Source organism: Ruegeria sp. YKSE079, from assembly GCF_059612845.1.
Window position 1 is genome coordinate 170,296 of the sequence record NZ_JBXWRJ010000001.1, and the last position, 56,538, is coordinate 226,833.

General features: G+C 57.9%; 55 protein-coding genes and 1 pseudogene (2 of these 56 cut by a window edge). 26 read left to right on the forward strand and 30 right to left on the reverse strand.

From position 1 onward, the window contains the following. A protein-coding gene (locus AC2FMY_RS00815) for a ParB/RepB/Spo0J family partition protein (RefSeq protein ID WP_496806861.1) crosses the window boundary here: on the forward strand, positions 1-252 show its end. The gene continues 645 nt to the left of window position 1, outside the view; 252 of the gene's 897 nt are visible here — the last part of the coding sequence; its start codon lies off the left edge, out of view; its stop codon occupies positions 250-252. On the opposite strand, the gene AC2FMY_RS00820 is transcribed toward AC2FMY_RS00815, so the two are convergent. From AC2FMY_RS00820 to rph, 4 genes are read right to left on the reverse strand one after another with little or no spacing between them, the layout of a single operon-like run. Continuing rightward, positions 242-595 carry a YbaN family protein gene (locus AC2FMY_RS00820; protein ID WP_496745153.1) on the reverse strand — a complete coding sequence of 118 codons (354 nt, stop codon included), beginning with the start codon at positions 593-595 and terminating at the stop codon, positions 242-244. The genes AC2FMY_RS00815 and AC2FMY_RS00820 overlap by 11 nt on opposite strands. A gap of 3 nt (positions 596-598) precedes the next feature. Continuing rightward, a complete protein-coding gene (hemW, locus tag AC2FMY_RS00825; protein WP_496806862.1) occupies positions 599-1,756 on the reverse strand; it encodes a radical SAM family heme chaperone HemW in 1,158 nt (385 codons plus the stop codon). Then, a complete protein-coding gene (gene rdgB, locus AC2FMY_RS00830; RefSeq protein WP_480750058.1) occupies positions 1,746-2,360 on the reverse strand; it encodes an RdgB/HAM1 family non-canonical purine NTP pyrophosphatase in 615 nt (204 codons plus the stop codon). Before rdgB ends, hemW begins: the two co-directional genes overlap by 11 nt. Next, positions 2,357-3,070 carry a ribonuclease PH gene (rph, locus tag AC2FMY_RS00835; RefSeq protein ID WP_496806863.1) on the reverse strand — a complete coding sequence of 238 codons (714 nt, stop codon included), beginning with the start codon at positions 3,068-3,070 and terminating at the stop codon, positions 2,357-2,359. Before rph ends, rdgB begins: the two co-directional genes overlap by 4 nt. A 111-nt stretch (positions 3,071-3,181) precedes the next feature. On the opposite strand from rph, the gene hrcA reads away from it, so the two are divergent. Together hrcA and AC2FMY_RS00845 are read left to right on the forward strand one after the other, a co-directional pair. Further along, positions 3,182-4,246, forward strand: a complete 1,065-nt coding sequence (gene hrcA / locus AC2FMY_RS00840; RefSeq protein ID WP_480750060.1) for a heat-inducible transcriptional repressor HrcA — start codon at positions 3,182-3,184, stop codon at positions 4,244-4,246. A gap of 10 nt (positions 4,247-4,256) precedes the next feature. After that, positions 4,257-4,820: a nucleotide exchange factor GrpE gene (locus tag AC2FMY_RS00845; protein WP_480750061.1), complete on the forward strand. Its 564-nt coding sequence runs from the start codon at positions 4,257-4,259 to the stop codon at positions 4,818-4,820. A 63-nt stretch (positions 4,821-4,883) separates the two neighbouring features. Here the strand turns inward: AC2FMY_RS00845 and mutS are convergent, their stop codons facing one another. Continuing rightward, a complete protein-coding gene (mutS, locus tag AC2FMY_RS00850; protein ID WP_496806888.1) occupies positions 4,884-7,499 on the reverse strand; it encodes a DNA mismatch repair protein MutS in 2,616 nt (871 codons plus the stop codon). A 161-nt stretch (positions 7,500-7,660) separates the two neighbouring features. Between mutS and AC2FMY_RS00855 the strand changes: the two genes are divergently transcribed. Further along, positions 7,661-9,916 carry an NADP-dependent malic enzyme gene (locus AC2FMY_RS00855; RefSeq protein WP_496806864.1) on the forward strand — a complete coding sequence of 752 codons (2,256 nt, stop codon included), beginning with the start codon at positions 7,661-7,663 and terminating at the stop codon, positions 9,914-9,916. A gap of 3 nt (positions 9,917-9,919) precedes the next feature. Continuing rightward, positions 9,920-10,795 (forward strand): ribokinase, encoded by an 876-nt coding sequence (locus AC2FMY_RS00860; protein ID WP_496745146.1) that lies wholly within the window; start codon positions 9,920-9,922, stop codon positions 10,793-10,795. Here the strand turns inward: AC2FMY_RS00860 and msrA are convergent. Further along, positions 10,792-11,454, reverse strand: coding sequence for a peptide-methionine (S)-S-oxide reductase MsrA (msrA, locus tag AC2FMY_RS00865; protein ID WP_496806865.1), 663 nt, complete (start codon positions 11,452-11,454; stop codon positions 10,792-10,794). The two genes, AC2FMY_RS00860 and msrA, sit on opposite strands and share 4 nt — an antisense overlap. 161 nt (positions 11,455-11,615) lie before the next feature. On the opposite strand from msrA, the gene AC2FMY_RS00870 reads away from it, so the two are divergent. Next, on the forward strand, positions 11,616-12,329 hold the full coding sequence (locus AC2FMY_RS00870; protein ID WP_496745142.1) for a sulfotransferase-like domain-containing protein: 714 nt from the start codon (positions 11,616-11,618) through the stop codon (positions 12,327-12,329). A gap of 49 nt (positions 12,330-12,378) precedes the next feature. Here the strand turns inward: AC2FMY_RS00870 and AC2FMY_RS00875 are convergent, their stop codons facing one another. The 3 genes from AC2FMY_RS00875 to AC2FMY_RS00885 form a co-directional block, all read right to left on the reverse strand. After that, positions 12,379-12,663, reverse strand: a complete 285-nt coding sequence (locus AC2FMY_RS00875) for an SCP2 sterol-binding domain-containing protein (protein WP_480750066.1) — start codon at positions 12,661-12,663, stop codon at positions 12,379-12,381. A 73-nt stretch (positions 12,664-12,736) separates the two neighbouring features. Then, entirely contained in the window at positions 12,737-13,141 is a 405-nt protein-coding gene (locus AC2FMY_RS00880; RefSeq protein ID WP_480750197.1) for a DUF1810 domain-containing protein, read from the reverse strand. Between the two features lie 32 nt (positions 13,142-13,173). Then, the gene (locus AC2FMY_RS00885; protein WP_496745140.1) at positions 13,174-14,400 is read right to left on the reverse strand and encodes an argininosuccinate synthase; all 1,227 of its coding nucleotides are present in this window, start codon (positions 14,398-14,400) and stop codon (positions 13,174-13,176) included. A 175-nt stretch (positions 14,401-14,575) separates the two neighbouring features. Here AC2FMY_RS00885 and AC2FMY_RS00890 point away from each other — a divergent pair, with 175 nt between their 5' ends. Beyond that, positions 14,576-15,307 (forward strand): hypothetical protein, encoded by a 732-nt coding sequence (locus tag AC2FMY_RS00890; RefSeq protein WP_496806866.1) that lies wholly within the window; start codon positions 14,576-14,578, stop codon positions 15,305-15,307. A 60-nt stretch (positions 15,308-15,367) separates the two neighbouring features. After that, entirely contained in the window at positions 15,368-16,594 is a 1,227-nt protein-coding gene (ilvA, locus tag AC2FMY_RS00895; RefSeq protein WP_496806867.1) for a threonine ammonia-lyase IlvA, read from the forward strand. Between the two features lie 3 nt (positions 16,595-16,597). Here ilvA and AC2FMY_RS00900 read toward each other — a convergent pair whose 3' ends face one another. The 3 genes and pseudogenes from AC2FMY_RS00900 to AC2FMY_RS00910 form a co-directional block, all read right to left on the reverse strand. Further along, a complete protein-coding gene (locus AC2FMY_RS00900; protein WP_496806868.1) occupies positions 16,598-16,951 on the reverse strand; it encodes an Hpt domain-containing protein in 354 nt (117 codons plus the stop codon). 50 nt (positions 16,952-17,001) lie between these two features. Further along, a pseudogene (locus tag AC2FMY_RS00905) lies at positions 17,002-17,534 on the reverse strand (IS6 family transposase). A 66-nt stretch (positions 17,535-17,600) separates the two neighbouring features. Beyond that, on the reverse strand, positions 17,601-18,467 hold the full coding sequence (locus tag AC2FMY_RS00910; RefSeq protein WP_480750071.1) for a MurR/RpiR family transcriptional regulator: 867 nt from the start codon (positions 18,465-18,467) through the stop codon (positions 17,601-17,603). A 184-nt stretch (positions 18,468-18,651) separates the two neighbouring features. On the opposite strand from AC2FMY_RS00910, the gene AC2FMY_RS00915 reads away from it, so the two are divergent. From AC2FMY_RS00915 to AC2FMY_RS00930, 4 genes are all read left to right on the forward strand, one after another. Continuing rightward, on the forward strand, positions 18,652-19,170 hold the full coding sequence (locus tag AC2FMY_RS00915; protein ID WP_480750072.1) for a TRAP transporter small permease subunit: 519 nt from the start codon (positions 18,652-18,654) through the stop codon (positions 19,168-19,170). After that, positions 19,170-20,675 carry a TRAP transporter large permease gene (locus tag AC2FMY_RS00920; RefSeq protein WP_480750073.1) on the forward strand — a complete coding sequence of 502 codons (1,506 nt, stop codon included), beginning with the start codon at positions 19,170-19,172 and terminating at the stop codon, positions 20,673-20,675. Before AC2FMY_RS00915 ends, AC2FMY_RS00920 begins: the two co-directional genes overlap by 1 nt. 61 nt (positions 20,676-20,736) lie before the next feature. Further along, complete coding sequence (locus tag AC2FMY_RS00925) at positions 20,737-21,768, forward strand: TRAP transporter substrate-binding protein (RefSeq protein WP_480750074.1); 1,032 nt, start codon at positions 20,737-20,739, stop codon at positions 21,766-21,768. A 99-nt stretch (positions 21,769-21,867) separates the two neighbouring features. Further along, a complete protein-coding gene (locus AC2FMY_RS00930) occupies positions 21,868-22,212 on the forward strand; it encodes a RidA family protein (RefSeq protein WP_480750075.1) in 345 nt (114 codons plus the stop codon). Between the two features lie 9 nt (positions 22,213-22,221). On the opposite strand, the gene hpaH is transcribed toward AC2FMY_RS00930, so the two are convergent. The 8 genes from hpaH to AC2FMY_RS00970 form a co-directional block, all read right to left on the reverse strand. Beyond that, entirely contained in the window at positions 22,222-23,022 is an 801-nt protein-coding gene (gene hpaH / locus AC2FMY_RS00935) for a 2-oxo-hept-4-ene-1,7-dioate hydratase (RefSeq protein ID WP_496748228.1), read from the reverse strand. Next, positions 23,019-23,873 carry a fumarylacetoacetate hydrolase family protein gene (locus tag AC2FMY_RS00940; RefSeq protein WP_496806869.1) on the reverse strand — a complete coding sequence of 285 codons (855 nt, stop codon included), beginning with the start codon at positions 23,871-23,873 and terminating at the stop codon, positions 23,019-23,021. The genes hpaH and AC2FMY_RS00940 overlap by 4 nt, the downstream gene beginning before the upstream one ends. A gap of 12 nt (positions 23,874-23,885) precedes the next feature. Next, a complete protein-coding gene (gene hpaD / locus AC2FMY_RS00945; protein ID WP_480750078.1) occupies positions 23,886-24,740 on the reverse strand; it encodes a 3,4-dihydroxyphenylacetate 2,3-dioxygenase in 855 nt (284 codons plus the stop codon). 30 nt (positions 24,741-24,770) lie between these two features. Next, positions 24,771-26,279: a 5-carboxymethyl-2-hydroxymuconate semialdehyde dehydrogenase gene (gene hpaE, locus AC2FMY_RS00950; RefSeq protein ID WP_496806870.1), complete on the reverse strand. Its 1,509-nt coding sequence runs from the start codon at positions 26,277-26,279 to the stop codon at positions 24,771-24,773. After that, positions 26,276-26,665 (reverse strand): 5-carboxymethyl-2-hydroxymuconate Delta-isomerase, encoded by a 390-nt coding sequence (locus AC2FMY_RS00955; RefSeq protein ID WP_496748224.1) that lies wholly within the window; start codon positions 26,663-26,665, stop codon positions 26,276-26,278. Before AC2FMY_RS00955 ends, hpaE begins: the two co-directional genes overlap by 4 nt. 81 nt (positions 26,666-26,746) lie before the next feature. Beyond that, positions 26,747-28,297 (reverse strand): TRAP transporter large permease, encoded by a 1,551-nt coding sequence (locus tag AC2FMY_RS00960; RefSeq protein WP_480750081.1) that lies wholly within the window; start codon positions 28,295-28,297, stop codon positions 26,747-26,749. Further along, positions 28,290-28,790, reverse strand: a complete 501-nt coding sequence (locus tag AC2FMY_RS00965; protein WP_496748221.1) for a TRAP transporter small permease subunit — start codon at positions 28,788-28,790, stop codon at positions 28,290-28,292. The genes AC2FMY_RS00960 and AC2FMY_RS00965 overlap by 8 nt, the downstream gene beginning before the upstream one ends. A 63-nt stretch (positions 28,791-28,853) precedes the next feature. After that, complete coding sequence (locus AC2FMY_RS00970) at positions 28,854-29,939, reverse strand: TRAP transporter substrate-binding protein (RefSeq protein WP_480750083.1); 1,086 nt, start codon at positions 29,937-29,939, stop codon at positions 28,854-28,856. Positions 29,940-30,106: 167 nt separating this feature from the next. On the opposite strand from AC2FMY_RS00970, the gene pepT reads away from it, so the two are divergent. Then, positions 30,107-31,342 (forward strand): peptidase T, encoded by a 1,236-nt coding sequence (gene pepT, locus AC2FMY_RS00975; RefSeq protein WP_496748219.1) that lies wholly within the window; start codon positions 30,107-30,109, stop codon positions 31,340-31,342. Between the two features lie 199 nt (positions 31,343-31,541). On the opposite strand, the gene torT is transcribed toward pepT, so the two are convergent. Further along, positions 31,542-32,246 carry a TMAO reductase system periplasmic protein TorT gene (gene torT / locus AC2FMY_RS00980; RefSeq protein ID WP_496748232.1) on the reverse strand — a complete coding sequence of 235 codons (705 nt, stop codon included), beginning with the start codon at positions 32,244-32,246 and terminating at the stop codon, positions 31,542-31,544. A 138-nt stretch (positions 32,247-32,384) separates the two neighbouring features. Between torT and AC2FMY_RS00985 the strand changes: the two genes are divergently transcribed. Continuing rightward, a complete protein-coding gene (locus AC2FMY_RS00985) occupies positions 32,385-33,665 on the forward strand; it encodes a PP2C family protein-serine/threonine phosphatase (RefSeq protein WP_480750085.1) in 1,281 nt (426 codons plus the stop codon). A gap of 80 nt (positions 33,666-33,745) precedes the next feature. On the opposite strand, the gene AC2FMY_RS00990 is transcribed toward AC2FMY_RS00985, so the two are convergent. After that, complete coding sequence (locus AC2FMY_RS00990; RefSeq protein ID WP_480750086.1) at positions 33,746-34,189, reverse strand: NUDIX hydrolase; 444 nt, start codon at positions 34,187-34,189, stop codon at positions 33,746-33,748. Between the two features lie 76 nt (positions 34,190-34,265). On the opposite strand from AC2FMY_RS00990, the gene hslO reads away from it, so the two are divergent. The 8 genes from hslO to AC2FMY_RS01030 all read left to right on the forward strand — a co-directional run bounded on the left by hslO (position 34,266) and on the right by AC2FMY_RS01030 (position 43,511). After that, positions 34,266-35,252: an Hsp33 family molecular chaperone HslO gene (gene hslO / locus AC2FMY_RS00995; protein ID WP_480750087.1), complete on the forward strand. Its 987-nt coding sequence runs from the start codon at positions 34,266-34,268 to the stop codon at positions 35,250-35,252. Beyond that, the gene (locus tag AC2FMY_RS01000; RefSeq protein ID WP_480750088.1) at positions 35,245-35,841 is read left to right on the forward strand and encodes a CoA pyrophosphatase; all 597 of its coding nucleotides are present in this window, start codon (positions 35,245-35,247) and stop codon (positions 35,839-35,841) included. The genes hslO and AC2FMY_RS01000 overlap by 8 nt, the downstream gene beginning before the upstream one ends. After that, positions 35,838-36,998: a CCA tRNA nucleotidyltransferase gene (locus AC2FMY_RS01005; RefSeq protein ID WP_496806871.1), complete on the forward strand. Its 1,161-nt coding sequence runs from the start codon at positions 35,838-35,840 to the stop codon at positions 36,996-36,998. Before AC2FMY_RS01000 ends, AC2FMY_RS01005 begins: the two co-directional genes overlap by 4 nt. A 185-nt stretch (positions 36,999-37,183) precedes the next feature. Continuing rightward, positions 37,184-39,022 (forward strand): ABC transporter ATP-binding protein, encoded by a 1,839-nt coding sequence (locus tag AC2FMY_RS01010; protein ID WP_480750090.1) that lies wholly within the window; start codon positions 37,184-37,186, stop codon positions 39,020-39,022. Beyond that, positions 39,019-40,851 (forward strand): ABC transporter ATP-binding protein, encoded by a 1,833-nt coding sequence (locus AC2FMY_RS01015; RefSeq protein WP_496806872.1) that lies wholly within the window; start codon positions 39,019-39,021, stop codon positions 40,849-40,851. Before AC2FMY_RS01010 ends, AC2FMY_RS01015 begins: the two co-directional genes overlap by 4 nt. Positions 40,852-40,890: 39 nt before the next feature. Further along, the gene (locus tag AC2FMY_RS01020; RefSeq protein ID WP_496745527.1) at positions 40,891-42,123 is read left to right on the forward strand and encodes a class I SAM-dependent RNA methyltransferase; all 1,233 of its coding nucleotides are present in this window, start codon (positions 40,891-40,893) and stop codon (positions 42,121-42,123) included. Then, positions 42,120-42,929 (forward strand): ion transporter, encoded by an 810-nt coding sequence (locus AC2FMY_RS01025; RefSeq protein WP_496745525.1) that lies wholly within the window; start codon positions 42,120-42,122, stop codon positions 42,927-42,929. The genes AC2FMY_RS01020 and AC2FMY_RS01025 overlap by 4 nt, the downstream gene beginning before the upstream one ends. 63 nt (positions 42,930-42,992) lie before the next feature. Then, on the forward strand, positions 42,993-43,511 hold the full coding sequence (locus AC2FMY_RS01030; protein ID WP_496745523.1) for a L,D-transpeptidase family protein: 519 nt from the start codon (positions 42,993-42,995) through the stop codon (positions 43,509-43,511). An 8-nt stretch (positions 43,512-43,519) separates the two neighbouring features. Here AC2FMY_RS01030 and AC2FMY_RS01035 read toward each other — a convergent pair whose 3' ends face one another. The 7 genes from AC2FMY_RS01035 to cysQ all read right to left on the reverse strand — a co-directional run bounded on the left by AC2FMY_RS01035 (position 43,520) and on the right by cysQ (position 51,514). Then, positions 43,520-44,953, reverse strand: a complete 1,434-nt coding sequence (locus tag AC2FMY_RS01035; RefSeq protein WP_496745522.1) for a sulfotransferase family 2 domain-containing protein — start codon at positions 44,951-44,953, stop codon at positions 43,520-43,522. A 6-nt stretch (positions 44,954-44,959) separates the two neighbouring features. After that, positions 44,960-46,660, reverse strand: coding sequence for a DUF5927 domain-containing protein (locus tag AC2FMY_RS01040; protein WP_496745521.1), 1,701 nt, complete (start codon positions 46,658-46,660; stop codon positions 44,960-44,962). Continuing rightward, the gene (locus AC2FMY_RS01045; RefSeq protein WP_496806873.1) at positions 46,657-47,643 is read right to left on the reverse strand and encodes a glycosyltransferase family 2 protein; all 987 of its coding nucleotides are present in this window, start codon (positions 47,641-47,643) and stop codon (positions 46,657-46,659) included. The genes AC2FMY_RS01040 and AC2FMY_RS01045 overlap by 4 nt, the downstream gene beginning before the upstream one ends. Before the next feature lie 207 nt (positions 47,644-47,850). Continuing rightward, positions 47,851-48,885, reverse strand: coding sequence for a glycosyltransferase family 2 protein (locus AC2FMY_RS01050; protein WP_496745520.1), 1,035 nt, complete (start codon positions 48,883-48,885; stop codon positions 47,851-47,853). A 7-nt stretch (positions 48,886-48,892) separates the two neighbouring features. Next, positions 48,893-49,876, reverse strand: coding sequence for a UDP-glucose 4-epimerase GalE (gene galE, locus AC2FMY_RS01055; protein WP_496745518.1), 984 nt, complete (start codon positions 49,874-49,876; stop codon positions 48,893-48,895). 40 nt (positions 49,877-49,916) lie between these two features. Beyond that, positions 49,917-50,717 carry a 3-deoxy-manno-octulosonate cytidylyltransferase gene (locus AC2FMY_RS01060; RefSeq protein WP_496745516.1) on the reverse strand — a complete coding sequence of 267 codons (801 nt, stop codon included), beginning with the start codon at positions 50,715-50,717 and terminating at the stop codon, positions 49,917-49,919. Continuing rightward, entirely contained in the window at positions 50,717-51,514 is a 798-nt protein-coding gene (gene cysQ, locus AC2FMY_RS01065; RefSeq protein WP_496745514.1) for a 3'(2'),5'-bisphosphate nucleotidase CysQ, read from the reverse strand. The genes AC2FMY_RS01060 and cysQ overlap by 1 nt, the downstream gene beginning before the upstream one ends. A gap of 169 nt (positions 51,515-51,683) precedes the next feature. Between cysQ and AC2FMY_RS01070 the strand changes: the two genes are divergently transcribed. After that, complete coding sequence (locus tag AC2FMY_RS01070; RefSeq protein WP_496806889.1) at positions 51,684-52,457, forward strand: ABC transporter permease; 774 nt, start codon at positions 51,684-51,686, stop codon at positions 52,455-52,457. Here the strand turns inward: AC2FMY_RS01070 and AC2FMY_RS01075 are convergent, their stop codons facing one another. Next, on the reverse strand, positions 52,458-53,063 hold the full coding sequence (locus AC2FMY_RS01075) for an alpha-ketoglutarate-dependent dioxygenase AlkB family protein (protein ID WP_496806874.1): 606 nt from the start codon (positions 53,061-53,063) through the stop codon (positions 52,458-52,460). It abuts the gene before it with no gap. Positions 53,064-53,276: 213 nt separating this feature from the next. Between AC2FMY_RS01075 and dnaK the strand changes: the two genes are divergently transcribed. From dnaK to radC, 3 genes are all read left to right on the forward strand, one after another. Continuing rightward, positions 53,277-55,184, forward strand: a complete 1,908-nt coding sequence (dnaK, locus tag AC2FMY_RS01080) for a molecular chaperone DnaK (RefSeq protein WP_496806875.1) — start codon at positions 53,277-53,279, stop codon at positions 55,182-55,184. Positions 55,185-55,259: 75 nt separating this feature from the next. Beyond that, positions 55,260-56,408 carry a molecular chaperone DnaJ gene (gene dnaJ, locus AC2FMY_RS01085; RefSeq protein WP_480750103.1) on the forward strand — a complete coding sequence of 383 codons (1,149 nt, stop codon included), beginning with the start codon at positions 55,260-55,262 and terminating at the stop codon, positions 56,406-56,408. A gap of 114 nt (positions 56,409-56,522) precedes the next feature. Next, positions 56,523-56,538, forward strand: partial view of a RadC family protein gene (gene radC / locus AC2FMY_RS01090; RefSeq protein ID WP_496745511.1) — the 5' portion only. 740 nt of this gene lie beyond the right edge of the window; only the first 16 of its 756 coding nucleotides appear in the window; it begins with the start codon at positions 56,523-56,525; its stop codon lies off the right edge, out of view.

Below are 56,538 nucleotides of genomic sequence, written 5' to 3' on the forward strand. Positions count from 1 at the left end.
TTGTCGGTGCGGGCCACTGAAGCACTGGTCAAGAAACAGCAGCAAGGAGACAGGCAACCCGGTGAGTCCCGCGCAAAAGGTCCGGATTCCGATAAGGATGCGGATACGCGTGCATTGGAAAAAGACCTGTCGGCGATTCTGGCGATGAAGGTGGTGATCAACCACAAAGCCGGAACTGAAACGGGGCAGGTCGTTCTGACCTATGAAAATCTGGATCAGCTGGACGATCTATGCGCCAAGCTCAGCCGCTAGGCCGGGTCCAGATAAAGATCAGGACCGCACCCAGGACCACGGCCTGAATGATCAGGACGTGGGAGGGAACGCCAAGAACAAGCGACAGCAAAAAGACGGCGGCGATCGACAGGGTCGCCGCCTTTTTTGCGCGCGTTTTGATTGCACCGGAGGTTTGCCAGTCGACGATCAGGGGGCCAAAGCTGCGATGTGTCAGCAGCCAGGTGTGCAGACGCGAGGAGGAGCGAGCAAAGAAGAATGCAGCGAGCAGCAGGAAGGGAACGGTCGGTAGCAGCGGAAGGAACACGCCGATCATGGCGAGCGCGACGCAGGTCAATCCCAAGAAGGCCCAGATGTAGTGCATCGCTCAGTCCACCAGAATCTCGCGGATGACCGCGTTCAGAACCGCCCGCCCGTCACGAGTTGCGCGCAGGCGATTTCCTTCTGTTTCGATCATTCCGATTTCGGTCAGATGGGATATCGTGTCGAAAGGCATAGTTTTGCCTGACAACAGTTGATAACGATCAACATCTAGGCCGTCGGACACCCGCAACCCCATCATGAGGTATTCGTTTGCTTGTTCCTGTGTGGTCAGTTCCGTTCTGGCGCTTTCGCCGTTGCCCGCCGCAGCCGCATTCAGCCAGGCGGAGGGGTTCAAGGCGGTTTCGGTTGCGAATTTGCGCCCGCCCAATGTGAGGCGGCCATGCGCGCCCGGGCCGATGCCAACGTAATCGCCGTAGCGCCAATAGATCAGGTTGTGCCGCGATTGAGCGCCGTCGCGGGCGTGGTTGGATATTTCGTAAGCGGGCATGCCATGCGCCTCGCAGACTTGTTGCGTGGCAAGATACATGTCGGCGGCGCTGTCATCCTCGGGCAGGCCGCGCAATTTTCCGACTGCATAGCGGTCGCCGAATGCGGTGCCTTCCTCGATGGTCAGTTGATAAAGCGACAGGTGATCGATAGCCATCGACAAGGCTTCAGTGAGCTCGGCGCGCCACCCTTCAAGCGTCTGGTGCTGGCGGGCATAGATAAGGTCAAAGCTGACGCGGTCGAAGCAATTGCGGGCGATGTCAAAAGCCGCGCGCGCTTCGGCGACGGTATGTATACGGCCAAGGCGGCGGAGATCTTCGTCATTCAGCGCCTGAATTCCCATCGACACACGGTTGACCCCTGCATCGCGATAGGCGGCAAAGCGGCCCGCGTCGACCGAACCGGGATTGGCCTCGAGCGTGATTTCCATGTTGTTGGATGGCCGCCACAGGGCACGCGCCTTGTTTATGACAGCCGCGACTGTGGCGGGGTCCATCAGGGATGGGGTGCCGCCGCCAAAGAAGATGGTGTCGAGCACCCTGTTCGGGGTTTCCGCGGCGGAGCGTTCGAGCTCGCTCAGATAGGCGTTAAGCCATTGGTTTTGATTGATTTCACGTGAAACGTGGCTATTGAAATCGCAATAGGGGCATTTGGCCTCGCAAAACGGCCAATGCACATAGAGCCCAAAGCCCCCGTTGCGCCAATCATCCGCCAAAACAGCCCTGCACGAATTTCTCCACCGCTTTTGCCCGGTGGCTGATCTTGTTCTTTTCCCAACGGTCCATCTCGGCAAAGGTCTGATCATAGCCGTCGGGCACGAACATGGGGTCATAGCCGAAGCCTTCGGCTCCGCGAATGGGCCAGACGAGGTGGCCCGGAGCGATGCCCTCGAACACTTCGTCATGACCATCGGGCCAGGCCAGCACCAGGGTGCAGCGAAACTGGGCGGTGCGAGGATGGGGGGCGTTGCGCTTCTCAAGCTCGGTATGGGCGCGGGCCATGGCCATCAGGAAATCGCGCCCATTTTCGGTTTCGGCCCAATCGGCGGTATAGACACCTGGTGCGCCGTCCAGCCCGTCAATGGTGATGCCGGAATCGTCCGACAGCGCCGGCAGGCCAGTGGCTTGGGCAGCGGCATGGGCCTTGATCCGGGCGTTTCCGACGAATGTATCCTCGGTTTCTTCCGGCTCCGGCAGGTTCATCTCGCCCGCGCCCACAACCTTGACCCCAAATGGGGTGAGGAGATGCGCCATCTCCTCCAGCTTGCCCTTGTTGTGGGTTGCCACCAGCAGTGTGTCGCCGTCGAAGTGCCGTATCATGCGGTGGCGGCCTTTTGGGCGGCAACCAGTTCACCGACGCCTTTTTCCGCCAGATCCAGCAATTGGTTCATCTGATCGCGGGAATAAACCGAACCTTCGGCACTCATCTGTATCTCGATCAGCTTACCCGAACCGGTCATGATGAAATTGCCGTCAACGCCCGCTTCGCTGTCTTCGGGATAGTCGAGGTCAAGCACAGGTTGGCCGGCATAGATACCGCAGGATACGGCGGCGACCGGGTCGATCAGCGGATCCGAGATTACATCGCCTGTCTTCATCAGCTTGTTAACCGCAAGGCGGAGCGCGACCCAGCCACCGGTAATCGAGGCGCAGCGGGTTCCGCCATCGGCCTGAATGACGTCGCAGTCGACGGTGATCTGACGTTCGCCAAGGGCCACACGGTCGACACCGGCACGCAGGGCCCGGCCGATCAACCGCTGGATTTCAACAGTCCGACCGCCTTGCTTGCCCGACGCGGCCTCGCGCCGCATCCGGGTGTTGGTCGCGCGTGGCAGCATGCCGTATTCGGCGGTGACCCAGCCCAGCCCCGAGCCCTTGATAAAAGGCGGCACACGATCTTCGATGGTTGCGGTGCACAGAACATGGGTGCCACCCATTCTGATCAGGCAAGAGCCTTCGGCATGTTTGGTGAATCCCGTCTCGATTGAAACCGGGCGCATTTCGCTTAAATCTCGTCCTGAGGGTCGCATGAGAAATCCTTTGTTTGCTGGTCTCGGGATACCGCCCGCACGTATGGCGATGCAACCCCGATTGACCTTTCCCGAACCTGCGATTTAATGGCGACCCAGTAAGAGGCGCTGATGAGTGAAGCAAACAAAATCCTGAACGAGATGAACGAACGGTCGCGCGAGGTTTTCCGGTTGATCGTGGAAAGCTATCTTGACAGTGGCGAGCCCGTTGGCAGCCGTACCCTGACCCGGACGTTAAGCGAAAAGGTCAGCGCCGCTACGGTTCGCAACGTGATGCAGGATCTGGAGTATCTGGGCCTGTTGAACAGCCCCCATATCAGCGCAGGCCGCGTGCCGACGCAGATGGGACTGCGCATGTTCGTTGATGGATTGCTGGAAGTTGGCGATCTGGGAGCGGACGACCGGCAGAAGCTGGACGCCACCCTGGGCGATAATGCGGGCGATGTCAGCGGCATGCTGGACAGGGTCGGATCGGCCTTGTCGAACGTGACGCACGGTGCATCTTTGGTGCTGACGCCCAAGCATGAGGCCGAGATCAAGCATATCGAATTCGTGTCGCTGGCGCATGATCGGGCGTTGGTGGTGCTGGTGTTTTCAGACGGGCATGTAGAGAACCGGTTGTTCTCGCCGCCGCCGGGACAGACGCCCAGTTCGATGCGAGAGGCGGCCAATTTCCTCAATGCCTTGATCGAGGGGCGGACGCTGACCGAGGTCCGTCGGATGATGCAGAGCGACATCGCCGCGCGGCGTCAGGAAATCGATGCGCTGGCGCGCGAACTCGTCGAGAGCGGCCTTGCCCTTTGGGATGGAGATGGCGAAGATTCGGCCCGCCTGATCGTGCGGGGACGAGCGAATCTGTTGGACGGTACCGGTCAGGAGGCAGAGCTGGAGCGTATCCGGAGCTTGTTTGATGATCTGGAACGCAAGCGCGACATTGCCGAATTCCTGGAATTGACCGAAACCGGCGAGGGTGTGCGCATTTTTATCGGTTCGGAGAACAAACTTTTCTCACTTTCGGGTTCCTCTTTGGTGGTGTCTCCATATATGAACGCTGATCGAAAGATCATCGGCGCGGTGGGAGTGATTGGCCCGACGCGCCTGAATTACGGACGGATCGTGCCGATCGTGGATTATACGGCACAACTGGTTGGAAAGCTGATTTCCGACCGGAGCTAGAGGTGGAAAGATGGCAGAGCCGAAGAACGAAGAGTTTCTGGACGATATTGCGACCGCAGAGGCCGAAGAACTGGCCGAGGAGTTGGCGGAAATCAGCGAAGAGGCGCTGGAGCTGGACGCGCTGCGCGCCGAGCGGGATGAACTGAAGGACAAGTTCATGCGCGCGCTGGCGGATGCGGAAAACGCCCGTAAACGGGGCGAAAAAGCGCGGCGGGATGCCGAGAACTATGGCGGATCAAAGCTGGCGCGCGACATGTTGCCGGTCTACGACAACATGAAACGTGCACTGGAAGCGGCAACCGAAGAGCAGCGGGATGTTTCGGCGGCACTGATCGAAGGCGTGGAACTGACCATGCGCGCGCTGCGCGACGTGTTCCAGAAACATGGGATTCAAGTGATTTCGCCCGAGGTTGGGGATCGGTTCGACCCACAGATGCACGAAGCGATGTTCGAGGCTCCTTTGCCGGGTACCAAGGCGGGTGACATCATTCAGGTGTCAGCCGAGGGCTTTATGCTGCATGACCGTTTGCTGCGCCCGGCGCAGGTTGGCGTGTCGTCGATGCCAGCAAGCTGATCGGCTTCGCCGGCGCGCGACCAAGCCTCCGGCGAGAGTATTCTTCGAAAGATGAAGGGGCGGTCAGGTGTTGGCCGCCTCTTTCAGTTTGTAAATCAGGTCCAGCGCCTCGCGCGGGGAGAGTTCGTCGGGCAGGACATTCTTGAGAATGTCAGTGACAGGCGAGGATTTCGGCATTGGCGACGGCGGTGGCGGTGCAGCGGAGAAGAGAGGCAGATCGTCGATCAGCGCCTTTTGCCTGCCGCCTTCACGTTCGGATTTCTCCAACTGGTCGAGTACGACGCGGGCGCGTTCGACGACCGAGGGCGGCAGGCCTGCAAGCTGGGCGACCTGTACACCATAGGACCGGTCGGCAGCGCCCTTGCGGACCTCGTGCAGGAAAATGACCTCGCCTTCCCATTCGCGCACCGCGACGGTGGCATTGTCGACGCCTTCGAGGCTGCCGGCCAAGGCTGTCAGTTCGTGATAGTGGGTGGCAAACAGGGCGCGGCATTTGTTGGATGCGTGCAGGTGTTCCAGCGTGGCCCAAGCAATGGAGAGGCCGTCATAAGTGGCTGTGCCTCGGCCAATCTCATCGAGGATGACCAGCGCGCGGTCGTCGGCCTGATTGAGGATGGCGGCAGTTTCGACCATCTCGACCATGAAAGTCGAGCGCCCCCGTGCCAGATCATCGGATGCACCGACCCGGCTGAAAAGTTGACTGACAAGCCCGACATGGGCGGTGTCGGCCGGCACGTAGCTGCCCATTTGCGCCAGCAGGGCAATGAGCGCGTTCTGGCGCAGGAAAGTTGATTTACCGGCCATGTTCGGGCCGGTCAAAAGCCAGATTGCGGCGCCATTCTCGGCCGACAGATCGCAGTCGTTGGCGATGAAGGCGTCCCCGCCTTGTTGGCGCAGGGCGTGTTCGACCACAGGGTGACGGCCGCCTTTTATGTCAAAGGCGCGGGATGTGTCGACGGTGGGGCGGCACCAGTCTTCCCCGCGCGCTAGGTCGGCCAGCGCGGCGGTCAGGTCAAGCTCGGCCAGGCCGCGTGCCGCCTGGTTCAGTCGGGCCGCCTGATCGAGAATGGCGTCAGAAAGCCCTGAATAGAGCCTCTTTTCGATCTCCAGCGCCAGATTGCCCGCATTCAGGATGCGGGTTTCGATTTCGCTGAGCTCGACCGTGGTGAAGCGCACCTGATTGGCGGTTGTCTGGCGATGGATGTAGGTCTCGTTGAGGGGAACGCCGAGCATCTTTGAGGCGTGGGTTGCTGTGGTTTCGATGAAATAGCCCAGCACATTGTTGTGCTTGATCTTCAGCGAGGCGATGCCGGTGTGATCGATGTATTTCTGCTGAAACCCGGCGATGACGGAACGGCCCTGGTCGCGCAAAGTACGGGCCTCGTCCAGTTCCGAGTCATAGCCAGCGGCGATGAAACCGCCATCGCGGGCCAGCAGCGGGGGTTCAGAGACAAGCGCGGCGTCCAGAAGCCCGAGCAGGTCATCAAAACCGGTCAGGCTATGAACTGCATCGGACAGAATCGAAGGCAAGTCGTCAGCGGCGCAGAGGCCAGCGATTTGTTCCGCCTGTGAAAGCCCGTTACGGATGGCCGCCAGATCGCGCGGTCCGCCCCGATCAAGCGACAGCCGCGACAGGGCGCGGTCCAGATCCGGGGTTTTGCGCAATGCTTCGCGCAGATCCGAGGCCAGAAGGGTCTCTTCGACGCAAAAACCTACCGCATCGTGACGGGCGTGAATGATATCGGGCGATCGGGACGGGCTGGACAGGCGTTGTTCCAGCAGTCGCGCGCCGCCCGCCGTCACCGTGCGGTCAATGACCGACAACAGAGAGCCGGCGCGGCCACCGGACAACGAACGGGTGATTTCCAGATTGCGGCGGGTGGCGGCGTCGATCTGAACTACGCGGTCCTGGGCCTCTTTCTGGGGCACCTGCAATAGCGGCAGTTTGCCTTTTTGTGTGATGTCCAGATAGTCGACCAGAGCGCCCATCGCTGCGACCTCGGCGCGGTCGAATGTACCGAACGCGTCCAGCGCGCCCACGGCGAACAGGGTACAGATACGCTTTTCACCAGCTGTGCTGTCGAAACTTGCGCGCCCGATCGGGGTGATCGGAACGCCTAGGTCACGGGTGGTTTCGACTAGCTTTCCATCCATTCCGTCAGCGACGATCAGTTCGGAAGGGGCCAGCCGCGCAAGTTCGGGGCTGAGCCGAACGGGTGAAAGGGGCATCACGTGGAACGCACCGGTCGATATATCCGCCCAGGCCAGGGCGGCCTGGTCACGAACCTCGGCATAGGCGGCCAGAAAGTTGTGTCGGCGCGCTTCGAGCAGCGCGTCTTCGGTCAGGGTTCCGGGGGTGACAAGGCGCACGACATCGCGCTTTACCACTGATTTAGAGCCTCTTTTCTTAGCCTCGGCCGGACTTTCCATCTGTTCGCAGACGGCAACGCGAAAGCCCTTGCGGATCAGTGTCAGCAGGTATCCTTCGGCAGAATGAACCGGAACCCCGCACATCGGAATGTCCTGGTCATTGTGCTTGCCGCGTTTGGTCAGCGCGATATCCAGCGCTTCCGCGGCATTCATGGCGTCTTCAAAGAACATCTCGTAGAAATCGCCCATCCGGTAAAACAGCAGGGCATCGGCGTGGGCCTCTTTGATTGCGAGATATTGCGCCATCATTGGCGTGACGTTGGACAAGACTGACATCTCCCGGCGTGTTCCGGGGGGACCTTACAAATCCGTAAACTGCGACGAAAGGCGAAAACGCATTGTCGTTGAGGCGGGCGCTTGCCTGCTGTAAGAGGCGGAAAAGCCCAACAGCGCGGAAAACGACATATCTCATGCCCAAAGCGAAGATCACCCCCGAAGAGGCGCTTGCCTTTCACCTGGAACCGACCCCCGGCAAATGGGAGGTGCAGGCCACCGTTCCAATGACCACGCAGCGAGACCTGTCACTGGCCTATAGCCCTGGCGTGGCAGTGCCGTGCGAAGCCATCGCGGCCAACCCCGAGACGGCCTATGACTATACCAACAAGGGCAATCTTGTGGCGGTGATTTCGAACGGGACGGCGGTTCTGGGTCTTGGCAATCTAGGGGCGCTGGGCTCGAAACCGGTGATGGAGGGCAAATCGGTCCTGTTTAAACGGTTCGCTGACGTGAATTCGATCGATATCGAGCTGGACACCGAAGACCCGGATGAATTCTGCCGTGCGGTGCGCCTGATGGGGCCGACCTTTGGCGGGATCAATCTGGAAGACATCAAGGCGCCCGAGTGCTTCATCATCGAACAACGCCTGAAGGAAGAGATGGACATTCCGGTCTTCCACGATGACCAGCACGGGACGGCGGTGATCTGTGCGGCGGGTCTGATCAACGCGCTGCATATCTCGGGCAAGAAGATCGAGGATGTGAAGATTGTCCTGAACGGCGCCGGTGCTGCCGGGATTGCCTGTATCGAGCTGCTCAAGGCGATGGGTGCGCGGCATGAGAATTGTATCGTCTGTGATACCAAGGGTGTGATCTATCAGGGTCGGACCGAAGGCATGAATCAGTGGAAATCTGCGCATGCGATCGTGACCGAGTTACGCACACTGGAAGATGCGATGAAGGGCGCGGACGTGTTCCTGGGTGTGTCGGTCAAGGGCGCGGTCACGCAGGAGATGGTCGCCAGCATGGCTGACAACCCGGTCATCTTTGCGATGGCCAACCCCGACCCCGAGATCACGCCGGAAGAGGCACACGAAGTCCGCGTGGACGCGATCGTGGCCACCGGGCGCAGCGACTATCCCAATCAGGTCAACAACGTTCTTGGCTTTCCGTACCTGTTTCGTGGCGCGCTGGATATCCACGCCCGGGCCATCAATGACGAGATGAAGATTGCCTGTGCTCACGCCCTGGCCCGTCTGGCGCGCGAGGATGTGCCGGACGAAGTGGCGATGGCCTATGGCCGGAACCTGACATTCGGGCGCGATTACATTATCCCGACGCCGTTTGACCCGCGCCTTATCCACCGGATTCCGCCCGCCGTGGCCCGTGCAGGAATGGATACGGGCGCCGCACGGCGGCCGATCATCGACATGGATGCCTATGAACTGGGCCTGAAATCGCGAATGGACCCGACGGCCAGCATCCTGCGCGGCATCAACGCACGGGCGCGTCAGGCGCAAAGCCGGATGATCTTTGCCGAAGGGGACGATCCACGGGTGCTGCGCGCCGCTGTCACCTATCAGCGGTCGGGCTTTGGCAAAGCGCTGGTCGTTGGCCGACCGGACGACGTCAAGCAAAAGCTGGAGGTTGCGGGCCTTGGCGACGCGGTGCGCGAGATCGAGGTGGTCAATGCGGCGAATACAACGCATCTGGAGGTCTACAAGGCGTTCCTGTACAAGCGCCTGCAGCGCAAGGGTTTTGACGGCAAGGACATCCACCGTCTGGCGGCGCGGGATCGGCACGTGTTTTCGGCCCTGATGCTGGCGCACGGCCATGGCGACGGGCTGGTGACCGGGGCAACGCGGAAATCAGCGCATGTTCTGGATCAGATCAACCATGTGTTTGATGCCGATGCTGCTCATGGCGCGGCTGGTATTACTGCGCTGATGCACAAGGGTCGTATCGTTCTGATCGGTGACACATTGGTGCATGAATGGCCATCCGAAGAGGATCTGGCAACCATTGCCGAGCGGGCCGCCGATGTTGCCCGCCACATGGGGATGGAGCCGCGTGTCGCCTTTGTCAGTTTCTCGACCTTTGGCTATCCGGTCTCGGAACGTACCGAGAAGCTGTACAAAGCGCCCCGGGTGCTGGAGGCGCGCGGGGTCGATTTCGAGTTCGAGGGTGAAATGACCGTCGATGTGGCGCTGAATGCCAGATCGCAAGAGGCCTATCCCTTTTCGCGCCTGACCGGGCCTGCGAATATCCTGATAGTGCCGGCCCGACACTCGGCTTCGATTTCGACCAAATTGATGCAGGAAATGGCGGGTGCAACGGTGATCGGGCCGATCCTGACCGGGATCGACAAGCCGATCCAGATCTGTTCGACCGTGTCGACAGCAAACGACATCCTGAACATGGCCGTTCTGGCCTCGGCCAAGATCGGGTAGACCGTGGCAATCTGGAACCTCGGCTCGATCAATGCGGACATGGTTTATGCCGTGCCGCACCTGCCGCAACCGGGTGAAACGCTGGCGGCCACGGATTTGTCGCGGTTTCTGGGTGGCAAGGGGGCCAACATGTCGGTTGCGGCGGCGCGGGCCGGGGCTGAGGTTCGGCATATCGGTGCGGTCGGGCCTGAAGGGCGCTGGGCGATTGACCGGCTGTCGGGTTATGGCGTCGATACCCGTCACGTCGCACAGGTGGAAGTGGCGACCGGCCATGCCATTATCGCGGTCGAACAGTCGGGTGAAAACCTGATCGTGCTGTTTCCTGGGGCGAACCGCGAGATCACCTTGGCGCAATTGGAACAGGCGCTGGACCACACGCAGAAGGGTGATCTGCTGGTATTGCAGAACGAAACCAACATGCAGGTTGAGGCTGCGAAGATGGGGCGCGACCTGGGGTTGCAGGTTTGTTACGCGGCGGCGCCATTCGATGCAGAGGCGGTCAGGGCCGTACTGCCTCATATCGATTTTCTGATTCTGAACGAGGTCGAGGCAGAGCAGTTGCAGACCGCGACCGGACTGGCGCCGCAACAACTGCCGGTGGCGCAGGTGGTCGTGACACTTGGGTCAAGGGGCGCGCGGTACTTTGACACTAACAAAGGTGAATCGCAGGGTTTTCCGGCCTTCAAAGTGCAGCCAGTGGATACAACCGGGGCCGGCGACACCTTTACCGGCTATGTGCTGGCCGGGATGGACGGGGGGTTGCCGATGGCGGAGGCGATTTCCCAAGCGATGCGTGCCGCAGCCATCATGGTCACGCGGCACGGCACGGCGGACGTCATCCCCGGTCTGGAGGAAGTCCGGAATACGAAGCTGGATTAACTTCCTGCAAATGGCGCGGCGTCGCCCCAAAGTTCCTTGACCCGTTGATCGCGTCCGCAAGCTTTGCGATAGGCCTTGTAGGCGCTTGCCTGACGCTTGGGGCCGAACCGGGTCAGAACCAATTTGGTGCCTTTGTAGTAGTCCTGATGATAGGCCTCGGCCGGATAGAAGGTCGAACTGTTCAGGATCGGGGTCACGATTTCTTGGCCAAGGGCTGTCTGTGCATCGGCCCTGGCTTGTTCGGCAATGGCCTTTTCGTCCGCGTTAGAGACGAAAACGGCGGTTCTGTAGCTATCGCCGCGATCACAGAACTGACCGCCGGCATCGGTTGGATCAATCGAGCGGAAAAACAGGCTTAGCAATGTGTCGCGCGACACTTGAGCCGGGTCGAACGTGATCTGCACCGCCTCGTAATGGCCGGTGCCCCCGGCGGAGACCTGTTTGTAGGTCGGGTCATCGATTTTTCCGCCGGTATATCCCGACACCGCCTCGATCACGCCGGGGGCGTGTTCGAAATCGGATTCCACGCACCAGAAACAGCCACCGGCCACCGTCAGAGTCCGGGTCTCGGCGGCAACGGCGGGCAGGCAGCGCAACGCGGCGGCGATCAGGATCAAAGTGAACAGGGCAAAGGCTTTGAAATCACGGGTCAAGGTCATGGCGGATCTCCTTTGCAATCAGGCTGCATCCGCTTTGCGCACAAAACAATCCGCTGACATGTATTCTCACACACAGGTGAAGCGTTGTTTACCCCTTGGCCTCGCGGGCCCTCGCGACTAGCTTGCCGCCAATTGGGAGAGAAGAACAAAGAGGTATCGTCGTGAAGATCGCGATGTGGTCGGGGCCGCGCAACTTGTCGACGGCAATGATGTACAGTTTCGGAGCTCGCACCGATTGCGCGGTGATCGACGAGCCGTTTTACGCGGCCTATCTTGCGATGACCGGGCTGAACCATCCGATGCGCGAAGAGATTTTGGCGGCGCAATCGCGGGACCCGGCTGAGGTAGCTGCAAGGCTGGCCGGGACAAACCCCGGCGCGCGCCCGTTCTGGTATCAGAAGCACATGACCCAGCACATGATCCCCGGAATTCCGCGCGACTGGATGAGGGGCGTGAGAAACGTGTTCCTGATCCGTCACCCGTCGCGGGTGATCGCAAGCTACGGAGCCAAACGCGAAAACCCGACGTTGGACGATATCGGGTTCTGGCAGCAGGCCGAACTGTTCGACGAGGTGCGCAACTGGGGCGGTGAGCCTGTGGTGATCGACAGCCACGACATTCGCGAAGACCCGGCTGGGATGTTGGAAAAACTGTGTGATGCGATCGGCGTCCCGTGGTCACCGCATATGCTGAACTGGCCGAGGGGCGGACATCCCGACGATGGCGTCTGGGCGGCGCATTGGTATGGTTCGGTCTGGAATTCGACCGGTTTTGCGGGTCCCGAAGGGGAATTGCCATTGGTACCGGAAAAGTTGCAGCCGGTGCTGGACGGCGCGCTGCCGTATTATGAGAAGATGAAGGCGGCCAAACTCTGAGTCGCGTTGGGGGAACAGCCGCTGCCACATTGTGGAAAACCGAGAGCAGTTATTTTAACAATTGCCCAAGCTTCATGGCAACGCTCATATCGCCCGTGATCTTGAGTTTGCCCATCATCACCCCGGTCATCGGATTGAGTTTACCGGTCAGCAGTTTGGTCAGGTTTTCGGCTGAGATCCGGATCGTGCAGTCGGTGTCGCGGTCCTGAGTTGAGGCTGCGTTTTCCGCCAGAACAATGACGCCATCTGCGCCGCAGTCGAATTTCAGCGTACCGTCGAAGGTCTTGCCGGTCAGACCGGACTGGATGCCGTTTGCAATGTCTTCAAGCGCCATGGTGACCTCTTGTCGTTTACGCAAGCGTTAGAAAGACACCGGGAACAAGGCAAGGATGACCAAGCGGCAGCGTTCAGCTGTGCTGGATCGCGGTCAGGGTCAGGGGGCAAGCTTCGCCATTGTAGAAGCAATCAAGGATATCCTGAAACTCGCCGGGCGCGCCGGGGACGGCGGTGAAGAGCGTCATGCAGGAGCGCAGTTTCTTGGCGTCGATGCCGCCGAGGATATCGGAGGCGTTCTTGTCTTTGTGGGTCAGCACCAGACGACTGACCTCGACAAGGCGGCGGCGCAGTTCCGGGTGATCGAGATAGGCGGTGGCCTCGTCCAGATCCTCGATCCCGTAGAGCTGCGCCATGTGGGACCGGCCCAGTTCGGCCAATTGCGGAAATACGAACCACATCCAGTGGCTGGTTTTCCGGCCCTCGGTCAGTTCGCGCAGGACAGCGGCCCAAACCGTGTCCTGCGCCTCGATGAACATGTCGAGTTCGTCGTTTATGCCGTCGTCGTCGATCACTTGGCAGTGCGCTTGTTGCGCGTGGCCAGCAGGCGCAGGCGCAGGGCGTTCAGCTTGATGAAGCCCGCCGCGTCTTTTTGATCGTATGCACCGGCGTCTTCCTCAAACGTCACATGCGCCTCGGAATAGAGCGAGTGTTCGGACCAGCGGCCCACGGTCGAGGCCAGACCTTTATACAGCTTCACGCGAACGGTGCCGGTCACGTGTTCTTGCGACTTGTCGATGGCGGCCTGCAGCATCTCGCGCTCGGGGCTGTACCAGAACCCGTTATAGATGAGTTCCGCATATTGCGGCATCAACTGGTCTTTCAGGTGCATCGCGCCGCGATCCATGGTGATCGACTCGATCCCACGATGCGCTTCCAGAAGGATAGTGCCGCCCGGCGTCTCATAGATACCGCGAGACTTCATGCCCACGAACCGGCCCTCGACAAGGTCCAGACGACCGATACCGTGTCTACCGCCATATTCGTTCAGCTTGGTCAGGATCGTGGCCGGGCTCATAGCCTCGCCATTGATGCTGACCGCGTCGCCTTTTTCGAAACCGATTTCGATGAATTCGGGCTCGTTCGGCGCGTCTTCGGGATGGACGGTGCGCTGATAGACGTAGTCAGGCGCCTGAACGGCCGGGTCTTCCAGAACCTTGCCCTCGGACGAGGTGTGCAGCAGGTTCGCATCGACAGAGAACGGAGCTTCGCCGCGCTTGTCCTTGGCGATCGGAATCTGGTTCTGCTCGGCAAATTCCAGCAGCTTGGTTCGGCTGGTCAGATCCCATTCGCGCCAGGGGGCAATCACCTTGATTTCGGGGTTCAGCGCGAAAGCCGCCAGTTCGAACCGCACCTGATCGTTGCCCTTGCCGGTTGCGCCGTGAGCGACGGCATCGGCGCCGGTTTCCTCGGCAATCTCGATCAGGCGTTTCGAGATCAGCGGGCGGGCAATCGACGTGCCCAGCAGGTATAGCCCTTCGTAGACCGCGTTGGCACGAAACATCGGGAAGACGAAATCGCGGACGAATTCCTCGCGGATGTCTTCGATATAGATGTTTTCGGGCTTGATCCCGAGCAGTTCGGCTTTCTTGCGGGCGGGGTCCAGTTCTTCGCCCTGACCGAGATCGGCGGTGAAGGTCACAACCTCGCACCCATACTCGGTCTGCAGCCATTTCAGAATGATCGAGGTATCAAGGCCACCGGAATAGGCCAGAACAACTTTCTTGGGCGCGGACATCTGACTTCCCTCTGATGCGAATGACGCTTGGCCCCTAACGGTTTTTGGACGTGGGGGCAAGCGGAGTGCATTGACGCATGATAGTAAATCGGGTGAAACAAGCAGGAACTTACAACAAATGGTTGAGGGACCGGTTTTTATGTTGGGTTGGAGTATTTTTCTGCATTCGGTACGTATGGTTTTCGGCAATCTCAAGCAGGTTCTTCAGATCACGATTGGGCCGGTTCTGGTAGCGCTGGTTTTGATAGTAGGTGCCTTTTTTGCGTTGGGCATCACACCAGAGGTGTTTGACGAAGGCACCACCAAGTTGCCGCCAGGGGTTACGACTGGGAGCTTTTTCCTGTTCCTTTCGATTTTCATGCTGATCATCTGGACGGTCATGTTCTGGATTGCGGTATCCTGGCATCGGTTCATCCTGCTGGAAGAATATCCCAGCGGGATATTCCCCGAGTTCCGGTTTGACCGGATACTGGCCTATTTCGGGCGCGGTATTTTGCTGGGGTTGTTGGGGCTGATTGCCATTTTGCCAATGGCGTTTTTGCTTGCGGCCGTCAGCGGTGGGTCCGCCGGGCTGCCAATCATCGTGATGATCGCTTATATGCTGTTAATTCTCGTTGTTTTGTTTCCACTGGCGATCATTCTGCCTGCTGCCGCAATCGGCCAACCGCTGAGCATGTCGGCGGCGTGGAACAAAACGACCGGCACGGCAGGAACCGTCGTTGTTCTGATCATCGCTTCGTTCCTGTTTCAGGTGGTTGTTCAGCTTGTCAGCACGGTCCTGATGATTGTTCCCGTTCTAGGCCCGCTTTTGGTTCTGTTCGCCTCTCTGCTGATCCTTCCGCTGATAAATGTCAGCATCCTGACCACGATGTACGGCGTTTTTGTCGAGGGACGCGAGCTACGGTAAGCTGCGGGTACACATATGTATTCCTTGCCCTTTCAACGGTGATGGGGCAGGGAATTCGGCATGACTGATTTCATGACCCGCGCCCGCGCCGCCGAACAGGCGATGCGAACCGTTTTTCCAGCGACGCCGCTGCAGCGGAACGTGCACTTGTCCGAAAAATATGATGCCGATATCTGGCTCAAGCGCGAGGATCTTAGCCCGGTGCGATCCTACAAGATCCGCGGTGCCTTCAACGCCATGCGGAAGCAGGAGGGGCAGGATCTTTTCGTGTGTGCGAGCGCGGGCAATCACGCGCAGGGCGTCGCATTCATGTGCAGGCATCTGGATGTCAGGGGCGTGATTTTCATGCCGGTAACGACGCCACAGCAAAAAATCCAGAAGACCCGGATGTTCGGTGGCGACAATGTCGAGATCCACCTGACCGGTGACTATTTCGATCACACGCTGGCCTCGGCGCAGGAATGGTGCGCTCGGCAGGGCGGGCATTTCCTGTCGCCCTTTGACGATGAGGACGTGATCGAGGGGCAGGCTTCGTTGGCGGTCGAGATCGAAGAGCAGCTTGGCGGCGTGCCCGATCACGTTCTGTTGCCGGTTGGTGGCGGCGGCATGTCGGCGGGGGTATCGACGTGGTTTGGCGCCCGCACGCATTGCTTGTTCGTCGAACCCAAGGGCGGCGCTTGCCTGCGAGCGGCGCTGGCGGCGGGGCATCCGGTGTCGCTGGGCCGGGTGGACACGTTTGTTGACGGGGCTGCGGTAGGCCGGATCGGTGACAGGCCATTCGAACTGCTGAAATCGCGCCACCTGTCGGACGTTCTGGTCCTGTCCGAAGACCGCATTTGCACCACGATCATGGAGATGCTGAACGTAGAAGGTATCGTCCTGGAGCCCGCAGGTGCACTGGCAGTCGAAGCAGTGGCGGATGTGCAAAGCTTCATCCGGGGCAAGACCGTAGTCTGCGTCACTTCGGGCGGCAATTTCGATTTCGAACGCTTGCCCGAGGTCAAAGAGCGCGCCCAGCGCTATTCCGGCGTGAAAAAGTATTTTATCCTTCGCCTGCCGCAACGTCCGGGTGCATTAAAAGAGTTTCTGGGAATTCTGGGGCCCGAGGATGACATTGCCCGCTTTGAATATATGAAAAAATCGGCGCGCAACTTCGGTTCGGTCCTGATCGGAATCGAGACCAGCAAGCTCGAAAATTTCGTGCGTCTGTTTGCGCACCTTGATGACGCAGGGTTCACCTATACCGACATCACCGAGGATGAGACGCTGGCTCAGTTCGTGATCTGACGGTTATGTATTCTGTGCCAAGCCGGTCAGGAATTCAGAATGGGAGACGGTAAAGGTTCTGGTGATCTCCTCTAGGTCCACCAATTCCGCATCGCCGGCGGCGGATTGACGTTCACCATCCTGGCACAGTTTGGAAAAGGCCTGAAATCCCAGGCTCAGGGCGCTGCCCTTGAGGAAATGCAGGTTTCGTTCCAGTTCGGACCGATCCGCATCGGCGCGGATGCGGTCGAGCATTTCCTGCACCTCTTCCATGAAGATCTGCACCACTTCGGGGAATTCGTCCGCGCCGACTTCGTCCCGCAACTGTTTGACCCTTGGCCAATGGATCATGGCGCACCCTTTTTTGGTCTCGTTCATGCTGTGGTAGGGCGTTTCGGGTAAAAATGACGTTAAGGGATTTTGTCACGCTAACTTGCGATGCAGATAGAGATCCTGGCATTCGGATTGCAGGCGTCAAGTGCTTCGAGGCGGCGATATCGGATTGTGAGGGCGGAGCGACGGCGCGTGGGGGCACCATAAGAACGCAGTTTGTCCGTGATGATCCGCTTGGGAAGGAAACCAAGACGCTTTGTCAGGCGGCGAAACAGCCGTTTTGCCGCCCGTTTGTACGGTTTCTGTTGAAGGAGCTCGTCCAGAGCGACGCCATGCTGATCGACCGCGCGCCAAAGCCAATACTTGCGATAAGAGATTTTCACGACAACCACATCAAGATGCCAGACATTGCCTGGGCGACCCTGTTGGCGTCACAAGTTTCGAGCGATCAGCGGTCCGAACTTGATGACCTACGCCGGACAGTTTCGGACATATCTATCCCGCGCTGCAGCAGCATCTCTTCAACTTCCCGGAAGCTCAGGTTGAAACGAGCGTACAACCATACCGCGTGCGCGATGATCTGAGGTGGAAACCGGTGGCGCTTGTAGCCAATCGACGATGACCTCATCGAAGTCACTTGCGTCCAACCGCGGACATGACCAGCCGAATGACCTTTGGCGTGACAACACCCTCTCTATCGCCGAAACAAGCGGGTCGAAGAAAACATCGCCTCCAACTCCTCGATCCGCTCCTTGCTTTCTTCCCATCGCGCGTTCTGAACTTGGGCGATCAGGGATTCGGAAATCAACTGTAACGCAATGGTCGAATCCCAACTCGAAGGTGCTTCGACCAGTCCGTGAAAGGTGATGTTTGCCCTGCGACCGATGGGAGATCCCCACTGGTCGGTGAACAAGACAACGGTCGCCCCACGCTTTGAGGCGATATCAGCCAGTTTTTCGAGATGGGCCTCATACCGGCGGATGTCATAGATGATCAGAACAGACGTGCCATCCATGTCCAACAGATACTGCGGCCAGACATTGGTGGAATTGCCCAGCATGGTCACATTGGGCCGGATGATCTGCATGTGGTTGAACAGATAATCGGCGTTGGAACGGGTAATTCGCCCGCCCACGACATAGAGGTGGCGGGTGGTGTCGGCCAGCAATTTGGCAACAGCATCGAATTCCGCCGTGTTGATGCGTTCCAACGTGTGGCGCATGTTTGCCCAAACGGCTTGCGCAAAACGGGGCAAGGGGTGTTCTGCGGTGTCCTCTTCAACCCACGGGCCGCGTTTGGAAAGCGGTTTCTTTATCCGGGCGGCCACCTCATTGCGCAGGGATTCCTGCAAATCAGGAAAGCCGTCAAATCCCAGTTTGCGGGCCATCCTGATTACTGTCGGCGTCGAAACCCCGGCAGCGCCTGCCAGTTTGGTGATCGATTGCAGCCCTGCCATCGGGTAGTCCTGCAGAAGTACCGAGGCAAGCTGCCGCTCGGACCGGGTAAGGTCGTCGATGCCTTCTTGCAGCATCTGTTTCACAAGCTTTGTCGTCGGGATCACGGGGTATCCTCAAATCTAGCTTTTTCTACAGAGTAGGCATTGATGTAGTCATGTCTACAGAAAGTTTGTTGACAACTGAGCGCCCAAGGCTCCCAATGTGAGACAAGAGCGCGAGTCACGTGCGCCGCAAAGATAACGGAACCGGGCCCATCCGAGGAACGGTCAGTAAAACAGGGAAACGGGCATGAATTTCATGCGGAGATACGTCTCGTTCATCGACGGGATAAACCGCTGGATCGGCCGGGTGGTGATGTACGGCATCTTCGTGATGATGGGCATCCTGTTGTGGTCGTCGATCTCCAAGACTTTCTTTCTGCCGTCGTTGTGGACGCTGGAAGTGGCGCAGTTTGCGATGGTGGCCTATTACATCCTCGGCGGGCCGTATTCGATCCAGATGGGGTCGAACGTGCGGATGGACTTGCTATATGGCGAATGGTCAAGCCGACGGCAGGCGTGGACGGATGCGTTTACGGTTCTGTTTCTGATCTTTTATCTGGGTGTGCTGATCTATGGCGGGTGGGACAGTCTGAGCTATTCGCTGCAATACGGTGAACGCAGTCCGACGGCCTGGCGACCCTACCTGTGGCCGATCAAGGTGATCATGCTGGTAGGCCTGATTCTGATGCTGCTGCAGGCGGTATCGGAGTTGTGCAAGGATATCCTGCGCATCAAGGGCGATGACCTCCCGAGGGAGGCGATCTGATGTCTTACGAGATGATCGCCATTGTCATGTTCTCGACCATGATGTTGATGCTGATGACCGGGCAGCGGGTGTTCGGTGCCATCGGGTTTGTGGCCGTGGTGGCCTCGCTGCTGCTGTGGGGCGACCGGGGCGGGTATGACATCGGTTTCGCCGCGGCGATGAAGCTGATGAAATGGTATCCGCTGCTGACGCTGCCGATGTTCATCTTCATGGGATATGTCCTGTCGGAATCCAAGATCGCGGACGATCTGTACAAGATGTTTCATGTCTGGATGGGCGGCCTGAACGGTGGTCTGGCAATTGGTACGATTGCTCTCATGGTCCTGATTTCTGCTATGAATGGTCTGAGCGTAGCAGGTATGGCGATTGGCGCCACGATCGCCCTGCCGGAACTGTTGAAGCGCGGATATGACAAGCGCATGGTGACTGGTGTCATTCAGGCTGGTTCATCCCTGGGTATTCTCGTGCCGCCCTCTGTCGTGCTCGTTCTTTACGCGATGATTGCGCGGCAGCCGGTGGGACAACTATGGTTGGCAGGTGTCATTCCGGGGCTGATGATGGCGGCTATGTTCATTCTCTACATCGCCATCCGTTGCAAACTGAACCCTGCTTTGGGTCAGGCCATGGATCGCGAAAACCTGGCTGAATATGAACGAACTACGGACCATCCTTTGCGCCTGAACTATCTTGCCTTGCTGGGCGTTGTCGCCGTTCCGGCGTTGTTGGGCCTGGGTGCAGTGACGGCCAAGGCCGCAATCGGCATCGCTGCAGTGATTGGTGCGTTGTCTTTTGCCACCCGAAAAACCCCGGCCTTTTACAAGGATGTCTTCCTCAAGGAGAAATACCGTCTGCTTTTCGCAGGTGTCCTGCCGCTGGCGATTTTTGCCGCGATGATGATCCCGTTCGTGAACGGCTGGACTTCCCTAGTGGAAAGTTCCGCCATCGGCGCGCTGACGGCCTTTGTCGCGGCGGTTCTGAAAGGGCGGATGAATCGGCAGGTTTTCGAGACCTCGGTGCGCTCGACGCTGGGTATTTCGTGCATGTTCATGTGGATCATTCTGGCGGCGCTGGCTTTTGGCGCCGTGTTTGACGGGCTTGGGGCGGTGCGCGCCATCGAGAACCTGTTCACCGAGCGTCTGGGGTTGAGCCCCTGGATGATCCTGATCCTGATGCAGCTGAGTTTCATCGTAATGGGCACGTTTCTTGACGATACGGCTATGCTGGTGATCGTGGCGCCGCTTTACGTGCCGTTGGTGCAGGCGTTGGGATTCGACCTGATCTGGTACGGTGTGCTGTACACGATCACGACTCAGATCGCCTATATGACACCGCCATTTGGCTATAACCTGTTTCTGATGCGAGCCATGGCGCCGCCAGACATTACTCTGCGCGATATTTATGGGTCGATCCTGCCCTTCGTGCTGGTGATGGCGCTGGCGCTGGCGATCATCATGGTGTTTCCGCAGATCGCACTGTGGTTGCCGGAGGCCGTTTACAACAAATGATCCCGGATCGAACCGGGGCTTATGAGAGAGCAATTCGTTGATTTCAACTGGGAGAGAGAAAATGACGACAAGACGTAAGTTTTTGAAAGGGGCCGCAGTTGTTCCTGCAGCATCGCTGGCCGCACCGGCGCTGGCGCAATCGACGATCAAGTGGCGGATGCAGACCTATGCCGGCCCTGCGCTGGCCGAACATGTGGTCGATCCGGCGATCAACCTGTTCAACCAGATTGCCGGAGACCGGATGCAGATCGAGCTGTTTTATGCCGATCAGCTGGTGCCCACCGGCGAGTTGTTTCGCGCCATGCAGCGGGGCACTATCGACGCGGTGCAATCGGACGACGACTCGATGGCCTCGCCCACCGAAGTGACAGTTTTCGGTGGGTATTTCCCCTTTGCTTCGCGTTATTCTCTGGATGTGCCTGTACTGTTCAATCAGTACGGCCTGAACGAAATATGGGACGAGGAATATTCCAAGGTCGGCGTCAAGCATATCAGTGCCGGTTCGTGGGACCCTTGTCATTTCGCCACCAAGGACCCGATCAACTCGCTGGCCGATCTGCAGGGCAAGCGTGTCTTTACTTTCCCGACCGCAGGCCGGTTCCTCAGCCAGTTCGGCGTGGTGCCTGTCACCCTCCCGTGGGAGGATATCGAAGTTGCGGTTCAGACCGGCGAACTGGATGGTATTGCCTGGTCCGGGATTACCGAGGATTACACCGTCGGTTGGGCGGATGTGACCAACTATTTCCTGACCAACAACATTTCAGGAGCGTGGATTGGCCACTTCTTTGCCAATAACGAACGTTGGGAGGAATTGCCGGAGGATCTGAAGCTGTTGTTCAAGGTATGCTGTGAGCAATCCCACTATTATCGCCAGTGGTGGTATTGGGGCGGCGAGGCATCGCTACGGGTCAACGGAACCAAGATGCAGCTTACCTCGATTCCGGATGCGGAATGGGCGCAAGTCGAAGCCGCCGCAACGAAATTCTGGGACGAGATCGCCGCCGAATCCGAGACCAAGGCCAAGGTGGTCCAGATATTCAAACAGTATAACGCCGACATGCAAAAGGCCGGGCGGCCTTATCGCTACAGCTGACCAATCTGCCCTGACCTGCGCGTGTGGGTCAGGGCAAAAATCGCATTGACCGGTGGGGTTGCAAGGTTCATAGAGCCGAAAAAACCAGGAGCTTTCGGAATGACCATCACACGCATCGAAACCGGCCAGCGCATGAGCAAGATCGTCAAGCACAATGGCACCGTCTACCTGTGCGGTCAGGTAGGAGACGGTGAGACCGTCGCGGATCAGACGCGCGATTGCCTGTCCCGTGTCGAGGCGCTGCTGGAACAGGCGGGAACGGACAAAACCCGGATTTTGCAGGCAATCGTCTGGCTGGCGGACATGGCCGATTTTGCCGAGATGAACGCTGTATGGGATGCTTGGGTGCCCGAGGGCCACGCCCCCGCGCGCGCTTGCGGCGAGGCCAGGTTGGCGCGCGACACACTGCGCGTCGAAATCATCGTCACGGCCGCCGAGAAGTAACGGGCGTTTTCACTCAAAGCCGATTTCGACCGAGCCGAAGCGACCGAAATCCGCATGAATCTCGGAACCGGAAGGGCATTCCACGGGTCGAATGAAGCTGCCCGATAGAATGATGTGACCGGGTTCAATCCTCTGGCTGAACTCCGCCATGCGGCGGGCCAGCCAGACGACGCTTTCGACGGGGTCGTTCAAAACACCGGCGCCAAGCCCGGTTTCCTCGATCTCGCCATTGCGGAATGTAAGGGCGCCAACCCAGCGAAGGTCAAAGGCGTTGATGGCGTGTCGTTCGGCACCCAGAACGATCCCGGCATTGGCGGCGTTGTCGCTGATCGTGTCGCATACGTTGCGGGCTGTTCCGGTGTCCGGATCGACCCGCAGAATTCGGGTATCAAGGATTTCGAGCGCAGGCACGACACAGTCAGTGGCCGCAATGACTTCTTCGCGGGTGACATTTACGCCGCCGATGGCGGATTTCATCACAAACGCGATCTCAGCCTCGATCCGGGGCTGGATGAACCGCCCTTTTGGCACCGTGCTTTCGTTTTCGAACGCCATATCGTCGAACAAAATTCCACTGTCGGGAATATCGATGTTCAGCGCATATTGCATGGCCTTCGATGTCAGGCCGATTTTCCAGCCGATCACCTTTCGGCCCTGCGCCAGTTTGGCGCGCTGGATTTCATTTTGTATGGCATAGGCGTCATCCATGGTCATGTCCGGATGGCGCAGGCTGAGCAGGCCGATCTGGGTACGCTCGCGTTCGGCGGTCAGCAAATCGGCGGCGGCACGGGCGTGATCTTGCGGAGTCATGGCTGTTCGTCTGCCACACCGTTGCGCAGGATGCCAATGCCGCCAACTTCGACTTCGACCACGTCACCCGGTTCAAGGTAGCGTGGTGGATCGAACCGCGCGCCCGCACCGGTTGGTGTTCCGGTGATGATGATGTCACCGGGCCGCAGCGTCATGAAGGTAGAGATATAGGCGATTTCCTCGCGGATCGGGAAGATCATGCGGTTGAGGGTGTCGTTTTGGCGTTCTTGGCCATTCACCCTCGTTATGATCCGGGCATCGTCCAATTGGGCAGGATCACGGAAGGGGACCAACCAAGGGCCAAGCGCGCCGGATTTGTCCCAATTCTTGCCTTGCGTGACATTGAACTTCGCGTGCCGGACCCAATCGCGAATGGTGCCTTCGTTGCACAGCGTCAGCGCGGCAATGTGTCCGTATGCATCCTCAGCCTTGATGCGACGTCCGGTCTTGCCGATGACAATTGCCACCTCGCCTTCGTAGTCCAATGTGTGGTTCTCCGGCGGGCGGATCAGAGGCAGATTGTGTCCGGTGAATCCGCTGGCGAAACGTGGGAACAGGGACATATACTCGGGTTGCGCACTGCCGTCTTTGTATTCTGAATTTCGGTCGGGAAAGTTCACCCCGACACACAGGATGCGAGGCGCGTTGGGCAGCGGAATATCGTAAGAGAAATCGGTGTGTGTGACCGGGCAACCCTGTGCGGCGACTTCAAGCTGATCCAATCCGCCATCCCGGATGACGTCAAGGAGTGTGGGCCAATTGGGGAAGTTCGGCGACAGGGCTACCGCGCCGCCGTCGGTGATAGCGCCATAGTATGTCTTGCCCTCGGCAATGAAACTCGCAAATCGCATGGTTTGCCTTTGCTATTGAACCGGAAAGATGACGTTGGTTTGCCCGGTGCCGGATGAGGGGAAATACTCGGTCACGACCTCACATTTGCCTGTGTAGTCGTCCCATCCCAGAGCACCGTACAGCATCGACGTGTCATGCATGGATCCCTCGCCACAGCAGAAGGTCGCATAATCACCCAGCATCTTCAGGAAGGTCGCGTGATCGCCATTCTTCCACATCTCCAGTACATGCAGGTCGACTTGGCGGTTGAACTCGGAACTGATGGTGAAGGTGCCGTTATTGGCGGCATAGTCCTTGTTGGCCCAGATCTTGTGAGACAAAGAGCCAGAGGCGACAAGCAACACCTTGCTGTCGCTGGCTTCGACGGCCTCGCGGATCGCCTCGCCGATGAGGCGGCTTTCGGAATGGTCATGTACGGTGGCCCAGGCGGCGACCGAGACGACCTTCATGTCGTGTTCGCGGCTCATGAACCGCATTGGCACCAATGTGCCATATTCCAGTTCCAGACTGTCCAGGTGATGCGCAAGCGTATAGACACCCTTGTCTGATGCCACTTTGGCAATGGCGTCGCCAAGCTCCGGATTGCCGTCGTAGGAGTACGGCAAATCCTGAATGAATTGTGGAAACTCATTCGAGGTAAACAACCCTTCGAACCTGGCGTTCGCATTGATGTGAAAGCCTGCGTTGATCACCCAATGAGTGTCGCAGATCACGACGGTATCAGCGCCCAACGCCTTGGCGCGGCGGGCGATTTCGCGGTGGCCGTCAATGGCGGGCTGCCTTTTGCCCTTGATCGGGCCTTCCTGCTCCGACATCAACAATGTCGGCACGTGGGTCATCTTGGCGGCGAGTACGATTTCTCCCATTTTGGGTTCCTCCCGAAGTGTCGCTGGTAGTCAGGCGCCCAGCCGCATGATCTTGTGCTGGCCGGTTGCGAAACCGATATGCTTCTGTTCCATGTAAAACTCAAAACTCCAGTCGCCGCCATCGCGGCCGATACCACTGGCCTTGACCCCCCCGAACGGTGTGGGCAAGTGGCGGACGTTTTCCGAGTTTACCCAGATCATCCCTGCTTCGAGCCTGTCGGTAAAGCGCAGGGCGCGGGTCAGGTCGTTGGTCCAGACATATCCTGTCAGACCATAGGGCGTGTCGTTGGCAATGTGCAGCGCTTCTTCTTCGCTCGAAAAGGGTATTGACGTCAGGACCGGGCCGAAGATCTCTTCTTGCGCAATACGCATGTTGTTGCTTGCATTGGTGAAGAGGGTAGGGCGGACGAAAAAACCCTCGTCGCCAACGGTGGTTCCGCCCGCAGCGATGGTCGCGCCGTCTGATCTGGCGATGTCAAAATAGGATGTGACCTTTTCGAAATGTTCTTCGGTCACCAGCGGGCCGATTTCGGTTGTCGGGTCGAGCGGATGGCCGACCTTGATTGTGTTGACGCGTTCGACCAGCCTGGTCTCGAATTCCTCCTTGATGGTGTCCTGCACCAACAGACGTGAAGATGACGTACAGCGCTCACCATTGATCGAGTAGATCATGAAGATCACCGCGTCCAGCGCGCGGTCAAGATCGGCGTCATCAAAGACGATGACCGGGTTCTTACCGCCAAGTTCCAGGTGCATCCGTTTGAGCGTATCCGCGCCCTGTTTGGTGATGATCGACCCGGTGCGGCTTTCGCCGACAAAGGCGATGGCCTTGATCAGAGGGTGCTCGGTCAATCGTTTCCCGGCCTCTTCGCCAAAGCCGTTGACGGTGTTCAGCACGCCGGGCGGCAAGCCGGCCTCTTCAGCGATCTCGACCAGCAGGCGGGCGGTCAGGGGACTGGCCTCTGCGGGCTTGTGGACCACAGTGCAACCTGCGGCCAGCGCCGGAGCGATTTTCCATGTCGACAGCATGAACGGCGTGTTCCACGGTGTGATGACACCGACCGGGCCAATCGGCACGCGTGTGGTGATGTTCATCAACGTGGACGATTTCAAGTGCTGGCCGTCGCGGGCCTGCACCACCTGATCGGCGAAATAGCGGAAATTCTCGGCCCCGCGCAACGCCGCCTTGGACATGAAGCGAAGGGTTTGACCGGTGTCCCAGCATTCGCAAAGGGCGATTTCCTCGGCCCGCGCTTCGATACACTCCGCGATGTTCAGCAGGATTTTCCGCCGCTCGGTCGCGGCCATGTCACGCCAGCTTTCGAACGCGCCTGCCGCAGCTTCGGCCGCCGCATCTATGTCGGCGGCTGTCCCGTGGGCGACATCGCAAATGACTGACTTGTCGACTGGAGACACAGTCCGAAACACGCCACCCGACCCGTTTCGATCCTGACCTGCGATCCGGTTGCGAATACCGGTTTCGCGAAAGCGGGAAAGGTAGCTGTCGAGTTTCGCGAGGTTGTCGTCCAATACGGTCATTGCGAGTGCTCCAGATGGTCCCGGATGGTCCCGGTCTTTGCAGAAAGGTCCGGGTCTATGTCGCGTATCTCCAGCGACAGGGCGATCGAGTGGTGCGCCATGGCTGGTGCAAGAAACGCTTGGGCGGCCTCGAATATGCGATGTGTGGCGTCCTTCTTGACATCCAAAGTTCGGCCCGCACGAAGACGGACGGAAATGTCAATGAACCCGTGTTTCGGATCACCGTCCGCGATCGAACAGAAATCGCAGGCAAAGGCGCGTACCCTGATCCCGGCCAGGGGAAAAACACCCGTTTCAATCCCTGCCAGCCGAAGCGTGTTGCACAGGGCCGCCATATCGACGATCTGCTCCAGGTTTCTGGAATACTCGATGTTGAAATGCGGCATAGTATCCCCTCACTACTTCACTTGTTAACTAAAAATTGGCAGAATGTCAACCGTGTACAGCACCAAGCCGCCTGGGCTTGTTCAGAACAATAGGGCAGGCAGGACTGTGGCGATTTGCGGAACGAACCAGATGATTGCGACCGCCACGGCTTGTAGCAGGATGAAGGGCGCCACTCCGGCATAGATATGTGCGGTTGTCACCTCGGGTGGAGCTGCGCCCCGCAAGTAGAACAACGAAAAGCCGAAAGGCGGCGTCAGGAACGATGTTTGCAGATTGATTGCGATCAGAACTGACAGCCAGATCGGATCGTGCCCCATGACGATCAAGGTCGGCAATACAAGCGGCAGTACGATCACAGAGATTTCGACAAAATCCAGAAAGAAGCCGAGAATGAAGATAAACAACATGCAGAAAAGAAGTGCGCCATTCGCGCCCCCCGGAAGTTTCTGCAGAATAGCCGCCACGCGGTCTTCGCCGCCCAGCCCGATGAATACGAGTGAAAAAACCCCGGCCGCCAAGATTGTTGCGAAGATCATCGAGGTCATCGTCAAGGTCGACGTCAGCGCAGGCTGAATGATCTTATGTGCAGTAAGCGAGCGGACTGCCGACAGGATGGAAACACCGCCGACAACGGCAAGGGCAAGATAGACAATTCCGACACCAGCCTCGAATCCGGTAAGGTCACTGCGTTGAAACCGAACGGGAAAAAGGCCGGCGCCAAGTGCCAAAAGGGTCAGCGCGGTAACCCCAATAAACAACAGACGCTTGCGCTCGCCAGTTCTTTCCGCGGCCAGAAGCGCGGCGCCAATTCCGCCGACCGAAGCTGCCTCGGTCGGTGATGCGATGCCGCTGAGGATTGCGCCCAACACTGCAAGAATGAGAAGGAACGCGGGCAGGATCGCGCGAGATATTTCGTTCAGATCAGGCTTGCGACCATTTCCCGGCGATGGCGGTAAATCGTTCGGGCGAAGCATACCGCGCGCAAGGATATATAGAATGTACAGGGCGACCATTGTCAGACCGGGAAGCAGAGCCGAGGCAAAGACCTGACCGACAGAGATGGTTTCGATGGAAAACTTGCCAAGTTCATACTGGGCTTGCTGATAGGCGTTCGACACCACGTCAGACAGGATGATCAACAGTGTCGAGGGCGGGATGATCTGCCCCAGGGTTCCGGCGGAACAGACGATGCCTGACGCAACACGGGGATCATACCCGGCCCGCAGCATGGAAGGCAGGGCGATCATCCCCATCGCGACAACTGTCGCCCCCACGATTCCCGTCGAAGCGGCCAGCAGCATGCCGACCAACACCACCGAGATACCCAAACCGCCCCTGAGCTGCCCGAAGGATCGGCCCATCGTGTCCAGCATGTCTTCGGCGATCCGGCTTTTCTCAAGGACTGCTCCCATCAGAACAAAGAGCGGAATCGCGATCAGGACGTTGTTGGTCAAAAGACCATAGATACGCTGCGACATTGCGCCAAGCAGGGACAGGTCCATCACGCCGAGGACCCACCCCAACAGCGCAAACAGAATGGCGGTGCCTGCGATGCTGAACGCCACCGGAAAGCCAGACAGGATGACGGCGACCAACCCCGCGAACATGATCAGGTCCAGGTATTCAGCCATCGCGTGGCCTTTCCGCCAAAAGCCGCAGGACGCAGGCCACAGATTGAAGCAGGACGAGGACGCAGAAAAGCGGTATCAATGACTTCAGCAGAAACACTGCTTTGATCCCACCGACCGAGATCGGGCCTTCCAGAATCTTCCAGGAATTTCGGACCGCAGGCCAGGACCAGTAGAAGATCATGATCATCGCGGGCATAAGCAGGAAAACATGCCCCGCAAGGTCGATACGCCGACGGCCCGTCGGCCCGAGCTTGGCATAGAAAATGTCGACCCGAACGTGACCGTCCACCAAAAGCGTGTAACCCGCCCCCAACATGAACAGGGTTGAATGCAGATAAAGAACTGACTCTTGCGTTGCGATAGTGCTGAAACCGAAGGCATAGCGCGCGACGACAATGGCAAATTGAATCAGTAGCATTGCCAGTGCGAACCAGCGCACCGCCAGACCGGTTGCACGATTGATGCCGTCAAGCGTCTCGATGAGCCTTTTCATCACCACCTCAAAAAGAACCGATGCGCATGTTCACGCATCGGTTCAGGCTGATCGCCCGATGACTCAATAGCCCAGAACGCTTGCGCGGGCGTTCATTTGCCCGTTGTCGGCAAAGGTCATGTAGGCCCCGACAGAATCGCGGTAATCTACAAAGTTCTGAGTGATGCGGCGCACCAGTTCGTCGTCGTCATTGGCAAGGTCTTCCATGACCTCTGCCGCGGCAACACCCATGGCAACGACCACGTCGTCCGGAAGCTGCCTGACCTGCACCCCTTCGTTTGCGACCATGGCCGCAAGCGCCTGTGCGTGCTTGGTGGTGTATTCGGTCCAGACCGGATTATAGAGGCTTTCGCAGGCAAAACTGACGGCCTGCTTCAAATCGTCCGGCAGCCCAGAATAGACCTCGAGATTGACCGCACATTCCTCCGCTGAAGACGGCTCACCCACGCCCGGCCAGTAATAGTTCTTGGCAACCTGGAAGAAGCCGAGCGCGCTGTCCGTCCACGGGCCGATGAACTCTCCGGCGTCCAGCGCACCGGTCTGCAGCGCCTGAAACATGTCGCGCCCGCCCATGGCTTGCACCGCCATGCCGAGCTTGGAGCACATCTCGGACGCAAGACCGGTGGTGCGGAATTTGAGCCCCTTGAGATCATCGACGGAATTGATTTCGTCCCGGAACCAGCCCTGCCATTGCGGGCCGGAGTTGCCGCACAGAAATGGCTTTAATCCGAAACGTCCGTACATTTCGTCATACAGGGCCTGACCGCCACCGTGATAAAGCCAGCCGAATTGCTCGTCGGCCCTGAGGCCAAACGGCTGCGACCCGAACAACAGGATGCCCTTGGACTTGGACCCCCAATAGGCTGGAACCGCGTGGTAAAGCTCTGCCGTCCCCTCCGAGACCGCGTCGAACACACCGCGCCCCGGCACCAGCTCTCCGGCGGCGAACAGTTTCACTTCGATGCGTCCGCCGGACAGGTTGGTGATCCGATCCGCCAGCATCTGCGCAGCAACGCCCGGCCCCGGCAGGTTCTTGGGCCACGCGGTGACCATCTTCCATTGCCGGATATCCTGTGCAATCGCCGGGCTTGCCAATGCCGTGGCCGCAACGCCCGTTACACCCGCTTTCACAAAATCTCTGCGTTTCATTGTCTCCTCCCCGTTCAATACTTGTTATGCGTACCATATTCACTTTCAGGAATAGACATAATTCCGTCAACGATTAGTTGCGGGTCTGCCCGCACGTAGTGACATGGCTTGACTTGTTTGCTCTCCAAGCGCCTTGTTCGCTAAATGCAGAAGGAGGCGGGGCGAAGATGCAATTCGATCAGGAACTTGAAGACCGGCTTGTCCGTTATGCGGCCATCGACAGCCAAAGCGATGCGGAATCGCCGAACTCTCCCAGTACAGACATTCAGCTTGATGTCTTGCGTTTGCTGCTGGCCGAGCTTGCCGGAATGGGCGCTCAGGATGTCGAGTTAACGGACTATGGTGTTGTTCTGGGAACAATTCCGGCAACGACGTCCGGTCCGACCATCGGGTTTCTGGCCCATGTCGACACGGCGCCGCAGTTCAATGCCAGCGGGGTCAAACCAAGGGTGATCAAAGGCTACAATGGTGGCGATATCAGTTTTCCGGACAATCCCTCGCTTATTTTGTCCCCTGACGATTGTCCTGCTCTGGGTGAAAAGGTTGGGCATGACCTTGTCACCGCGTCGGGTACGACTTTGCTGGGGGCGGATGACAAGGCCGGCGTCGCAATCATCATGACCGCCGCGCGGCATCTTTTGGAGAACCCGCAGATACCCCATGGCCCCATTCGTATCGCATTTACACCGGACGAGGAAATCGGGCGCGGGGTAGGCGAGCGGCTTCCGAAGGATCTGGCTGCCGAGTTTGCATATACTTTCGACGGCAGCAATGTCGGAGAAATCGAGTACGAAAGCTTTTCCGCCGATGCCGCAGAAATCACAGTTTCAGGCGTGTCGATCCATCCTGGCTGGGCCAAGGGAAAGCTGGTCAACGCAATACATCTGGCATCCAAGATCGTTTCGATGTTGCCACAATCGACAATGACGCCAGAGGTGACCGACGGTCGAGAAGGGTTCATCCATGCGACCGACATGACCGGCGGATCGTCGGAGATGAAAATCAAACTGATCCTGCGCGACTTCGAACTTGACGGCCTAGAGGCCAAGGGGCGACTTTTGCGACAGGTCTGCGAAGCGGTGCAAAGCTCGGAGCCACGCGCAAAAATCGAATGCAAGATCACGCCGCAATATCGCAATATGCGGTATTGGCTGGAAAAAGACATGACGCCGGTGGCCCTGGCCTGCGCCGCCAGTCGCAGGATAGGTGTCGAACCGGTCTCGATTCCAATTCGAGGCGGTACGGACGGTTCGCGTTTGACCGAACTTGGGGTACCGACGCCAAACTTGTTCACTGGAATGCAGAATATTCATGGCCCGCTGGAGTGGATATCGGTTCAGGACATGTCAGTCGCGACCAACCTATGCCTGACCCTGGTCGAGCTTGCCGCCACGGATTCGTAACGACGCACAGCCAGCCTCTCGGCCCTTGCTGCACCAGGTCAACGCGTTCAAACCTGAGCGCAATGATCGATACGATCTGCAGCTTGGTTCGCCAGTCTGCCACACAACCGAAACTGCCGTAAAATCCTGGTGAGCAGGTGGGTTCCAAACCCTGGTTCGAGCAAATTCCTATTTATGCAAAAGCATATTTCGGGGCGAATCAATGAATGCTCTGAAAGTATTCAGAGGGAGAGATCCGGATATCGACAAGATCATTGTCGGACGCTGTAAGCAATGTGATTTTCGGCCCGACCAGTCCAGCGGGTCGACCCGATGCCAGGATCGAAACCGCTTGATTAAGAGCCATGACCCCCTGCAATTCGGGATCGTCGAAAGGAACTGCCAGAACGCTGCTATTCATCAAGCCGCGCAGAACGGTCTGGCTGATGTATGTCGAGATCAGTTGCGGTTGCATTGGTGCACGAGAATTCGCGAACAAACCAATCGCGGCTTCAGCCGCCGCTGCGCTGCCGATCAAGTAGTCGATGTCGGGGTAGAGCGCGAGCGCGGTTTCGACGAGCGCCAGTTGCTGGCGCAACCCCGTGTCCGCCCCAAAAACGTCGATGACGTCAACGGAGCTCTCGGTAAGACCATCGCGCAACCCTTGATCCAATGGCCCGGTCCAGCCAGCTTCGGTGGGTCCAGAGATAATTACTGCGGTCTTGGGTGGTGACCCGGTGTTGTGCCGTTCCGCGAGATACTTCCCGACGGCATACCACATATCCTGCCAGTCCACACCAATACGCCCGCTGAGCGCCGTAGCATGCAGTTCATTTACCAATCCGAATACGGGGATATCCTCGGCGGCTTGTGCGATAACCGTCGTCAAGTCAGTATGATCGGAGGTAACCGCACTGACCAAGATTGCGTCGACATCTCAAGCGTGACAACACCCGTTAAGGGGTTTGGCGTTTCGCAGACACAATCGCGTTTCATCATATGTTAAATAGCGGCGCCTAGTTTCAACCCGATCCGAGTTGAGGCAGGCAATGGGGTTTTTTCGGTGCTGAATATCAAGGATTCAGAAGCCCAGGCCGGGAAAGGATTCGGAGCAATTCGAAAGGTTCTGGTGGTCGATGACAGCCGCCTGCAACGCCGCATTCTCGTTGGTTCTCTGAGAAAATGGGGTTTCGAGGTGATCGAGGCGGACAGTGGCGAAACCGCGATCGCGGTGTGCCGCCAGAACCCGCCCGATCTGGTGCTCAGCGACTGGGTGATGCCCGGCATGAGCGGGTTGGAGTTTTGTCAGGCGTTCCGGTCGTTGGAGCACGAGGAATACGCCTATTTCATCCTGTTGACCTCAAAGAGCGAAAAGAACGAAGTGGCGCAGGGGTTGGATGCAGGGGCGGATGACTTCCTGATCAAGCCGCTGGGCGCGGATGAGCTGCGCGCCCGTATCTCTGCAGGAGCCCGCATCCTGGGCATGCAGCGGGAATTGTCCGAAAAGAACCGCATCATTGAAAAGGCGCTGGGCGAGTTGCGGCTGGCGCATGATGCCATCGACAAAGATCTGATTCAGGCCCGAAAGATACAGGAGTCACTGGTGCCTGAGCTGACTCGCGAATTTGGCACGTCGCGCGTCAGCCTGTTGCTCAAACCTTGCGGTCATATTGGTGGGGATCTGGTGGGCGTGTTTTCTCCGGGGGTGAACCGGTTGGGGTTTTACAGCATCGACGTGTCCGGGCACGGGATCACTTCGGCGATGATGACGGCCCGGTTGGGCGGCTATCTGTCCAGTACTTATTTTGACCAGAACGTAGCGATGGAAAAGCGGTTTGACCGTTTCTATGCGTTGCTGCCGCCCGAGGAGGTGGCTGCAACCCTCAATTCCCGTCTGATCGCTGATACCGGGGTCGAGGAGTATTTCACCATGGCCTATGCTATCATCGATCTCAGGAATGGCCATCTGAAGATGGTCCAGGCGGGCCATCCGCATCCTCTGGTGTTGCGTCGCGACGGACAGGCAGAGTTTCTTGGCGAAGGCGGCGTTCCGATTGGGTTGCTGCCGAACGTGACCTATGAACGTGTGGAAACCTATCTGGAACCCGGTGACAGGCTGTTGTTGTATTCGGACGGCTTCACGGAATGCCGTCTGGAGAATGGCGGAATGTTGGAGCCGGAAGGGTTGCTGGATCTCGTGCGGCAATGCGGGCCGGATCTGAGCGGGCAGGAATTCTTGGACGATCTGTTCTGGAGGTTGACCCAGGTCATGTCGCCCGAGCACGGGCTGGATGACGATGTTTCAGCCGCATTTTTTGAGTATAACGGCGTACCGCAACCATAGGAAACAGGCGTAGCCTCTCTTGCCCTTCGGGAAATCGACTCTGGGTATAATAAACCAGAATGCAGCAGAATACCCGCCGGTCAGAAACCCTGAGCGTGCCAGTCGGCGAAATGGCGGTCGCCAGCGTTGCCCAGACGGTAGGAGGCTTCGTCCGCCTCCATCCACAAAGGCTCGTGAAACGATTCGGTTGGCGGACCCATGCGGCGCACGGGGCGGGCGCGGTAAATCAGACAGATTTTTTCGGCCCACAGGTCGTATTCCGGCATGTAGGCGAAACGTCGAAAGGCGCCGACGCGTTTGGGCGTCGCGATCACCCAGCCGGTTTCCTCATAGACTTCGCGATGCAGGGCGGTGATTGGCGATTCTCCGGGATCGATACCGCCGCCCGGCAGTTGCAGGTCGGGGCCGGGTTCCATCTGACAGGTCAACAACAGTGCATTGCCACGCGGCAACAAGGCATAAACCCCGACGCGGCGGGTGTATGTCCTGCCCGGTTCGGGGGTTTCACCGAAACGCCTGATCATGTATGGCCCCTTTCAACCAAATCAGTTCGACTTATATGGTGGCGGTATGCCAACCTGCGGCGTTTAAGGAAACCCCATGTCTCTTGGAACGAAAATCGCGTGGGACGACACTGTCCTGCCCTTTCAGCTTGACCTGCCTGACATGCGTGGTCGGGTGGCCCGGCTGGACGGGGTGTTGGACGGCATTCTGAAGCAGCACGACTATCCCGTTCAGGTCGAAGCGCTGGTGGCCGAGATGGCCTTGCTGACCGCGTTGATCGGGCAGACCATCGCGCTTCGCTGGAAGTTGTCGTTGCAGGTGCAATCCAAGGGGCCAGTGCGGATGATCGCGACCGATTACTATGCGCCAAAAATCGAGGGAGAACCGGCGCAGATCCGGGCCTATGCCAGTTTCGACCGTGATCGGCTGAGCGAGGGCGCACCTTTCGATCAGGTCGGCGAGGGGTATTTCGCGATTCTGATCGACCAGGGCAAAGGTACGCAGCCTTATCAGGGGATCACGCCATTGTCGGGTGATTCGCTGAGCGCCTGCGCCGAGGCCTATTTTGCCCAGTCTGAGCAGTTGCCGACGCGTTTCTCGCTGAGTTTCGGCAGATCGATGGAGCCCGGCGTGAACGAGCATTGGCGTGCCGGCGGGATCATGTTGCAGCACATGCCCAAGGCGTCGCCCTTCGTGGCCTCTGGCGGCGGGTCGGGTGAGATTCTGAGTGCCGATGACCTTGTGGATGGCGAGGAGGGTGAAAACTGGAGCCGGGTCAACATCCTGCTCGATACCGTTGAAGATCTGGAGCTGATCGGCCCGTCGGTACAGCCGACCGAACTTTTAGTACGCCTGTTTCACGAGGAACAGCCGCGCGTCTATGACACGCAACCGGTCAAGTTCGGGTGTACCTGTTCCGAGGAACGCGTACGGCAAAGCCTGTCGATCTATTCGGCCAAGGATATCGCGAAGATGACCACGCCCGAAGGAACTGTGACTGCAGATTGCCAGTTTTGCGGTGCGCATTATGTGCTTGATCCTGCAACGGTCGGCTTCGAAGCGGACCCGGATACCGGTGCGTGACGCGGTCGACCTGCTGTTGGCGGCGCTTAGCCGTCCGGGCCCCGGGTCAAGCGATTTCGATTTGAACCCGGACACGGTTCTGCCTGAGGGGCGCAAGTTGCGCCCTGCGGGAGTTCTGGTGCCTGTGTCTCTTATCGGCGACGGCCCGCGCGTAATCCTGACGAAACGGTCTTCGGCCCTGAAGCATCACCCCGGCCAGATCGCCTTTCCCGGTGGCAAGCAGGATGAAGGTGATGTTGACGTCACCGCCACCGCCTTGCGAGAAGCGCAGGAAGAAATCGGGTTGCCGCTCGATTTGCCGCGTATTCTGGGGCAACTGCCCGCGCACGAAACGGTAACGTCGTTCACCGTCACTCCGGTTGTTGCGGTTTTGGAGCGCGGGTTCGACCCGATTCCGGAGCCTGGTGAGGTTGAAGAGGTGTTTTCAGTGCCGCTGAGCCATGTGTTGAATCCGCAGAACTACATTGTAGAATCGCGGCGTTGGCGGGGCCAGCGGCGGCACTATTTCACCGTTCCGTTCGGCCCCTACTACATCTGGGGTGCAACCGCACGGATGTTGCGGGGGCTGGCGGCACGGGTGAATGAATGACGCGGATTACTGACGCGTGGGTGCATGATCCGGCAACGCAAAAGGTATGTGCGGCGCTGACTGGCGGTGGTGCACAGGCCCTGTTTGTCGGGGGATGCGTGCGCAACGCTCTGCTGGGCGCGCCGGTTGCCGATATCGACATCGCCACCGACGCAAGGCCTGAACGCGTTGTCGCCCTGGCAGAGGCTGCGGGGATCAAGGCGGTTCCCACCGGTATCGACCACGGCACCGTGACCCTGGTAAGCAACGGCATCCCACATGAGGTCACCACCTTTCGCCGTGACGTGGAAACTGATGGCCGCCGGGCTGTAGTGGCCTATTCCGATACGGTCGAAGAGGACGCTGCACGCCGCGATTTCACCATGAACGCGCTTTATGCGCGGCCCGATGGAACCATTATCGACCCGCTTGGAGGATTGTGCGACCTGCAGGCGCGACGGGTAAGATTTATTGGCAAAGCCGAGGATCGTATTCGCGAGGACTATTTGCGCTCTCTGCGCTATTTCCGGTTTCATGCCTGGTATGGCGACGAGGAGGGGGGCTTCGACCCCGAGGCAATGTCGGCCATCGGAAGCGCTCTGGATGGTTTGGAGAAGCTGTCGCGTGAGCGGGTTGGAGCGGAATTGATGAAACTTCTGGCTGCGCCCGATCCGGCGCCTTCGGTTGCCGCAATGCGGATCACTGGCGTTTTGGGCCGCGTGCTGCCTGGCGCGGATGATCGCGCGCTTGCGCCCCTCGTGGCGATCGAAGCTCAGGCCGGGATTTCTCCAGATCCGGTAAGGCGTCTTGCGGGGCTGGGGCAACAGGCGATGGTGTCGACACTGCGATTGAGCAAGGCGCAGATGCAGCGCCTGACCCGTATGCATGATGCGGCGACAAATGCAGCTTCACCGGCCGAAGTTGGGTACAGATACGGGTGGCAGGGCGGCATGAATGCCCTACTGCTGAGATGCGCGTTCCTGGAACGGCCATGGACACCCGATCTGGATGAGGCGCTGAAAACCGGAATGAATGCGCAGTTTCCGATCAGGGCGCGGGATCTGATACCTGACTACCAAGGCCCCGCGCTGGGCGCGAAACTGGCCGAGTTAGAGACGGTTTGGATCGACTCAGGTTTTACGCTGGGGCGAGATGAGTTACTGTCCCGGACGCGATAGTTCCTAAGGGGGTGACAGGCTGGTATCTTTCCGGCTAGGGTGCGCCTGTCACATGGATGGAGGAATGCGAATGTACTTCGGGATCTGGTTCACCTGAATCTGGAACGACCGACCCCGTGAGGGTGGTGTTCCGACACTGCCTTGTTTCGCATTTCTGATCTGACGGCTCAATTGGAGCACCGCCCATGTTTCGATATTTCGAAGATCTCGTTGACCCATTTGTTCCCTATGCCGAGAGGGACGTGCCGCCGACGCAGCTATGGCCTTTCCTTCGCGACTATTCGCAACCGTTCCGCCGGGTGTTTGTTTTGGCGGCGCTGATGTCGGTGATCGTGGCCGCGGTCGAGGTTGTGCTGATCTTTTACATGGGGCGGGTTGTAGACCTGATGGGCGGTACGCCCACCGAGGTCTGGGATGCGCACGGGACCGAGTTGTTGCTCGTCGGTGCGTTCATCTTGCTGTTTCGTCCCTTACTGCATGTGGTTGATGTGCTGCTGCTAAACAATGCGATCCTGCCGAACTACGGCACGCTGATCCGTTGGAGGGCGCACAAACACGTCTTGCGGCAGTCGGTTGGCTGGTTCGAAAACGATTTTGCAGGACGCATTGCCAACAGGATCATGCAAACGCCGCCTGCTGCAGGAGAGGTGGTCTTTCAGGTTTTCGATGCGATCTCGTTTTCACTGGCCTATGTAATCGGAGCGGCAATTCTGCTCATGGCGGCTGATGTGCGGCTGATGGTTCCATTGCTGATTTGGTTTGTTCTGTACGGGTTTCTGGTGCGCTGGACGATCCGGCGTGTTGGTCCTGCGTCCAAATTGGCATCGGATGCACGTTCAACTGTGACCGGGCGGGTGGTAGACAGCTATACCAACATCCATTCAGTCAAGATGTTCGCGCATGACGATCATGAACTGGATTATGCGCGGGAGGCGATCGAGGAAACGCGACGCACATTCCAGGTCGAGATGCGGATTTTCACCGTGATGGATACAGTTCTGGTGACGCTCAACGGCCTGCTGATTGTGGGCGTTGTCGGCTGGGCCATTGCGCTGTGGATGCAGGGGCAGGCCTCGGTCGGGGTGGTTGCGGCGGCGGCGGCGCTGACGTTGCGCCTGAACGCCATGACCGGTTGGGTCATGTGGGCAATGACAAGTTTTTTCCGCCAGCTTGGCGTTGTGGCCGAAGGGATGGAGACGATTGCGCAACCTATTGCGCTGGTCGATGCACGGGATGCCAGACCGTTGCAGCTAAGCGACGGGCGGATCGAATTGCGGAACCTATCGCATCATTACGGACGCGAGGCCGGTGGCCTTGACCGTCTGAACCTGACCATCGAACCGGGTGAAAAGATCGGTTTGATCGGGCGGTCCGGGGCGGGAAAGTCAACGCTGGTCAAACTGCTTTTGCGGTTCTACGACTCTGATCGGGGGGCAATTCTGATCGACGGCCAGGACATCGCGAAAGTGACGCAGGACAGTCTGCGTCGCCATATCGGGATGGTCCAACAGGACAGCGCGTTGTTGCACCGGTCGGTGCGTGACAACATTCTTTATGGCAAACCAAACGCCTCGGAGGCCGAGGTTATCGCGGCGGCAAAGCAGGCCGAGGCGCATGAATTCATCCTTGATCTCGAAGACCCGCAGGGTCGCAAGGGCTATGACGCGCATGTGGGGGAGCGGGGCGTCAAGCTGAGCGGAGGGCAGCGGCAGCGGGTTACGCTGGCGCGGGTGATCCTGAAAGATGCGCCGATCCTTCTCTTGGATGAGGCGACGTCTGCCCTAGATTCAGAGGTTGAGGCAGCGATTCAGGATACGCTTTACGGCATGATGCAGGGCAAGACAGTTATTGCGATTGCACACCGGTTGAGCACTATTGCGCAGATGGACCGCATTCTGGTGCTGGACCGCGGTCGTATCGTCGAACAGGGGGCGCATAGTGACTTACTGGCGCAGGGGGGGCTTTATGCTCAGTTCTGGGCGCGACAGTCTGGCGGCTTCCTGAATCCTGAGGCTCCAGAATGAGAATTGCCGACCTGATCGAACCATTCCATCAACCGGAAACGCCCCCACCACAAACGCTGGGGGCGTTCATCCGATGGTGTCTGGCGGGCGCTTGGCCCGCGCTGTTTCTGGCGGCGTTCTTTTCGGCTGCGGGTGGCGCGATGGAGGCGGCCACAGCCTGGATACTGGGTCGGGTTGTCGACACGGCGGTCAACAGTGGGCCCGAAGCTATCTTCAGTGTAAGCAACGTTGCACCCATTCTCGGGGCGGCGGCGTTTTTCATGCTGCTCCGGCCGGCTGTGGCCGGGCTTTCGTCGGTGCTGAACAACTATGTCGTCATGCCCAACATTCAGCCACTCGTTTTGTCCAAGCTTAACCGGTGGACGCTTGGGCAATCGGTGACTTATTTCGACGATGATTTTGCGGGCCGGATTGCTCAGAAACAGATGCAGACCTCCAGCGCTCTGACATCCGTTGTATCAGACGCGATCAGTGCCGTGGTGTTTGCGCTGGCCTCCTTGGTTGGATCATTAGCCTTGTTAGGGTCTATTCATCCGTTGGTAATGTTGCCGTTCGTCTTGTGGCTGACCGTCTATTTCGGGTTGGTTCGCTGGTATTTGCCGCGCATCCGAAAACGGTCGGGTGCGCGCGCGGGTGCGCGCGCGATGGTGTCGGGGCAGGTGGTGGATACGATCACCAACATCAAAACGGTCAAACTGTTCGCCCATGCTGAAAACGAGGATCAGGCTGCGCGAAAATCTATGGTCGAACTGCGGGAACGTTCGCTCGATTTCGGGCGTCTTTCGGCGAGTTTCCGGTTCATCCTGATGACGCTGGCAGGAATTCTGCCGGTGTTGCTTTTGGGATCGACGCTTTTGCTGTGGCAAGCGGGCACGGCGAGCGCGGGCGACATTGCGGCGGCGGGAGCCGTGTCGATCCGTATCGCCCAGATGACCGGTTGGGTCAGTTTCACGCTCATGGGCATGTATGCGCACGTGGGTGAAATCGAAAACGGCATGAAAACCCTGACGGCCCGCAGACGCATACTGGACGAAGCGAACGCAACCGAGTTGGGCGTAACCGGCGGACGGATCAAATTTGACAATGTGACCTTTGCCTATGGGCGCGAAGAGGGTGGTGTACAGGATCTTACGCTGACGATCGCACCGGGTGAAAAACTGGGTATCGTTGGTGCGTCCGGAGCCGGAAAATCCACGCTGGTTTCGCTTTTGTTGCGTCTCTATGACAGGGAAACCGGCGATATCAGCATCGACGGGCAAGATGTATCCGCGGTCACGCAGGACAGCTTGCGGCGCCAGATCGGCATGGTCACGCAGGAAACTGCGATGTTCAATCGTTCGGCTCGGGACAACATTTTATACGGGTGTCCCGAGGCAAGCGAAGACGAGTTGATCGCAGCGGCGCGAAAGGCCGAAGCTCATGAATTCATCCTGAACCTGCAGGATGCGCAGGGCCGCATAGGTTATGACGCGCATCTGGGCGAGCGCGGTGTAAAGCTTAGCGGCGGGCAGCGACAGCGGATCGCTTTGGCGCGCGCCATTCTCAAGGACGCGCCAATTCTGGTGCTGGACGAAGCCACCAGCGCGCTTGATTCCGAAGTCGAGGCCTCGATTCAGGCCGCGCTTCACCGGGTGATGGAAGGAAAGACGGTGCTGGCCATTGCGCACCGTCTGTCAACGCTTAGCGAAATGGATCGGATCATCGTACTGGATCACGGGCGGATTGTGGAAACGGGTACGCATGAGGTACTGCTGACTAAAGGCGGCCTTTACGCCCGTTTCTGGCATCGCCAGTCGGGCGGTTTTATTCGAACCGAAGCCGCAGAATAAGGCTTTTGCCTGCGCCCTCGTCCCGCTATCAGGCCATGCATGAGACAGGAATACACCATTCAGCGGCTTGGGCATCAGGGCGACGGAATTGCCGCAGGCCCTGTTTATGCCGCGCGTACCTTACCCGGTGAGGTGGTTAGCGGCGTTCTGACCGGGGCGCACCTGACGGATATCCGGATTGAGACACCTTCGGATTACCGTATCAAACCGCTGTGCCGCCACTACAAGTCCTGCGGTGGGTGTCAGTTGCAACATGCCTCGGATGAATTTGTGGTCGAGTGGAAGGTTGGCGTGGTCCGCACTGCGCTAGCGGCGCAGGGCCTAGAAGTATCGATGCGGCCGATCCATACGTCGCCTGAGCGATCGCGCCGCCGGGCCGTCATTGCTGTGCGCCGGACCAAGAAAGGAACTCTGGCCGGGTTTCATGGCCAGGCCTCGGACGTGATCACCGAGATACCGGACTGCCACCTTCTGGACCCCACGCTGATAACAGCAATACCTGTTGCCGAGGCGCTTGCGGTGTTGGGCGGTAGTCGCAAGGGTGTGCTGGCCGTGACTTTGACATTGTCAGAAGCAGGATTGGACGTGGCAGTCAGGGGCGGCAAACCGTTGGACGGCGCGTTGGAACTGGCACTTGCGCAGGCGACCGAACAACACGGCTTGGCTCGGCTGACGTGGGATGACGAAATCATTGCCACGCGCGTGTCGCCCGTACAGAGTTTCGGGTCGGCTGCGGTCGTGCCGCCGCCCGGTGCGTTCCTGCAGGCGACAAAGGACGGTCAGGACGTTTTGTTGCAGGCGGTGCAGGACATCTTGGCGGATGCCGGAAAGGTTGCCGATCTGTTTGCGGGATGCGGGACCTTTTCCTTGCCTTTGGCGCAGAAGGCCGAAGTGCACGCGGTCGAGGGCGATGCTGCTATGATCCGGGCGCTGGATCAGGGTTGGCGTAAGACGCAAGGTTTGAAAAGAGTCTCTACCGAAGCGCGTGACCTGTTCCGTCGGCCCCTGATGCCAGATGAACTGGCAAAGTTCGACGCCATCGTTCTGGACCCTCCTCGTGCGGGAGCCGAGGCGCAAGTGGCGGAAATCGCTAGGGCAAAGACACCGGTCGTGGCCTATGTTTCGTGCAACCCGGTGACCTTTGCACGCGATGCAAAAACATTGAAAAGCGCCGGGTATGTATTGGAATGGGTGCAGGTTGTAGACCAATTCAGATGGTCGGCGCATGTGGAACTTGCGGCGTCCTTCAAACTGAAAGAGGCAGGAACATGAGCAGTCTGGAAAGTGACACCATCGGGTTTCGTCAGCGTTTGGACGCATTCACAAGCGCGCCCGGATTCGGGCGGTTCATCACCGTTGTGATCATTTTCAATGCCATCCTTTTGGGGATGGAAACCGCGCCTAGCCTGATGGAGCGGTTCGGCCCGGTAATCGACACGCTGGATGCGCTGTGCCTTGGGGTTTTCATCTTCGAAATCGCCATGAAGCTTGCGGCACGCGGGCGACGGTTTTTTCTGAACGGGTGGAACCTTTTCGATTTCACCATCGTCAGCATCGCCCTGATACCAGGTGCGCAGGGTTTGTCGGTGTTACGAGCCTTGCGGATTTTGCGGGTTCTTCGGGTCATATCCGTAGCGCCAAGCCTGCGCCGCGTTGTCGAAGGATTTATCAAGGCGCTTCCCGGCATGGCCAGTGTGTTCTTATTGATGGCGATTATCTTTTATATCGGTGCAGTGATAGCAACCAAGCTGTTCGCCAATTCCTTTCCGGACTGGTTCGGTGATCTGGGTCTGTCGGCCTATACGCTTTTCCAGATCATGACGCTGGAAAGCTGGTCGATGGGAATCGTTCGCCCGGTGATGGAGGTTTATCCGTATGCCTGGGTGTTCTTTGTGCCATTCATCATGGTGACGACTTTCGCGGTGGTGAACCTGCTGGTCGGCCTGATCGTAAATTCAATGCAGGATGCCCATCACGCCGAGGATGAAGAGAGAACCGACGCCTACCGTGACGAGGTGCTGGAACGGCTGGAGGCGATAGAACAGCTGATCACAAGCCAAAACCCGACAAAAAAGTGATTTTGGATTTTGGCTTTTGTGGCATAATGGATGACAAAACAAAAAAGAGCAGGCAGTGAAACAATGGACCGTCGAGCATTTGGATTGGGCGCATTGGCAACGTTGGGTGTTTCAGCGTGTGGCGCGTCTCCATCGAAATTTCGCACCTATCATGGGCCTGAGGTAACATCTCTGGTCGTCAATAAAAGTGCGAGAAAACTCTATCTGTTGCACAACGAGCAGATCCTGAAGGAATACAAGGTCGGTCTTGGTTTCGCCCCGGATGGGCACAAGGCCATCAAGGGCGATGGCAAGACGCCCGAGGGAACCTATCTGATCGACCGGCGCAACCCCCGCAGCAGGTACCACCTGTCGATTGGAATTTCCTATCCGAACTCGCAGGACGTAGCGCTGGCCAAGGCGGCGGGAGTTGATCCGGGCGGTGACATTTTCATTCATGGCGAGCCGCAAACGAAAAGCGACCGTCAGCGCGCTCGCAAGACGGATGATTGGACTGCCGGATGCATCGCGGTAACCAACGAAGAGATCGAAGAGATCTATGCTATGGTCAACGAGGGTACAATTATCACCTTGCGGCCCTGAGGCGGTGCTCAGACCGGCCTGAAAGGTTCGAATCCGAAAAGCAGAAAGTCGCGCTGGTACAGGTCTTGTGCCAGCGCCTCTAGGTCGGAGTCGTAAATGTCTGATAAACCGTAGGGTGTGTCAGTGGTGCCCTGAGGAATGGGAGGTGGGTTCGGGTGTCCGAGATGTCGGGCAAGCGCGGGCAGGGCTTTGGAAGCTTCAGTTTCCCGGATCACGTGATCGGGTGGGGCAAAGCCGGAGAGAGCGGTCAGCACGCTGGATTGTGGGCTCCAGCTTCCGTCCAAACGGATCCCTGTCTGACCGGCCAAGTTCAGTTGCAAAAACCGAAGAAACGCTTCAAATGCTTCTCGGTGTCGCGTGACGGTATACCCCTTTCCTGGGCCGTCTGCAGGAATTGGTAGCTGAAACCTTCGGCGCAGCGTGTTGCGGATTTGGCTGTAGCTACCCGGACCGTTGGGCAGAATGTGGCGGCAAAATGCAGTGTGCGCGCGCGCCAGAGGGTGACGCAGGATCGTAAATCGTCGGTGACCGGGGTGTTCACGCATCCACTGTCGCGCGTTTTTCTGCGTCATTCCGTGTTGAAGATCCGGAACCGTGACACCATCCAGATCGGCCAGCCATTTTGCCACATCATCTTCCAGGCCGCACTTGACGGGCTGGAACATCAAAGGCGTATGCAACCCGGCGACGTAGCTTGGAACTGCCGGGCCGCGACGCGGCTCGAAGCTCGGCGTCCAGGACAGGTTGAAGATGTCGAGGTCGGCGACAGCTTTTGACATGACTTCGGGATTGGCAACCTTGTCGGATATTTGCCCCGGATTTTGCCGTTTGAGACCGTCATCTAATTTGTCGATCCGGGAATCAAGGCCCAGCCAATGCACCAACCCATTGATGACCTCGACATCCTGCAGATCTTCGTAGTCAAGATAAAACGCGGATTGGCCGCTGCGTTGCATGCTGTTCAGCAGAAAAACCTGAAAGGCCTGCAAGTCATGAACACGCCGCGTGAACTCAGCGGTGTCGAAATTCGCTTTGGCATCCTTGCGGCGTTTGGCATTGGTCAGCTTCCACTGGCCGGTCTCGCGTGCGATTTTCCAGGAAACGTAGCTGTCCAACGGATTGCGGGTCAGGATGATCTTGGCGCAATGTAGGTCGGGCAGAGTCAAGTCCAGTACCCTTGAATCGTGGTCATGAAAAAACCGGAACCCATTCAACTTGCCGGGCGCTTTTTTTACCGCTTCGATCAGTGACAAGGGGTTTTCGTCGCGCATTTCCTGCGTGATCCCAAGAATATTTTCGCGGTTCGGATAGCCGATGAAATGCGGATTGAACGCTTCGCCATGGCAGTGCAGCCCATCCACCGTGTTCAGATTGGATTCGAGAAAATTGGAGCCGGTCCGCATTTCAGCGAATACGACAAAGTAATCGAATTTGGCGTTCATACCGGACTACTGTACCAGATAGGGTTTTTTTGCGGGCATGGATGAGGGTGTCGGATGATGATCGACCGGAAAATCGCCCATCAGATAAGGATGCATCCCTTGGTTCTTGAGGTTTTGCAGGAACCGCCCAAACCCGGTGAGATCGGTCATGGTTGGCGCTTGAGACAAATGTCGGCGGTTGGAATGACCAATTTCGTCAACAAGCATTTGCAGAGGTTCCATCGGCGATTCCACGAATTCTGCCATTGTCCAGATGCGAACACGTGCCTTGACGTTATTTTCCCGCAGAAGATCCAACTGCTTGCTTTCGATCTGCTGTAATCTGGCCGCTTCTTTGCGCAAATCGGCGAAATCCCGATTTGATTTGAACAAGGGCACCGCCCATGCACCGGATATGACCGAAACCTGGGCGTTCTTGTCACGTGCGATGAAGGGGTTGATCTTCTGGTTGTCGGCTGGGCCGAATTGAAAACACTGGTATTCCCCTCGGGTGTTCCAGATCAGGTTTGTTAGGAATGCGGTGGGATTATAGTCGCGCTGGGCGGCACTGTTAGTTAATGCGCCGTTAATGATAGTTTCGCGGTCCGCGAATTCCGCGTGGTCAGGATCATAAAGATGACCATGTACTCGGGCGCCGGTCACTTTGGCGAGCCAGTTTTCGAAATCTTCGAACACATCCGAAAACCCCTGAAACACTGAATATGGACCAGCCGTCATCCCGTTTTCGCGCCCTGGATGTGGAAAGCGGCTTTGCATGTAAAGCCCGCTGCGCCCGCGCGTCCGGCGCTCGACCGCTTTGACAAAAACCCGGTCGATCTTACCAGGGTTGGGTTCTGCGGGCTTCATGGCATTTGTCTGATCGGTCAGAAATGCCTGATACAGCCGATTGGCGTGCGGCCAGATTTTGCGGGCGACAAAGCAGTCCGACCGGCGTAGCAGTTGCAGGTGATCGTCATAGAAGACGTGCGGCTTGCCTTGGTAATCGAACTTGGACAACGTCAGCGACCTACTTTCGATATTGGATGAATACACCCGGGCCAGAGTTTGGAAATAGCTTTCATCCGGAATCCAGACCTTGCGAAAATACCGGTCGTGGATCTTGCGGCCTGGATCTTGAAGGATGGCGGACAAGGTTTGACGTGTCAGACACCACCACTGGCTGCCCATGTGTGGTGTCAGACCATCCGGAATGTTGCGCCGGATTTTCAGGCGGCGCTGCAGATTAACGTAGCTGTCGAATAGTCGGCGCTGTTTTTTCCAAGAAAACGGAAATCGCAGAGTGAACCGCTCGGATTCCAACCCGCCAACAGTCCAGGGTACATCGGCGGTGGTTGCACTTTCGATGAAATCGGTTCTGGGGCGGGTCGCCAAATAGTCGATCAGTTCGGAGACCGGTCGTAATGGTAGGCAGGCGCCCGACGCCAGGTAGATATGGCTCACGTCCAGATTTTGCGACAGCATCAGTTCCGCAGCTGATTGCGAGGCCGCGACGATGCCCCATCCGCCCCATTCGCAAAGATGGCGTTTGGAAAAGGAGATCAGAGGGTCATTGGCGCAGGACGTTGCAAACCGACTATAAAACTCGGATGGAACTTTCTTGTCGACATGAATGACAACAGGACAACCGGAAGCCGTCCAGTGCCGCGCGACCTGCTCGGCGCGGTCGAGATCGGTGTGAACCAGCATGATGACACCCAGTGAACTCATGCCCAGTTTCCTTTGGACATGAGGCCCAAAATCTCAAGCTGACGCCAGTTGATATATCTCTCGGACCATTGACACCAGAAATCTGTCTGGCCTAGCGGGTCTGTGGCATAGCGCTTGTATTCGCTGGATTCGGCATAGTGTTGTCCGCGTTGCAACTCCTCCTGCGCCTTGGCGCCGAATGTATCGATCAATTTGGCGTGCAGCAGCGCGCCACTTGGCTTTTCTCCGCCCCAGTCATCATAAACCTGATTCAGGCCGCGGGGCATAAGGGAATGAGTGGAACTGACATAGGTGTTCCGTCTTGACCACTTGACCAGCGGTATCTTGTTCAGTGCGGGCGCTTTTCTTGGAGTGTCCGCAAAAAACGTCCGGGCGCGGGGACCTCCCTGGATCCACAGATTTCCATACTGGGGGTTTTTGGAGATTGTATAGTTACCGGGGTCGAACCAGTTGGCAATTTCCAGCGGGTTCTGCCCTTCGGTATAGGGCGTCTGGTTGATGGGGCCTTTGGGATAGACGTCAATCAGCATGGCGCTGAAGCTGCGGATCGCGCTGTTGTCCAGCCAATCAGTTAGGGCGCGGATGGGGCGCGAATCGCAGAAGGGGTAGACAAAAAACTCATCCGGGTCGACCGTCAAAGCCCAGTGTTCGCGGGCATAAGTGCGAAGCAGATAGTTTATCCAATCCACGCCAAACGTGGCGCTCTTGTAGCTGCTGGACGTGTGCCAGAGTGACACGTCCGGTTGTTCGGAAAGGAACTTGGCAGTGCCGTCATCACTGTCATTATCGACGAACAGGAAATGATCGATCCCAAGGCTGCGGTAGTATTTCAGGAAATATGGGAGCCGGATTTTTTCGTTCCGGACCACACTGGCCAACAGCACCGCACCGGGGCGAATGTTGGATGTGTTGTTTCGGATGGGCGCCAATTCTCGGGACTTGCGAAGGCAGCGCAAAACCCGGCGCTTGCGCCGCAACCTCATGCGATAAGAGTCCAATAAACTCACGCGTCCATCCAACTATTACATACGCGAGCATGTTCAGGCGAAAGTCCGGGATTTGAGCGATCCGGACATTTGCAGTGTTATGTCACCTTTTCCTTCATGCGATCAATGAATTTAGAAAAGGTTATGCCTGGGCTGACATTTCAGCCACGCGTCGTTCTCTTTATTGTTGTAGATCGATTCATTTTACCATCCACCTGAGGACATCAAACCCAATTCTTCCAATTGCTGCCAGTCTCGCAAGCGAGTTGAAGAATGGGTCCATAAACTCGGGTCCTGAGCGATCCCATCGTAATAGTGATCGAAAAGGTCGGGGTTGTGAAAATGTTGACCACGCAACTTTTCGACGGTCGATTTCCAGACAATTTCCGGAAGGAATTTCGTGTGCAGCAAAACACCCGAGGGCGATTTTCCTTCGGGGCCGTCATAGGTAAAGTTCAACCTGCGGGGCAGGGCCGAGTGGCAAGAATTGACATAGGCATACCGCCGGGACCACTTTACCAAAGGTATCTTGTTCAGGGTCGGAGACCGACGCGGATTGTCGCTAAAAAAGGCGCGCTCTCGCATTCCTCCCTGAACCCAAAGATTGCCCAGCGGCTGTTGGCGTTGACTGCGATAGGGGCTGGCGTCGAACCAGCAAAGCTCTTTCATGGGGTCCGCGCCAGACATATAGTTTGGTTGGCTCAGACTGCCTTTGGGATAAAGGTCCAGCAGGTGCGCGCCAAAAACATGTTGGCCCGAGGTTTCCAACCAACTGGTTAGATCGTGCAGCGACCGGGACTGGTGATGGGCATAAATCAACAACTCGTCCGCATCGATCATCAGCATCCAGTGATTGTGCCCGTACCGCATCTGCAGCCAGGTCATCCAATCCAGCCCAAAGCGCGCGGCGCGATAACTGGCGTAGGTTTGCCATAGAGATACGTCGGGTTGTTCGAGAAGCCATTCGTCGCTGCCATCGTCACTGCCATTATCGATCATCAGAAAGTGGTCGACGCCAATCCGGCGATAGTGCTCGAAGAACCAGGGCAGGCGCGAAACTTCGTTGCGCAGTGTCGTGACCGCTAGAATGTCGCCAAGTCTGATTTGCGTTGTGCGGTTCGAAAGTGTCTTGAGTTGGTGCCGGCTGCGAAACGAGCGCCACAGCAAGCGTCGTCGTTTCCAGAGCAGCTTATAAGCGCGGAGCCACCCTGGATGTTCTGGGCTATCAGCGGCAGACATCGTAGGGTTACCGTTTGTAGTGGCCATTCTGATGCCAGCGCCAGGCATCGGCGATCATAGTCTCTAACATTGACCTTTTCGGTGTCCAGCCAAGTTCGACCTCGGCCCTAGTCGAGCCGGAAACCAGCTTGGTGCAATCTCCCGCGCGGCGTGGGCCAATGTTGAAGGGCACTTCGCGGTTGGTGACAGATTTCGAATGCTTGATCACTTCCATGACCGAGAACCCCGATCCGGTTCCCAAGTTGAATACCCGGCTGCCTTTTCCCTGTTGCAACCATTTCAGCCCCAGAACATGAGCATCCACCAGATCGCAGACATGCACAAAGTCGCGGATGCAGGTGCCGTCGGGTGTGTCGTAATCGGTGCCGAACACGGTTAGCGCGTCACATTTGCCGTCGATTGCTTCCAGCATCAATGGCACCAGATGGGTTTCGGGACGGTGGAACTCGCCCACCTCGCAGTCGGGGTCGGCACCTGCCACGTTGAAATATCGAAATATGACGTGCTTCAACCCATGCGCGGCTTCGAAATCGCGCAGGATGTCTTCAATCGCTCGTTTCGAGGCGCCATAGGCGTTCAGCGGCAATTGCGGTGTGGCCTCATCCAGCACAACGTTGTCATGCTCGCCATAAGTGGCGCAGGTCGAAGAGAAGACGAAGTTCAGGCAACCAGCCGCCACGGCCGCCTCGATCAGTGACAGTGACCCGGTGACGTTGTTGGTCCAGTATTTTCCCGGTTTCGACATTGCCTCGCCCACCTGGCTTAGGGCGGCGAAATGCATGACTGCGGCGGGCTGGTATTGGGCGAATACCTCGTCAAGCTGAGCACGATCCAGCAGGTCGCCCTGCACGAATGGCCCAAACTTGACCGCATCCTGCCAACCGGTGATCAGGTTGTCATAGGTGACGGGCGTATACCCGGCCTGCCTTAGCGCCTTGCAAGCATGAGAGCCAATATAGCCAGCGCCACCGGTCACGAGGATGTTGGTCATGATAAGCTGCTCTTTTCTCCTGGTTTAGCCGGTTTCCTGTTTACTCCAGCCCCATGGCCGTCATCATTTCTTCGATCTTGGGCACGTCCTGTGGGTTGTTGAGTTCCCAGAACTGCCGGCCTTTGGCTTCGACTTCGACGCAAAGAACCTTGCGGCCATTTTCCATGAAACGAAGCTGTTCGAGCCCTTCGAGCTGTTCAAGCGGGCCAGTGGGCCAGGTGGGGTAGGCGCGCAGCGCGTCGGGGCGATAGGCATAGACGCCAACGTGGTGAAAAACTGGTGTATCTTCGGCGTCATGGTAGATCTCGGAGGTGTACGGGATCACCTCTTTGGAGAAGTACATGGCGCTGTGGTCGGCAGCGAAGACGGCAGTCGTTCCGCCGACACGTCCGTTCCTTCGGTCATTCAGCAGACTGTTCAGCGCAGCTGCGTCACACCGCAAAACCGGAGTGGCGACACCCGCATCGGGTGACGCCCGCAAACCGGCGACAAGATCTTCGACGAACCAATGAGGGGTCAGAGGCGCATCGCCCTGCAGGTTGACAACGATTTCAAATCCGCCACCCAGATTGTCATGGGCCTCGGCACAGCGTTCGGTTCCATTGCCGCAGGTTTCCGAGGTCATCACCACCTCAGCTCCGAATCCTTCCGCCACTTCGCGGATGCGGTCGTCATCGGTTGCCACAACCACACGGTCCACGCCCGACACGGCGGTTGCTGCCCGCCAGGATCGTTCGATCAGGGTTATCGAACTCCCTGTTGCCCCGGTCAGTGGCACCAGCGGCTTGCCGGGATAGCGGGTCGAAGCATAGCGGGCGGGTATGGCGATCAGAACGGACATTAGGCCTCCTTCAGGTCAACACCCGGAGCGTAGGCGATAAAGAACGGGTTGGCATAGCCTTCTTTGCCGTAGGTCAGCGGCGAATGATCGTCAAAACGCACCACCTTACCCCCCGCACCAGCCAGCACGGCATGGCCGGCGGCGGTATCCCATTCCATCGTGCGGCCAACACGTGGATAGAGATCGGCCTCGCCAGTCGCGACCAGACAGAATTTCAGCGAGGAACCGGCGCTCTTGCTGTCCCGTACTTTGTATTTGCCGATGTAATCGTCGGTTGCTTGATCTCGGTGCGATTTGGACGCGACCACCAAAAGGGCAGAATTATCCGGTTTAGAGACAGATATCGGGTTCAGATTGCCGGACGCAGCCTTGTCTAGAGCGCCCGTTTCCTCCACCGATTGACCGTCGGGCCGAGTATAGAACATGCGCCCTTTTGCCGGAGCGTAAACCACTCCGCGAGTGGGTATGCCGTTTTCCACCAAAGCGATGTTGACAGTGAAGTCCCCACGCCGGTTGATGAATTCTTTGGTCCCGTCCAGTGGGTCGACGATCAGAAACGTTTCGCCGGACTGCGAATGCGAGGCGGCCTGCTCTTCGGTTATCAGCAGGATATCTGGGAATGCGGCGCGCAAGCCGGTCGAGATCAGCGCGTCTGCTGCTTCGTCCGCTTCGGTTACAGGACTGGCATCGGATTTGACCTTCACGTCGAAATCATCGGCGTTGTATATTTCCATGATCTTGTCGCCTGCTTCCAGCGCAAGCCGCCGGATTATCGGAATTAGGTCTTCGTAAGTCACAAAAAAGCTCCGATCCTGTGATTTGTTGAACTAACGCATTGCCGACCTTATGCTGCGATGAAAACGGATCGGCAAGATTTCCGTGTCAGTTTTCAGGCAATGAAGCAATAAGGACGGTCGGGTGTTTCGCTACAGACAGAACAAGACCCTGTTGGGTGGGGCCGTCACGATGGCCGAGATTACCTTTCACGAGGTGGTCCGTCATGTCAGATCCAAGCACAACAATGCATGGGTTGCTTTGGGCCTCAACATTCTACAGGCAATGGTGTTTGTCGGCGTGTTTTATGCCATGTTCACGCTCTTGGGCATTCGGCGTATGTCCGTGCGCGGTGACTTTTTGCTGTACATCATGTCCGGCATTTTTCTGTTCATGTGCCACGTCAAGGCAGTGGGGGCGGTGTCGGGGGCGGCGGGCGCGAACAGTCCGATGATGAAGCACGCGCCGATGAATACGCTAGTAGCGATTGCCTCGGCCGCGTTCGGAGCGCTATATACACAGCTTTTGACCCTATTTGTGATCCTGTTCATCTATCAGGTCGCTTATAAACCGCTGGTGATCTCTGATCCGGTCGGAGGCTTCGGCATGCTGTTGCTGGCGTGGTTCACCGGATGTGGTGTCGGTCTGGTGTTTCTGGCAATCAAGCCATGGGCGCCGGCGGCGGTTTCGATTATGGCCACGATCTATCAACGGGCCAACATGATCGCATCAGGCAAAATGTTTGTGGCGAACATGCTGCCGCCGACGATGCTTGCCATGTTCGACTGGAATCCGTTGTTTCACGCCATCGATCAGTGCCGCGGTTTTGTGTTTCAGAACTATTTTCCACGTAACAGCAGTTGGGAATACGCGGTTTGGGTCGGCATAGTACTGATCATGCTGGGTCTGATGGGTGAATTTTATACCCGCCGCCATGTTTCGGCCAGCTGGTTTGCGCGCCGCTGACTAGTCTCCGGCCACCCGTAGGGTCAGGTTCAGCCGCCCGCCCTTTGGCAGTAGTTTCGATGATCCGAATCTGATCCGGTCGACGCCATGGTAGGTCAGTCGTGCCGGGCCAGCCATGGTCACAACGTCACCTGAGTTCAGCCAGATCGACTCGGTCTTTCCGCCGCGGGTGGCATTCCCGATCCTGAACAGCGCATCGTCGCCGAGAGAAACGGACACCACGGGCCAGGAAAAATCGGCCTCGTCTTTGTCCTGATGCAGGCTCATACGGCTGCCATCTCCATAGTAATTGATCAGGCAACAATCAGGCAGGCGGCTCGCACCCGATACACTGCGCCAGATATTCAGGATCTCGTCAGGGATCGCGGGCCATGGCACACCACTAGGATGTTTGTCCTGATACCGATATCCTTGTCTGTCCGTTACCCATCCAAGAATCCCTGCCGAGGTCATGCGCACCGACATTTCCCTTCCTGAGGGTGTTGTTGGGCGCATCAGCGGCGCCAGCTTGAGTACCGGGCGTAGAACCTCGATCAAGCGGTTCTGGCGAGCGGAATCGAGATACCCTTTTCGAATGTCGAAGCCGCGCAGTATCAACCGAGTCATGGGTAAACGTCCGTTCCTTACCAAATCGTTGCCAAAAAGGTCCAAGATTCCTGAAAACCTGCGATTTACCGTGCTTGCAGGCCTCCATTTCGGCCCTTATATACGCCGGGACGCGCGATGGTGTAGTGCCGTCGCGCACCACTGATCGGGGTCGGGATGCCGTAACGGGTTCGGGCCTCGGGACATCGCCTTGAAGAGAAAGGGATCGAACACATGGGAAAAGTAATCGGTATTGACCTCGGCACCACCAACTCGTGCGTTGCCATCATGGACGGATCGCAACCGAAGGTTATCGAAAACTCCGAAGGGGCGCGGACCACGCCTTCGATCGTCGCCTTCACCGAAGACGAGCGACTGGTTGGGCAGCCCGCAAAGCGTCAGGCGGTCACCAACCCGGAAAACACCATCTTTGGCGTCAAGCGCCTGATCGGTCGCCGGGTCGACGACGCAGAAGTCGAAAAAGACAAGAAAATGGTGCCCTATGCCATCGTTGATGGTGGCAACGGTGATGCATGGGTCAACGCCCGCGGCGAAAAGTACTCCCCAAGCCAGATTTCGGCCTTCACGCTGGGCAAAATGAAGGAAACCGCGGAATCGTATCTGGGTGAGGAAGTCACGCAGGCGGTCATTACAGTTCCCGCCTATTTCAACGACGCGCAGCGGCAGGCCACCAAGGACGCCGGCAAAATCGCCGGGCTGGAAGTACTGCGGATTATCAACGAACCGACGGCTGCCGCGCTGGCCTATGGTCTGGACAAGCAGGAAACCCAAACCATCGCGGTCTATGACCTTGGTGGCGGTACCTTCGACGTGACCATTCTGGAAATCGACGACGGCCTGTTCGAGGTTAAGTCGACCAACGGTGACACCTTCCTGGGTGGTGAAGACTTTGACATGCGCATCGTCAACTACCTGGCCGACGAGTTCAAAAAGGAACACGGTGTCGACCTGTCGAAAGACAAGATGGCGCTGCAGCGCCTAAAAGAGGCGGCTGAAAAGGCCAAGATCGAATTGTCGTCGACCTCGCAAACCGAGATCAACCAGCCTTTCATCTCGATGGGTTCGAACGGCCAGCCACTGCACATGGTCATGAAGCTGACTCGCGCCAAGCTGGAATCGCTGGTGGGTGATCTGATCAAGAAGTCGATTAAACCCTGCCAAGCGGCCCTGAAAGACGCGGGCATCTCGGCAGCCGATGTTGACGAAGTGGTTCTGGTCGGCGGTATGACCCGCATGCCCAAGGTCATCGAAGAGGTGACCAAGTTCTTTGGCAAAGAGCCTCATAAGGGTGTGAACCCTGACGAAGTCGTTGCAATGGGTGCTGCTATTCAGGCTGGTGTTCTGCAAGGCGATGTAAAGGACGTGGTTCTGCTGGACGTGACCCCGCTATCGCTGGGTATCGAAACGCTGGGTGGTGTGTTTACCCGCCTGATCGACCGCAACACCACGATCCCGACCAAGAAATCCCAGGTGTTCTCGACTGCCGAGGATAACCAGAACGCCGTTACCATTCGCGTGTTCCAGGGTGAGCGTGAAATGGCCGCAGACAACAAGATTCTTGGCCAGTTCAACCTTGAAGACATCCCGCCCGCGCCGCGTGGAATGCCGCAAATCGAGGTGACCTTCGACATTGATGCCAACGGCATTGTGTCCGTGTCGGCCAAAGACAAGGGTACCGGCAAAGAACAGAAAATCACCATTCAGGCATCGGGTGGCCTCAGCGACGAGGACATCGAAAAGATGGTCAAGGACGCCGAGGAAAATGCAGAGGCTGACAAGGCCCGCAAAGGACTGGTCGAAGCCAAGAACCAGGCTGAAAGCCTCATTCACTCGACCGAGAAGTCGATGGAAGAGCATGGCGACAAGGTCGACCCGACCACCATCGAGGCGATCGAACTTGCCATTGCGGCGCTGAAAGACGAGATCGAAACTGACAATGCCGACAAGATCAAATCTGGCATTCAGAACGTGACCGAAGCCGCGATGAAGTTGGGCGAGGCCATCTATAAGTCGCAGGTGGAAGACTCCGATGACGAACCGGCTGCGGCGGATGCGGGTCCGGATGCAGACGACATCGTGGATGCCGAGTTCGAAGATCTGGATGACGACAAGCGTAACTAACGGGTAAACCGGGCCAAGACGGGCCGGTCCGGTTGCCGGGCCGGCCCGAATTCGTTGAGGCAGAAGGGATATCGGATGTCAAAACGTGACTATTACGAAGTGCTCGGTGTGTCCAAGGGCGCTGCGGCGGATGAAATCAAGAAGGCCTATCGCAAAAAGGCCAAGGAGTTTCATCCGGACCGAAATAAGGACAACCCGGATTCTGAGGCGAAATTCAAAGAGGCCAACGAGGCCTATGAAGTACTGAAGGACGCCGACAAAAAGGCGGCCTATGACAGGTTTGGGCATGCCGCGTTCGAAAACGGTATGGGCGGCGGTGGGCGTCCGGGCGGCGGTTTCGGTTCGGGCGACTTTTCCAGTGCGTTTTCCGATGTGTTTGACGACCTGTTCGGTGATTTCATGGGCGGTCGTGGAGGCGGTGGCGGCGGACGTCGTGCCGCACGTGGTTCGGACCTGCGCTATAACTTGCGGGTATCGCTGGAAGATGCGTATTCGGGCCTGCAAAACACGATTAACGTTCCCACGGCAGTGGCCTGTTCGTCATGTGAAGGCACTGGCGCAGAAAGCGGTGTCGAACCCGCAACGTGTCCGACTTGTTCCGGTATGGGAAAGGTTCGCGCGCAGCAGGGATTCTTTACCGTTGAACGCACCTGCCCTACTTGCGCTGGCATGGGGCAGATCATCAAGAACCCGTGCAAATCCTGCCACGGTCAAGGTCGCGTCGAAAAAGAGCGTGCGCTGAGCGTCAATATCCCGGCTGGTGTTGAAACTGGCACCCGCATCCGACTGGCGGGCGAGGGTGAGGCCGGAATGCGTGGCGGTCCTCCGGGTGATCTCTATATCTTTGTCGAAGTGACCCAGCACAAGCTGTTCGAACGTGACGGCGTGAACCTTTATTGCCGGGTGCCTGTCAGTATGTCCAAGGCAGCGCTGGGCGGCGCGATCGAAGTACCGACCATCGATGGCGGGCGTGGTCGCGTGCAGATCCCGGCTGGCAGCCAATCGGGTCGCCAGATGCGCCTTCGAGGCAAGGGCATGCCTGCATTGCGTGGGGGTGGTATCGGAGACATGCTGATCGAACTGGCGGTCGAGACGCCGGTCAACCTGACCAGCCGCCAAAAGGAATTGTTGCGTGAGTTTGATGAACTGGCAGATGATAACAATCCCGAGACAAAAAGCTTCTTTTCCTCGGTGAAATCCTTTTGGGACGGGATGAAGGGCTAGACCTGAAGTTTGCTCTCAGGCGGGAGGCGCAGAATATCGTTCTTCTGGGATGAGTTGATCGGTAGTGGAAGGCTGTTAACTTCTCAGAAACCGGTTCTGCGTCAACCTGTTTGGATGACACAGGATTCAC

Excerpts from the sequence above, each read along its gene's own strand:
- AC2FMY_RS00920 (WP_480750073.1), top strand. The coding sequence starts at position 19,170 with ATGTCTTACGAGATGATCGCCATTGTCATGTTCTCGACCATGATGTTG.
- AC2FMY_RS01025 (WP_496745525.1), top strand. The coding sequence starts at position 42,120 with ATGAGCAGTCTGGAAAGTGACACCATCGGGTTTCGTCAGCGTTTGGAC.
- AC2FMY_RS00940 (WP_496806869.1), bottom strand. The coding sequence starts at position 23,873 with ATGCGATTTGCGAGTTTCATTGCCGAGGGCAAGACATACTATGGCGCT.
- hpaH (WP_496748228.1), bottom strand. The coding sequence starts at position 23,022 with ATGACTCCGCAAGATCACGCCCGTGCCGCCGCCGATTTGCTGACCGCC.
- rph (WP_496806863.1), bottom strand. The coding sequence starts at position 3,070 with ATGCGACCCTCAGGACGAGATTTAAGCGAAATGCGCCCGGTTTCAATC.
- AC2FMY_RS00970 (WP_480750083.1), bottom strand. The coding sequence starts at position 29,939 with ATGAAACGCAGAGATTTTGTGAAAGCGGGTGTAACGGGCGTTGCGGCC.
- dnaJ (WP_480750103.1), top strand. The coding sequence starts at position 55,260 with ATGTCAAAACGTGACTATTACGAAGTGCTCGGTGTGTCCAAGGGCGCT.
- AC2FMY_RS01020 (WP_496745527.1), top strand. The coding sequence starts at position 40,891 with ATGAGACAGGAATACACCATTCAGCGGCTTGGGCATCAGGGCGACGGA.
- AC2FMY_RS00880 (WP_480750197.1), bottom strand. The coding sequence starts at position 13,141 with ATGTTCATCGAGGCGCAGGACACGGTTTGGGCCGCTGTCCTGCGCGAA.
- pepT (WP_496748219.1), top strand. The coding sequence starts at position 30,107 with ATGCAATTCGATCAGGAACTTGAAGACCGGCTTGTCCGTTATGCGGCC.
- AC2FMY_RS00925 (WP_480750074.1), top strand. The coding sequence starts at position 20,737 with ATGACGACAAGACGTAAGTTTTTGAAAGGGGCCGCAGTTGTTCCTGCA.
- AC2FMY_RS01010 (WP_480750090.1), top strand. The coding sequence starts at position 37,184 with ATGTTTCGATATTTCGAAGATCTCGTTGACCCATTTGTTCCCTATGCC.
- AC2FMY_RS00900 (WP_496806868.1), bottom strand. The coding sequence starts at position 16,951 with ATGAACGAGACCAAAAAAGGGTGCGCCATGATCCATTGGCCAAGGGTC.
- mutS (WP_496806888.1), bottom strand. The coding sequence starts at position 7,499 with ATGATGGCGCAATATCTCGCAATCAAAGAGGCCCACGCCGATGCCCTG.
- rdgB (WP_480750058.1), bottom strand. The coding sequence starts at position 2,360 with ATGATACGGCACTTCGACGGCGACACACTGCTGGTGGCAACCCACAAC.
- AC2FMY_RS00960 (WP_480750081.1), bottom strand. The coding sequence starts at position 28,297 with ATGGCTGAATACCTGGACCTGATCATGTTCGCGGGGTTGGTCGCCGTC.
- AC2FMY_RS00955 (WP_496748224.1), bottom strand. The coding sequence starts at position 26,665 with ATGCCGCATTTCAACATCGAGTATTCCAGAAACCTGGAGCAGATCGTC.
- AC2FMY_RS00890 (WP_496806866.1), top strand. The coding sequence starts at position 14,576 with ATGGTTTTCGGCAATCTCAAGCAGGTTCTTCAGATCACGATTGGGCCG.
- hrcA (WP_480750060.1), top strand. The coding sequence starts at position 3,182 with ATGAGTGAAGCAAACAAAATCCTGAACGAGATGAACGAACGGTCGCGC.
- AC2FMY_RS00915 (WP_480750072.1), top strand. The coding sequence starts at position 18,652 with ATGAATTTCATGCGGAGATACGTCTCGTTCATCGACGGGATAAACCGC.
- hpaE (WP_496806870.1), bottom strand. The coding sequence starts at position 26,279 with ATGACCGTATTGGACGACAACCTCGCGAAACTCGACAGCTACCTTTCC.
- AC2FMY_RS00990 (WP_480750086.1), bottom strand. The coding sequence starts at position 34,189 with ATGATCAGGCGTTTCGGTGAAACCCCCGAACCGGGCAGGACATACACC.
- msrA (WP_496806865.1), bottom strand. The coding sequence starts at position 11,454 with ATGACCTTGACCCGTGATTTCAAAGCCTTTGCCCTGTTCACTTTGATC.
- AC2FMY_RS01045 (WP_496806873.1), bottom strand. The coding sequence starts at position 47,643 with ATGAGGTTGCGGCGCAAGCGCCGGGTTTTGCGCTGCCTTCGCAAGTCC.
- AC2FMY_RS00855 (WP_496806864.1), top strand. The coding sequence starts at position 7,661 with ATGCCCAAAGCGAAGATCACCCCCGAAGAGGCGCTTGCCTTTCACCTG.
- AC2FMY_RS00885 (WP_496745140.1), bottom strand. The coding sequence starts at position 14,400 with ATGTCCGCGCCCAAGAAAGTTGTTCTGGCCTATTCCGGTGGCCTTGAT.
- hslO (WP_480750087.1), top strand. The coding sequence starts at position 34,266 with ATGTCTCTTGGAACGAAAATCGCGTGGGACGACACTGTCCTGCCCTTT.
- AC2FMY_RS01075 (WP_496806874.1), bottom strand. The coding sequence starts at position 53,063 with ATGACTCGGTTGATACTGCGCGGCTTCGACATTCGAAAAGGGTATCTC.
- AC2FMY_RS00845 (WP_480750061.1), top strand. The coding sequence starts at position 4,257 with ATGGCAGAGCCGAAGAACGAAGAGTTTCTGGACGATATTGCGACCGCA.
- dnaK (WP_496806875.1), top strand. The coding sequence starts at position 53,277 with ATGGGAAAAGTAATCGGTATTGACCTCGGCACCACCAACTCGTGCGTT.
- AC2FMY_RS01060 (WP_496745516.1), bottom strand. The coding sequence starts at position 50,717 with ATGTCCGTTCTGATCGCCATACCCGCCCGCTATGCTTCGACCCGCTAT.
- AC2FMY_RS01040 (WP_496745521.1), bottom strand. The coding sequence starts at position 46,660 with ATGAGTTCACTGGGTGTCATCATGCTGGTTCACACCGATCTCGACCGC.
- ilvA (WP_496806867.1), top strand. The coding sequence starts at position 15,368 with ATGACTGATTTCATGACCCGCGCCCGCGCCGCCGAACAGGCGATGCGA.
- AC2FMY_RS01030 (WP_496745523.1), top strand. The coding sequence starts at position 42,993 with ATGGACCGTCGAGCATTTGGATTGGGCGCATTGGCAACGTTGGGTGTT.
- AC2FMY_RS00875 (WP_480750066.1), bottom strand. The coding sequence starts at position 12,663 with ATGGCGCTTGAAGACATTGCAAACGGCATCCAGTCCGGTCTGACCGGC.
- AC2FMY_RS01005 (WP_496806871.1), top strand. The coding sequence starts at position 35,838 with ATGACGCGGATTACTGACGCGTGGGTGCATGATCCGGCAACGCAAAAG.
- AC2FMY_RS01070 (WP_496806889.1), top strand. The coding sequence starts at position 51,684 with ATGGCCGAGATTACCTTTCACGAGGTGGTCCGTCATGTCAGATCCAAG.
- AC2FMY_RS00930 (WP_480750075.1), top strand. The coding sequence starts at position 21,868 with ATGACCATCACACGCATCGAAACCGGCCAGCGCATGAGCAAGATCGTC.
- AC2FMY_RS01050 (WP_496745520.1), bottom strand. The coding sequence starts at position 48,885 with ATGTCTGCCGCTGATAGCCCAGAACATCCAGGGTGGCTCCGCGCTTAT.
- AC2FMY_RS01035 (WP_496745522.1), bottom strand. The coding sequence starts at position 44,953 with ATGAACGCCAAATTCGATTACTTTGTCGTATTCGCTGAAATGCGGACC.
- AC2FMY_RS00820 (WP_496745153.1), bottom strand. The coding sequence starts at position 595 with ATGCACTACATCTGGGCCTTCTTGGGATTGACCTGCGTCGCGCTCGCC.
- AC2FMY_RS01015 (WP_496806872.1), top strand. The coding sequence starts at position 39,019 with ATGAGAATTGCCGACCTGATCGAACCATTCCATCAACCGGAAACGCCC.
- galE (WP_496745518.1), bottom strand. The coding sequence starts at position 49,876 with ATGACCAACATCCTCGTGACCGGTGGCGCTGGCTATATTGGCTCTCAT.
- AC2FMY_RS00965 (WP_496748221.1), bottom strand. The coding sequence starts at position 28,790 with ATGAAAAGGCTCATCGAGACGCTTGACGGCATCAATCGTGCAACCGGT.
- hpaD (WP_480750078.1), bottom strand. The coding sequence starts at position 24,740 with ATGGGAGAAATCGTACTCGCCGCCAAGATGACCCACGTGCCGACATTG.